General features: G+C 72.9%; 52 protein-coding genes, 3 tRNA genes and 1 pseudogene (1 of these 56 only partly in view). 39 read left to right on the top strand and 17 right to left on the bottom strand.

Going from position 1 to position 56271, the window contains the following annotated elements; genetic code table 11:
- Window positions 1-318, top strand: the final stretch of a protein-coding gene (locus IEY75_RS16965) for an alkaline phosphatase PhoX (protein ID WP_189115348.1). Its footprint begins 843 nt before the window's first position; only the last 318 of its 1161 coding nucleotides appear in the window; the start codon falls outside the window, past its left edge; the stop codon is at window positions 316-318.
- Between the two features lie 31 nt (window positions 319-349).
- On the opposite strand, the gene IEY75_RS16960 is transcribed toward IEY75_RS16965, so the two are convergent.
- Window positions 350-2008 (bottom strand): glycoside hydrolase domain-containing protein, encoded by a 1659-nt coding sequence (locus IEY75_RS16960; protein WP_189115347.1) that lies wholly within the window; start codon window positions 2006-2008, stop codon window positions 350-352.
- A 206-nt stretch (window positions 2009-2214) separates the two neighbouring features.
- Here IEY75_RS16960 and IEY75_RS16955 point away from each other — a divergent pair, with 206 nt between their 5' ends.
- Together IEY75_RS16955 and IEY75_RS16950 are read left to right on the top strand one after the other, a co-directional pair.
- Entirely contained in the window at window positions 2215-2562 is a 348-nt protein-coding gene (locus tag IEY75_RS16955) for a GntR family transcriptional regulator (protein ID WP_189115346.1), read from the top strand.
- A 23-nt stretch (window positions 2563-2585) separates the two neighbouring features.
- Complete coding sequence (locus tag IEY75_RS16950; RefSeq protein ID WP_189115345.1) at window positions 2586-3068, top strand: hypothetical protein; 483 nt, start codon at window positions 2586-2588, stop codon at window positions 3066-3068.
- A 27-nt stretch (window positions 3069-3095) separates the two neighbouring features.
- Here the strand turns inward: IEY75_RS16950 and IEY75_RS16945 are convergent, their stop codons facing one another.
- Window positions 3096-3395, bottom strand: a complete 300-nt coding sequence (locus IEY75_RS16945; RefSeq protein ID WP_189115344.1) for a helix-turn-helix domain-containing protein — start codon at window positions 3393-3395, stop codon at window positions 3096-3098.
- Between the two features lie 678 nt (window positions 3396-4073).
- On the opposite strand from IEY75_RS16945, the gene IEY75_RS16940 reads away from it, so the two are divergent.
- A complete protein-coding gene (locus IEY75_RS16940; RefSeq protein ID WP_189115343.1) occupies window positions 4074-4802 on the top strand; it encodes a VOC family protein in 729 nt (242 codons plus the stop codon).
- A gap of 214 nt (window positions 4803-5016) precedes the next feature.
- Window positions 5017-5904, top strand: coding sequence for an alpha/beta fold hydrolase (locus IEY75_RS16935; protein WP_229789818.1), 888 nt, complete (start codon window positions 5017-5019; stop codon window positions 5902-5904).
- A gap of 92 nt (window positions 5905-5996) precedes the next feature.
- Here IEY75_RS16935 and IEY75_RS16930 read toward each other — a convergent pair.
- Window positions 5997-6069: transfer RNA gene (locus IEY75_RS16930), tRNA-Arg, on the bottom strand.
- A gap of 79 nt (window positions 6070-6148) precedes the next feature.
- A pseudogene (locus IEY75_RS16925) lies at window positions 6149-7087 on the bottom strand (alpha/beta hydrolase); the annotation flags it as partial.
- A 184-nt stretch (window positions 7088-7271) separates the two neighbouring features.
- Between IEY75_RS16925 and IEY75_RS16920 the strand changes: the two are divergent.
- The 4 genes from IEY75_RS16920 to IEY75_RS16905 all read left to right on the top strand — a co-directional run bounded on the left by IEY75_RS16920 (window position 7272) and on the right by IEY75_RS16905 (window position 12219).
- Complete coding sequence (locus tag IEY75_RS16920) at window positions 7272-8039, top strand: single-stranded DNA-binding protein (RefSeq protein WP_189115340.1); 768 nt, start codon at window positions 7272-7274, stop codon at window positions 8037-8039.
- 102 nt (window positions 8040-8141) lie between these two features.
- Window positions 8142-9245 (top strand): cobalamin biosynthesis protein, encoded by a 1104-nt coding sequence (locus tag IEY75_RS16915; protein WP_189115339.1) that lies wholly within the window; start codon window positions 8142-8144, stop codon window positions 9243-9245.
- Window positions 9242-10771 carry a cobyric acid synthase gene (locus IEY75_RS16910; RefSeq protein ID WP_189115338.1) on the top strand — a complete coding sequence of 510 codons (1530 nt, stop codon included), beginning with the start codon at window positions 9242-9244 and terminating at the stop codon, window positions 10769-10771. Before IEY75_RS16915 ends, IEY75_RS16910 begins: the two co-directional genes overlap by 4 nt.
- Before the next feature lie 53 nt (window positions 10772-10824).
- Window positions 10825-12219 (top strand): dipeptidase, encoded by a 1395-nt coding sequence (locus tag IEY75_RS16905; RefSeq protein WP_189115337.1) that lies wholly within the window; start codon window positions 10825-10827, stop codon window positions 12217-12219.
- Window positions 12220-12322: 103 nt separating this feature from the next.
- Here the strand turns inward: IEY75_RS16905 and IEY75_RS16900 are convergent, their stop codons facing one another.
- On the bottom strand, window positions 12323-13129 hold the full coding sequence (locus IEY75_RS16900; RefSeq protein WP_189115336.1) for an SURF1 family cytochrome oxidase biogenesis protein: 807 nt from the start codon (window positions 13127-13129) through the stop codon (window positions 12323-12325).
- A gap of 157 nt (window positions 13130-13286) precedes the next feature.
- Here IEY75_RS16900 and IEY75_RS16895 point away from each other — a divergent pair, with 157 nt between their 5' ends.
- Window positions 13287-13853, top strand: a complete 567-nt coding sequence (locus tag IEY75_RS16895) for a GNAT family N-acetyltransferase (RefSeq protein ID WP_229789808.1) — start codon at window positions 13287-13289, stop codon at window positions 13851-13853.
- 21 nt (window positions 13854-13874) lie between these two features.
- Here IEY75_RS16895 and IEY75_RS16890 read toward each other — a convergent pair whose 3' ends face one another.
- On the bottom strand, window positions 13875-16022 hold the full coding sequence (locus IEY75_RS16890) for a transglycosylase domain-containing protein (RefSeq protein WP_189115334.1): 2148 nt from the start codon (window positions 16020-16022) through the stop codon (window positions 13875-13877).
- Window positions 16023-16156: 134 nt separating this feature from the next.
- Here IEY75_RS16890 and cobC point away from each other — a divergent pair, with 134 nt between their 5' ends.
- The 4 genes from cobC (at window position 16157) to IEY75_RS16870 (ending at window position 19741) form a co-directional block, all read left to right on the top strand.
- Window positions 16157-17290: an Rv2231c family histidinol phosphate aminotransferase CobC gene (cobC, locus tag IEY75_RS16885; protein WP_229789806.1), complete on the top strand. Its 1134-nt coding sequence runs from the start codon at window positions 16157-16159 to the stop codon at window positions 17288-17290.
- 65 nt (window positions 17291-17355) lie between these two features.
- Window positions 17356-18357, top strand: a complete 1002-nt coding sequence (cobT, locus tag IEY75_RS16880) for a nicotinate-nucleotide--dimethylbenzimidazole phosphoribosyltransferase (RefSeq protein WP_189115381.1) — start codon at window positions 17356-17358, stop codon at window positions 18355-18357.
- Window positions 18354-19094 carry a uroporphyrinogen-III C-methyltransferase gene (cobA, locus tag IEY75_RS16875; protein ID WP_189115332.1) on the top strand — a complete coding sequence of 247 codons (741 nt, stop codon included), beginning with the start codon at window positions 18354-18356 and terminating at the stop codon, window positions 19092-19094. Before cobT ends, cobA begins: the two co-directional genes overlap by 4 nt.
- 68 nt (window positions 19095-19162) lie before the next feature.
- The gene (locus IEY75_RS16870; protein WP_189115331.1) at window positions 19163-19741 is read left to right on the top strand and encodes a hypothetical protein; all 579 of its coding nucleotides are present in this window, start codon (window positions 19163-19165) and stop codon (window positions 19739-19741) included.
- 348 nt (window positions 19742-20089) lie between these two features.
- Here IEY75_RS16870 and otsB read toward each other — a convergent pair whose 3' ends face one another.
- Window positions 20090-22657: a trehalose-phosphatase gene (otsB, locus tag IEY75_RS16865; RefSeq protein WP_189115380.1), complete on the bottom strand. Its 2568-nt coding sequence runs from the start codon at window positions 22655-22657 to the stop codon at window positions 20090-20092.
- 8 nt (window positions 22658-22665) lie between these two features.
- On the bottom strand, window positions 22666-24054 hold the full coding sequence (locus IEY75_RS16860) for an alpha,alpha-trehalose-phosphate synthase (UDP-forming) (RefSeq protein ID WP_189115330.1): 1389 nt from the start codon (window positions 24052-24054) through the stop codon (window positions 22666-22668).
- Between the two features lie 293 nt (window positions 24055-24347).
- Between IEY75_RS16860 and ettA the strand changes: the two genes are divergently transcribed.
- The 4 genes from ettA to IEY75_RS16840 all read left to right on the top strand — a co-directional run bounded on the left by ettA (window position 24348) and on the right by IEY75_RS16840 (window position 28005).
- Window positions 24348-26024: an energy-dependent translational throttle protein EttA gene (gene ettA / locus IEY75_RS16855; RefSeq protein WP_189115329.1), complete on the top strand. Its 1677-nt coding sequence runs from the start codon at window positions 24348-24350 to the stop codon at window positions 26022-26024.
- Window positions 26025-26100: 76 nt separating this feature from the next.
- A complete protein-coding gene (locus IEY75_RS16850) occupies window positions 26101-26544 on the top strand; it encodes an acyl-CoA thioesterase (RefSeq protein ID WP_189115379.1) in 444 nt (147 codons plus the stop codon).
- The gene (locus IEY75_RS16845; RefSeq protein WP_229789805.1) at window positions 26541-27308 is read left to right on the top strand and encodes a DUF8185 domain-containing protein; all 768 of its coding nucleotides are present in this window, start codon (window positions 26541-26543) and stop codon (window positions 27306-27308) included. The genes IEY75_RS16850 and IEY75_RS16845 overlap by 4 nt, the downstream gene beginning before the upstream one ends.
- Before the next feature lie 121 nt (window positions 27309-27429).
- Window positions 27430-28005 carry a type III secretion system chaperone family protein gene (locus IEY75_RS16840; protein ID WP_189115328.1) on the top strand — a complete coding sequence of 192 codons (576 nt, stop codon included), beginning with the start codon at window positions 27430-27432 and terminating at the stop codon, window positions 28003-28005.
- A 77-nt stretch (window positions 28006-28082) separates the two neighbouring features.
- On the opposite strand, the gene IEY75_RS16835 is transcribed toward IEY75_RS16840, so the two are convergent.
- From IEY75_RS16835 to IEY75_RS16820, 4 genes are all read right to left on the bottom strand, one after another.
- On the bottom strand, window positions 28083-29345 hold the full coding sequence (locus tag IEY75_RS16835) for a PKD domain containing protein (RefSeq protein WP_189115327.1): 1263 nt from the start codon (window positions 29343-29345) through the stop codon (window positions 28083-28085).
- Between the two features lie 81 nt (window positions 29346-29426).
- Complete coding sequence (locus IEY75_RS16830) at window positions 29427-29834, bottom strand: globin (protein WP_189115326.1); 408 nt, start codon at window positions 29832-29834, stop codon at window positions 29427-29429.
- 105 nt (window positions 29835-29939) lie between these two features.
- Window positions 29940-31253: an MFS transporter gene (locus IEY75_RS16825; RefSeq protein ID WP_189115325.1), complete on the bottom strand. Its 1314-nt coding sequence runs from the start codon at window positions 31251-31253 to the stop codon at window positions 29940-29942.
- Between the two features lie 286 nt (window positions 31254-31539).
- Entirely contained in the window at window positions 31540-32517 is a 978-nt protein-coding gene (locus IEY75_RS16820; protein WP_189115324.1) for a mechanosensitive ion channel family protein, read from the bottom strand.
- Between the two features lie 227 nt (window positions 32518-32744).
- On the opposite strand from IEY75_RS16820, the gene IEY75_RS16815 reads away from it, so the two are divergent.
- The 3 genes from IEY75_RS16815 to IEY75_RS16805 all read left to right on the top strand — a co-directional run bounded on the left by IEY75_RS16815 (window position 32745) and on the right by IEY75_RS16805 (window position 34063).
- Window positions 32745-33278, top strand: coding sequence for an HNH endonuclease (locus IEY75_RS16815; RefSeq protein WP_189115323.1), 534 nt, complete (start codon window positions 32745-32747; stop codon window positions 33276-33278).
- 163 nt (window positions 33279-33441) lie between these two features.
- Entirely contained in the window at window positions 33442-33690 is a 249-nt protein-coding gene (gene ctaJ, locus IEY75_RS16810; RefSeq protein WP_189115322.1) for an aa3-type cytochrome oxidase subunit CtaJ, read from the top strand.
- Window positions 33677-34063, top strand: coding sequence for a DUF5130 family protein (locus IEY75_RS16805; RefSeq protein WP_189115321.1), 387 nt, complete (start codon window positions 33677-33679; stop codon window positions 34061-34063). Before ctaJ ends, IEY75_RS16805 begins: the two co-directional genes overlap by 14 nt.
- Before the next feature lie 87 nt (window positions 34064-34150).
- On the opposite strand, the gene pepN is transcribed toward IEY75_RS16805, so the two are convergent.
- The gene (gene pepN / locus IEY75_RS16800) at window positions 34151-36700 is read right to left on the bottom strand and encodes an aminopeptidase N (protein ID WP_189115378.1); all 2550 of its coding nucleotides are present in this window, start codon (window positions 36698-36700) and stop codon (window positions 34151-34153) included.
- A gap of 500 nt (window positions 36701-37200) precedes the next feature.
- Here pepN and IEY75_RS16795 point away from each other — a divergent pair, with 500 nt between their 5' ends.
- The gene (locus IEY75_RS16795) at window positions 37201-38406 is read left to right on the top strand and encodes a DUF1015 family protein (RefSeq protein WP_189115377.1); all 1206 of its coding nucleotides are present in this window, start codon (window positions 37201-37203) and stop codon (window positions 38404-38406) included.
- A 48-nt stretch (window positions 38407-38454) separates the two neighbouring features.
- On the top strand, window positions 38455-38922 hold the full coding sequence (locus IEY75_RS16790; protein WP_189115320.1) for a ribose-5-phosphate isomerase: 468 nt from the start codon (window positions 38455-38457) through the stop codon (window positions 38920-38922).
- A 55-nt stretch (window positions 38923-38977) separates the two neighbouring features.
- On the opposite strand, the gene IEY75_RS16785 is transcribed toward IEY75_RS16790, so the two are convergent.
- Complete coding sequence (locus IEY75_RS16785; RefSeq protein WP_229789803.1) at window positions 38978-39382, bottom strand: hypothetical protein; 405 nt, start codon at window positions 39380-39382, stop codon at window positions 38978-38980.
- A 315-nt stretch (window positions 39383-39697) separates the two neighbouring features.
- On the opposite strand from IEY75_RS16785, the gene IEY75_RS16780 reads away from it, so the two are divergent.
- Window positions 39698-40336 carry a hypothetical protein gene (locus IEY75_RS16780; protein ID WP_189115319.1) on the top strand — a complete coding sequence of 213 codons (639 nt, stop codon included), beginning with the start codon at window positions 39698-39700 and terminating at the stop codon, window positions 40334-40336.
- Window positions 40337-40380: 44 nt separating this feature from the next.
- Window positions 40381-40917 (top strand): DUF6226 family protein, encoded by a 537-nt coding sequence (locus IEY75_RS16775; RefSeq protein WP_189115318.1) that lies wholly within the window; start codon window positions 40381-40383, stop codon window positions 40915-40917.
- A 1119-nt stretch (window positions 40918-42036) separates the two neighbouring features.
- On the opposite strand, the gene IEY75_RS16770 is transcribed toward IEY75_RS16775, so the two are convergent.
- A complete protein-coding gene (locus tag IEY75_RS16770) occupies window positions 42037-42780 on the bottom strand; it encodes a glycosyltransferase family 2 protein (protein ID WP_189115317.1) in 744 nt (247 codons plus the stop codon).
- Complete coding sequence (locus tag IEY75_RS16765) at window positions 42773-43534, bottom strand: GntR family transcriptional regulator (RefSeq protein WP_189115316.1); 762 nt, start codon at window positions 43532-43534, stop codon at window positions 42773-42775. Before IEY75_RS16765 ends, IEY75_RS16770 begins: the two co-directional genes overlap by 8 nt.
- A gap of 117 nt (window positions 43535-43651) precedes the next feature.
- Between IEY75_RS16765 and IEY75_RS16760 the strand changes: the two genes are divergently transcribed.
- From IEY75_RS16760 to IEY75_RS16720, 9 genes are all read left to right on the top strand, one after another.
- Window positions 43652-44077, top strand: coding sequence for a transcriptional regulator (locus IEY75_RS16760; protein ID WP_189115315.1), 426 nt, complete (start codon window positions 43652-43654; stop codon window positions 44075-44077).
- On the top strand, window positions 44077-44430 hold the full coding sequence (locus IEY75_RS16755; protein ID WP_189115314.1) for a hypothetical protein: 354 nt from the start codon (window positions 44077-44079) through the stop codon (window positions 44428-44430). Before IEY75_RS16760 ends, IEY75_RS16755 begins: the two co-directional genes overlap by 1 nt.
- 190 nt (window positions 44431-44620) lie before the next feature.
- Entirely contained in the window at window positions 44621-46330 is a 1710-nt protein-coding gene (locus tag IEY75_RS16750; protein WP_308425714.1) for a type IV secretory system conjugative DNA transfer family protein, read from the top strand.
- On the top strand, window positions 46327-46620 hold the full coding sequence (locus IEY75_RS16745; protein WP_229789801.1) for a spread protein: 294 nt from the start codon (window positions 46327-46329) through the stop codon (window positions 46618-46620). The genes IEY75_RS16750 and IEY75_RS16745 overlap by 4 nt, the downstream gene beginning before the upstream one ends.
- 71 nt (window positions 46621-46691) lie before the next feature.
- On the top strand, window positions 46692-46877 hold the full coding sequence (locus IEY75_RS16740) for a hypothetical protein (RefSeq protein ID WP_189115312.1): 186 nt from the start codon (window positions 46692-46694) through the stop codon (window positions 46875-46877).
- Complete coding sequence (locus IEY75_RS16735; RefSeq protein ID WP_229789799.1) at window positions 46874-47137, top strand: hypothetical protein; 264 nt, start codon at window positions 46874-46876, stop codon at window positions 47135-47137. The genes IEY75_RS16740 and IEY75_RS16735 overlap by 4 nt, the downstream gene beginning before the upstream one ends.
- Window positions 47138-47453: 316 nt before the next feature.
- Complete coding sequence (locus IEY75_RS16730; protein ID WP_189115311.1) at window positions 47454-49193, top strand: replication initiator; 1740 nt, start codon at window positions 47454-47456, stop codon at window positions 49191-49193.
- Window positions 49190-49441: a helix-turn-helix domain-containing protein gene (locus IEY75_RS16725; protein WP_229789798.1), complete on the top strand. Its 252-nt coding sequence runs from the start codon at window positions 49190-49192 to the stop codon at window positions 49439-49441. The genes IEY75_RS16730 and IEY75_RS16725 overlap by 4 nt, the downstream gene beginning before the upstream one ends.
- Window positions 49441-50622, top strand: coding sequence for a tyrosine-type recombinase/integrase (locus IEY75_RS16720; protein ID WP_189115310.1), 1182 nt, complete (start codon window positions 49441-49443; stop codon window positions 50620-50622). Before IEY75_RS16725 ends, IEY75_RS16720 begins: the two co-directional genes overlap by 1 nt.
- Window positions 50623-50714: 92 nt before the next feature.
- Here the strand turns inward: IEY75_RS16720 and IEY75_RS16715 are convergent.
- A tRNA-Gly gene (locus tag IEY75_RS16715) sits at window positions 50715-50788 on the bottom strand.
- A gap of 169 nt (window positions 50789-50957) precedes the next feature.
- Here IEY75_RS16715 and IEY75_RS16710 point away from each other — a divergent pair.
- From IEY75_RS16710 to clpX, 5 genes are all read left to right on the top strand, one after another.
- Window positions 50958-51031 (top strand) — tRNA-Pro (locus IEY75_RS16710).
- A 116-nt stretch (window positions 51032-51147) separates the two neighbouring features.
- The gene (gene tig, locus IEY75_RS16705) at window positions 51148-52488 is read left to right on the top strand and encodes a trigger factor (protein ID WP_189115309.1); all 1341 of its coding nucleotides are present in this window, start codon (window positions 51148-51150) and stop codon (window positions 52486-52488) included.
- A gap of 180 nt (window positions 52489-52668) precedes the next feature.
- Window positions 52669-53301 (top strand): ATP-dependent Clp protease proteolytic subunit, encoded by a 633-nt coding sequence (locus tag IEY75_RS16700; RefSeq protein ID WP_189115308.1) that lies wholly within the window; start codon window positions 52669-52671, stop codon window positions 53299-53301.
- A gap of 12 nt (window positions 53302-53313) precedes the next feature.
- The gene (locus IEY75_RS16695) at window positions 53314-53964 is read left to right on the top strand and encodes an ATP-dependent Clp protease proteolytic subunit (RefSeq protein ID WP_189115307.1); all 651 of its coding nucleotides are present in this window, start codon (window positions 53314-53316) and stop codon (window positions 53962-53964) included.
- 267 nt (window positions 53965-54231) lie between these two features.
- Window positions 54232-55518 (top strand): ATP-dependent Clp protease ATP-binding subunit ClpX, encoded by a 1287-nt coding sequence (clpX, locus tag IEY75_RS16690; RefSeq protein ID WP_189115306.1) that lies wholly within the window; start codon window positions 54232-54234, stop codon window positions 55516-55518.
- Window positions 55519-56271: the final 753 nt, after the last annotated feature.

The following is a 56271-nucleotide window of genomic DNA, read 5'->3' as shown; positions in this document are numbered from 1 at the left end:
CACACCCTGCACACCGTGTACGACGACAACGTGCCCGGCGCCATGCTCACCGGCGTCGACAACGTGACCGGGGACGCCCACGTCGGCGACCTGTACGTGTGCGAGGACGGCGGCGACATGGAGATCTGCCTCATCACGCCGGGCGACGTCGTGGCGACGTTCCTGCGGGTGAACGGGCAGAACTCCTCGGAGCTGTGCGGCGTGGCCTTCAACCCGGCGGGGACGCGGATGTACTTCTCGTCGCAGCGCGGGACGACCGGGTCGGCCAGCGGCGGCATCACCTACGAGGTCTCCGGCCCGTTCCGCACCTCCCTCTGACCGGGCTCCACGACGGCGCCCGCCTGCCGCGCTAGCCGGCGGCGGGCGGGTCCACGGCGGCCTGGCCCGGGTCGCGGCCGGAGGCGGCGTTCCTGTCGATGTCGATCGCGCCGTCGCCCGTGCCGACCGTCACGTCGTTGGCGAACTGGTCGAACGCCCAGTTCGCCGGCAGCGGGTAGCCGATGTTGCCGGTGTAGCCGTAGGCCGTGTCGGCGACGAAGCTGCTCACCGTGAGGCCCGCCGCCGCCAGTCGGCTGCACGCGTGGCGCACGCCGTAGACGCCGACGCGGTACGGCGCGCCCGCGGCGTCGACCGCCGCCCGGACCGCGGTGAAGTAGGGGACGACCCCGTCGGTGATCTGGTGGTCGAACACGTCGAAGTCCACGGCGAAGTAGATGACCGTGTCGCTGCGGAACCCGTACCCGCGCGCCGCGGCGACCGCCGCGGCGCCGTCGGCGCGGCCGCGCGCGGCGGTGAAGTAGGGCGCGCTGTCCGCGCTGGTCTGGTAGATGGGGAACACGCGCAGGCCGGCGGCGAACAGGTCGGCCAGCTCGCCGGGCTGGATCTTCTTGTTGAATGCCTCGGTCGCGTTGGTCAGGTACCGGCCCACGACGCCGACGCCCGCGGCGCGCAGGGCCGCCGCCCGCGCCGGGGTCACCCGGGTGCTGCAGTCGGCGGCGTGGGCGGGCCGGCCCGGGTCGCCGTTGGCGCTCAGCAGCGACGCCCAGGTGTAGGCGTCCCCGGTGCCGCTGGCAGGCAGCGCGGCGAACTCCTGGAACGCGCGCGCCTGCGCGGCGGCCGCCGCGGTGAACGTGGCGCCGAACGGCACGTCGTACCGGCTGAAGATCAGCGAGGCGAGAAAGAGCTGGACGAAGCCCGCGGCGCCGCCGTCGGCCTGGCCGACCGCGATCGGCGGCCGCTGGTGCAGCGCCGCCCGGGTCGCCGCGTTGACCGCGCCGGTGGGCTCGGCGATGCCCAGTTCCCGCTGGACGGCGGAGACGAGCATGGCCAGCGACGGGCGGTACGCGTAGCCGTCGCAGGCCACGATGCGGTACCACGGCTGCGCGGCGTACCGCCGGTTGAGCCACTGCTGCACCGCGCGGACGGCGGCGGCTCCCCCCGCCAGCAACTGGTAGGCGTCCATCGTGAGCAGGGCGCGGAACTCCGTCGGCGCGAGCGTGCTGCGCGGCTCGGCCAGGCCCATGTCCCGGCGCAGCGCCCCGACCGACCGCCCGGTCTCGGACCCCCACGCACCGCTGACTCCCTCGCCGGGGTAGCCCTTGCAGTACAGCCCACACTGGGCGATCTTGATGACGTTGGCCGGCTTGCCGGCCGCCAGCATTCCGATCCTCTCGGTCACCAGCCGGAATGTCGTCGGCCCGAAGTTTCCGTTGACCTGGGTCGGATCGAGACCGACCTCGTACTGCAGGGCGCGGACCAGAGCCTCCACGGTCGGTTGGCCGGTGCGGCCGTCCTCCGGCACGGGCTTCCAGTTCACCCGCCCCGCGTAGGTCGCGTTCAGCCACCGCTGCGCCCGCAGGACCATGTCGTCGAACGGCGGCGGGGCCGCTGCGCCGCCGGTCGGCGGCGGGCCGGCGGCGTGCGCCCGGCCGGCGAGCAGGACTCCGGCGCCCGCGCCGGCCGCGACGAGCAGTGCCCGGCGGCTGACCCGGACGGGGTGGTGCGGCATGGCGGGGCTCCCTCGTCAGCGACTGCGGTACGACGCACGGCCGGTGGTCCCGGTGCCGGGCGGTAGCGGTCGATGCTGCCAGCCCGCGCCGTCCCTGCCAGCCCTCTGTCGCCATTGCGACAGCAGCCTGACCTGAGCACGACCTGGGTGGACGTCCTTCCCGCAGGTTGACCGGACTGCCAAATGGTGCCTATAGTGCTAGTACTATGAGGTGGGTAATTGATCATTCGGCCCGGGAGTCGCTCCAGCGCCAGATCATCAGGTGCGTGCGGCAGGGCGTGGCCTCCGGTGAGCTGCGCGTCGGCGAACAGCTTCCGCCGGCGGTCGAGCTCGCCGCGGCCCTGTCGGTCGACCGCAACACCGTGCTGGCCGCCTACCGGCAGCTACGCGACGAGGGCGTATTGGAGTTTCGCCGCGGCCGGGGGGCGCGGGTGGCGGCCGCCGCCCCGGAACCCGCCCCGGTCACCGAGGCGGCCCGGCTGCTGGTGACCCTCGCCCGCCAGCACGGGCTCGGACGCAGTGACCTGATCCGCCTCATCGAGGCGTTGACGTGACCACCGAAAGGACGGTGTCTCCGATGACCGCATCCGCGTGGGCCGGACCGGGCCGGTACGCGATCTACACCGGGCGGGCGACCAACTGGCCCGTGGTGGCGTTGAGCGCCGTGCTGGCCGTACCGCTGCTGATCATGGGGAAACCCGCGGACGGACGCGCGGCGGCGGTCCCGCTGCTGCTGGTCGTCGTCGGGGTGCTCGCCGAGGCGGTGACCGCCGGCAGCGTCCGCACGACGGCCGGTCCCAACGGCGTCTCGGTCCGCTTCGGACTGTTCGGCTGGCCGCGCTGCACCTACCGCCTCGACCAGATCGCGCACGCCGAGGTGATCGACCTGCCGCTGTGGCGCGTCGCCTACGGGTTCTGGTGGACCCCGCGCCGCACCTGCTGCACCGTCCGGTCGGGGCCGACGCTGCGGCTGACGCTGCGCACCGGCCGGACCGTGACCGTCACCGTGCCGGACGCCCCCGCCGCCGTCGCCGCGCTCCGCGAGGCCACGGCGACCTGAGCGGGCTGTGCCGGGCGCCGCGCCGGGTCAGGAGTGTGGGCGCGACGGGCGCCGCTGCGCCTCGGCGAGCTGGTCTTCGAGGGCGATGATGCGGCAGGCGGCCGCCAGATCGGTGCCCTGCGCGCACATCTGCTGGGCGCGCGCGGCCAGGCGTAGCTGGCCGCGGGAGTAGCGCCGGTGGCCGCCCGCGGAGCGGTGCGGATCGATCAGTCCCGCCGCGCCGAGCCGGCGCAGGAAATCCTGGGTACAGCCGACGATCTCGGCGGCGCGCCCCATCGTGTAGGCGGGATGGTTCTCGTCGTCCATCATGTCGTCGGATCGGCCCATGCCACCTCCAGAACGGGGGCCCCGGCGCGGAAGCACCGGGGCCCAGGGCTGACGGGTCAAAACACCTTCACCGACAGTGTCGGCTTGTCAAGTCCGCACCGGGCGAGAGTGCCTCGCATGCGGGGACCGCGTAAAACGTGACCGGAGAACCACCTTTCGTACGATGGAAACTGCGGCGTCCGCGCCTGACCCTTCGCGTGCGGCCGGGGGCGGGCGATCCAACGGTGTGGCCCTCCCTTTCCCTCTGTTTCCTGTGACTTCGGTGCTACTGCCCTCCGGCGACGGCCCTTACCGCTCTGGCCGCGGTGCCTGGGAAGGCATGTGGTGCTGGTGCGGGCGGGCCCCAAGGACCCGGCCCGCTGGCCCGTCAGGCGCGGGCACTCCGTCTGCGTCTTCGCGGAACTGCTTCTGGGATGTGGGAAAGAATATCTGGACACAACCAGGATGTCTACCGGTCAGCACACAGATTTTCTCGGCGCGGCGCGGCGCGGCGCGGCGCGGCGCGGCGGTCGCGGCCCGGCGGGGGTGTCTGTGCCCCAGGCCCGGCGGCTCGCCGACGGTCCGACCGACGGCGGCGGATAATCGGCTGTGGGTACTGCCGACGCTCCCGTACCCTCGCCCGGCCGGGGGCGGACAGGCTCACGGCGGGCGGTGAGTTACTGACCGGGGGTGTCTGCGATGACGTGTCGACTGTTCGCGGTCTGCTTCGACGCGACCCGACCGCGGCACCTCGCGCGGTTCTGGGCCGGCCTGCTCGGCCGGGAGGTCGTCGAGGACGCCGGTGGTGTGCTCCTGCCTGGCGGGGACACCCGGCCGGGCCTCCGGTTCGTTCCGGGCGGAGCGCAGGGGGTGGGCCCCAACCGCGTACACCTGCACCTGACCAGCGCCGAGCCACCCGACCAGGAGCGCACGGTGGCGACCGCGCTGCGGCTCGGGGCCGGGCACCTGGACGTGGGGCAGCGGCCCGAGGAGGGGCACGCGGTCCTGGCCGACCCCGAAGGCAACGAGTTCTGCGTGATCGAGTTCGGCAACGCCTTCCTCGCGGGGTGCGGCCTCCTCGGCGAGGTCGCCTGCGACGGCAGCCGGGCGGTCGGCCTCTTCTGGAGCGCGGCGCTGGACTGGCCGCTGGTGTGGGACCAGGACGAAGAGACGGCGATCCAGTCGCCGCACGGCGGTACGAAGATCGCGTGGGGAGGCCCGCCGGTGGCCCCGAGGCACGGCAGGAACCGGCAGCGCTTCGTACTCGCCCCGCCTGTCGGCGGCGACCACCGGGCGGAGGTCGAACGGCTGGTCTCCGCCGGGGCCACCAGGGTCGAGGTCGGCGCGGACGGCGCCGTCGTGCTGGCCGATCCGGACGGCAACGAGTTCTGTGTACTGCCCGGCCGCCAGACCGGCGCGGGTTCCTGACCGGGCGCGGGGCAGATGCTCGCTTATCCGGCCGTTGTCGGAACGCAGCGTCGCGCTACGACTGCGTTTTCGGCAGGCCGTGCCACGCCCAGCGGCGTTTGCGTGCCGGGAATAGAGTGCGATTCCCTGCCGGGGACCGGCGAGATCGTGAGTCGTTCGAGAGACTGAAGCGTCTGCCAACGTGGGCGACCCACAGGGAGGATCGGCTGTGTCGATGATCGTGATCGGGCGTCGCCACTTGACAACGGTCTGGTGTGTGGCGTTGCTGGGGATCCTGGTCGGATGTCAATCCAGCCCTTCGGAGCGGGCCGCCGGGAGTGGGACAGATGTCGCATCGCTCCAGGCCACCACCGGTTGGGTCGTCTCGCGGGTCGATGCGGGCGGACACATGCTCAACGTCAACTGCAGGGGCGGCGGCTCACCCGCGATCGTGTTCGAGAACGGGTTGGGCGACAATCTGGGTACGTGGTTCGAGACCGGGGTGGCCCCCGCCTTTCCGCTCGTCCGCACCTGCGCCTACGACCGGGTGAACACGGGCACGAGTGATCGCGTCCCGACGAGGCACACGGGCAGGGACAGTGTCCGCGAGTTGCACAAGATCATGACGGTGACCGCCACGCCGGCGCCTCGTGTGCTGGTCGGCCACTCGTTCGGGGGCCTGCTGGCGGCCATGTACGCCGGCACCTACCCCGCTGCGGTGACGGGGCTCGTGCTGGTTGACCCCTCCCTGCCGGCTGATGTCGAGACATACCGTCTGATCCCGGAGCGGGAGCGGATTTCGGCGATGGCGCAGGAAGAACGGAACCCCGAGCGTGTCGACTTCTTCGACACGCTTCGGCAGGCGGAGGTACTCGTGCCCAAGGCCGTGACTATCCCAGTCTGCGTCCTGGCCTCGACCAGAGGGGGTGCTGTGCCGCCGGGTTGGCCGGCAGCCGACGTCGTGGCCGCGAGGAAGAAGGCCCTGCGGGAATTCACGGCGCAATTTCCGCGCGGCGAGCTGCGGTTCGTCGACTCGGGTCACTACATCCAAACAGAGCAGCCCAAGCTTGTGATTGGCGCAATACAGCGAATTCTCGAAATCGCGCGCGATTCGTCACGGTGATCTAGATCTGGACAATGTGTCCCGCGTTATGCGAGTGCGTGGGGGGCGCATTCTGCGGACAGACGGCTGTTGTCGATCGCATTCTCGCCAGGCGCGCCCGGCAGGATTCGAACCTGCGACCAACTGCTTAGAAGGCAGCTGCTCTATCCGCTGAGCTACGGGCGCCTGCGGCCGCGTGGCCGTGAGCAGGTTACCCTTTCGCGCCGCGCCCGGCACGCCGCCGTCCGGGCGCCCGTCACGCCTCCAGGTAGGCGCCCAGCCAGCGCCCCCACTCCGCGAACACCTCGGCCTGCACCGGCGGCGCGGACAGCGTCAGGTCGTGCAGCCCGCCGGCGATCCGCACGAGGGTCACGTGCCGGCCGAGCTGCGGCGCCCAGCGGGCCATGTGCGCGACGTTGAGCACGGCGTCGCTGCTGGTGACGTCGTCGTGCCAGCGCGAGCCCAGGTAGCTGCGGTCCGACATGGTCAGCAGGACCGGCACGTCGATCGCCAGCCCGGCGCGCAGCCGCCGCTGGCCGGCCCGGATCGCGCCGAGCCAGCCGGCGCGGATCGGGAAGCCGCGCAGCGGCTTCCAGGCGAGGTCGTACGCCCAGGTGCCGCGCCGCGAGGCGTGGATGCTCTCGCCGTAGTGCGGGGTCAGGCCCGGCAGGAACACCTGGCCGGGCCGGGCCCGCCCCACGCCCGCGAGCGCGCCCAGCACCGGCCGGCGCAGCAGCCACGGCGCCTGGAAGTCGAAGAACGGGCTGTTCAGGACGAGTCCGTCGACGATCCGCTCGGCGCGCCGGGCGTGGGCCCACAGCGCGCCGATGAGGCCGCCGGTGGAGTGGCCGAGGAGCAGGAGCCGGTCGTGGCCGTCGTCGTCGCGGATGAGGCGGGCGGCGGCATCGAGTTCGGGGCGGTACTCGGTGAGGCTGCGGCAGAAGTTCGGGGTCTGGTGGGGGAGCAGGCTGCGGCCGTACTTGCGCAGGTCCAGGGCGTAGAAGTCCCAGCCGCGGTCGGCGTAGTAGTCGGCGAGGTGGGTCTGGAAGAAGTAGTCGACGAAGCCGTGGACGTAGAGGACGGCGCGGGTGGTGGGCCGGGCGGCCCGGCGGCGGACGAGGGTGGCGACGACGGGGCCCTCGTCGTCGGGGGGCAGCGTGATGGTGGTCTTCTCGTACGGCGGGCCGAGCAGGTCCATCTCCATTCCCGGATCGTACGACCGAATTGCCCCGCCGGCTCCCGCTTCGGCGGCCCCCTCCGTATCAGGTCTCCATGTGGGACGCCCTGATATCCACAGCCGGACCGGTATCCACAGGCGAGTCGCCGCGGCGGTGGCGGTCGGCGCGGCACCGGGGCGAAGGTGGGCGCTCCCAGCGGAGGAGGCCCACGTGTTCGACACCTACCTGACCATCACCGGGAACGTCCTGGTGGCGCCGACCTGGCGGCGGACCCAGCGCACCCAGGCCCTCGTGGCCAACTTCAAGGTGGCCTCCACCTCCCGCCGCTTCGACCGGGAGACCGGCGCCTGGGTCGACGGCGACAGTCTGCGCGTGCGCGTCAACTGCTGGCGCAGGCTGGCCGAGGGCGTGGCCGCCTCGGTGATGGTGGGGGACCCGGTCGTCGTGGTGGGCCGGCTGTACACGCGCGACTGGACCGACGCCGACGGCGTGAACCGGACGACGTACGAACTGGAGGCGGTGTCGGTCGGCCACGACCTGGCCCGCGGGCGTAGCGCGTTCACCCGCAACCGGCCGGTGCCCGGTACGAGCGAGGTCGCCGGGCCGGAGCACGACGGCCGGGTCCGCGGGGAGTCCGCCCTCGCGGTGCCGCCGCCCGGCGGGGGGCGGTGGGTCGGCCCCGACGGCGGGGACGGGTACAACCCCGGGCGGTACGGGGGCGGTGGCTCCTACGCGCGCGGGGTCGGGGCGCCCGAGGAGGGCCCGGTCCCGGACGAGTCCCCGGACGACGCCGTCCGCGCGCTGCGCGGCGGGGGGTTCGCCGCCGACGGTCGCCGGGAGGTCCACGACGGTCCGCGGGATCACGACCCGGCCGACGCCGACCCGCTGGACGACGAGCCGGACGACGACGGGCCGGCCGGGCCGGCCAGCGCCCCGGGGGTCACGCCCGTGGCCGGTCCCTGGGCAGCTTCGATCTAGGGACGTCCCCGCGGTCTAGGCTGCGGTGACATTCGGCGCGCCGTCGAGGCGGCGCCCGTCCGCGACAGGGTGCCGGCGTCGACAACTGCGCAGGGAGGCGACATGACCAGGGAGTACCGGCCGTCCTCGCCGTGGGCCGCGTTCGTGGCGCAGGCCGGCGGGCTCGTGGCCGGCTTCGCCCTGGACGCGGCGTACGGCGATCCGCGACGCGGGCACCCGGTCGCGGGGTTCGGCCGGTTCGCCGCGTTCCTGGAGCGCGCCACGTACCGGCCGGGCCGAGGCGCCGGCGCCGTGTTCGCGGGCCTCGCCGTCGCGGCCCCCGTGCTGGTCGGCGTCGCCGTCCAGCGGGCGACGCGGCGCCGGCCTGTGCTGCGCGGGGTCGCGGTCGCGGCGGGTACCTGGGCCGTCCTCGGCGGCCGGACCCTGCGGCGGGAGGCCACCGTCATGGCCGACGCCCTCGACGCGGGGGACCTGGACCGCGCCCGCGCCCGGCTGGGACACCTGTGCGGCCGGGATCCGGCGGCGCTGGACGCGGCCGGCCTGGCCCGGGCCACCGTCGAGTCGGTCGCCGAGAACACCTCCGACGCGGTCGTCGCGCCCCTGTGCTGGGGGGCCGTCGCCGGACTGCCGGGCCTGCTGGGGTACCGCGCCGTCAACACCCTCGACGCGATGGTCGGCCACCGGTCGCCCCGGTACGCCCGGTTCGGCACCCCGGCCGCCCGGCTCGACGACCTCGCCAACCTCGCGGCGTCCCGGCTGACCGGCCTGCTGATCGTGGCGGTGGCGCCCCTGGCGGGCGCGGACCGGGCGCAGGCGTGGCGGGTGTTCCGCCGCGACCGCGCCGACCACCCGAGCCCCAACGCCGGCCAGTGCGAGGCCGCCATGGCCGGCGCGCTGGGCGTGCGCCTGGGCGGCCGCAACGCGTACGCCGGGCGGACCGAGACCCGGCCGCTGCTGGGCGACGGGCCCGCGCCCGGCGCCGACGCGGCCCGCCGCGCCGCGCGGCTCTCCGGCCTGGTCGGGCTGGCCGGTGTCCTGTGCGCCGTCGCCGCGGTCGGGGCCGGCGGCGCGCTGGCCCGGATCCTGGGGCGCCGAGGGCGTCCCGCCGGTGTCGGGCCGCCCGACCGCACCGGCGGCCGGGCGGCCCCACCGGAGGAGGTGCCCGCGTCGCGGCGGCGGGCCGTCGCGGCCGGGCGGCAGCGGTGAGCGGCGGCCTGCTCGTCGCGGGCACGACCTCCGATGCCGGCAAGAGCGTCGTCACCGCCGGCATCTGCCGGTGGCTGCGCCGCCGCGGCGTGGCCGTGGCGCCGTTCAAGGCGCAGAACATGTCCAACAACTCGGTGGTCGCGGTCACGGCGCGCGGCGGCGGGGAGATCGGGCGCGCGCAGGCCATGCAGGCCGCGGCCTGCGGCCTGGCGCCGGACGTGCGGTTCAACCCGGTGCTGCTCAAGCCCGGCGGCGACATGACGAGCCAGGTCGTCGTCCTCGGCGAGGCGGTGGGCACCGCGGCCGGCCGCGACTACCGGGTCTGGAAGCGGCGACTGGCCGGCACGGTCTTCGACACGTACGAGGCGCTGCGGCGGGACTTCGACGTCGTGGTCTGCGAGGGCGCCGGCAGCCCGGCCGAGGTCAACCTGCGCGCGGACGACTTCGTCAACATGGGGCTGGCCCGGCACGCGGGGCTCCCTACGGTCGTCGTCGGCGACATCGACCGGGGCGGCGTGTTCGCCGCGTTCTTCGGCACCCTCGCGCTGCTGTCGGCCGCGGACCAGGCGCTGGTGGCCGGGTTCGTCGTCAACAAGTTCCGCGGGCACCTCGACCTGCTCCGGCCGGGCCTCGACCTGCTGCGGGAGCGGACCGGCCGGCCCACGCTCGGCGTCCTGCCCTACGCCGCCGACCTCTGGCTCGACGGCGAGGACTCGCTGGCCTACGGCGCGGTCGTCGGGCGGCCCGGGCCGCCGGTGGGCAGCCAGTGGCTGCGCGTCGCCGCGGTACGGCTGCCGCGGATCTCGAACTCCACCGACGTCGAGGCGCTCGCGGCCGAGCCGGGCGTCCGGGTCCGCCTGGTCACCGAGCCGGCCGAGGTCGCCGACGCCGACCTCGTCGTGCTGCCGGGCAGCAAGGCGACTGTGGACGATCTGGCGTGGCTGCGCCGCACGGGGCTCGCCGACGCCGTCGTCGCGCACGCCCGCGCCGGCCGGCCGCTGCTGGGCATCTGCGGCGGGTTCCAGATGCTGGGCAGGCGGATCCACGACGACGTGGAGAGCGGCCGGGGGACGGTCGAGGGGCTCGGGCTGCTGCCGGTGGAGGTGACCTTCGCGCCCCGCAAGACGGTGCGGCCGGTGGCGGGCGCGGCGTACGACGGGGTGCCGGTAACGGGGTACGAGATCCACCACGGGCAGGTCAGCGCCAGTGCGGCGGCGCCGTTCATCCGGTGCGACGACGGGGCGGCCGAGGGCGCGCGGGCCGGCGACGTCGTGGGTACCCACTGGCACGGCGCGTTCGAGTCCGACGGGTTCCGGCGGCGGTTCCTGGCCGAGGCCGCCCGCGCCGCCGGCCGCGGCGGGTTCGCGGTGGCGCCCGACACGCGTTTCGGCGCCGCCCGGGAGGCCACCCTGGACCTGCTGGCCGACCTGGTGGAGGAGCACCTGGACACCGGGGCGCTGTGGCGCCTCGTCACCGACGGCCCGCCGCGGGGCCTGCCGTTCGTCCCGCCCGGAGCCCCCGATTGACGGCCTGCCCGCCGGGGCCGCGGGCAGGGGCGCCGCGGCCTACCATCACGGCTATGACCCCACCGACGAGCGACACCGACGTGCGCGCCGCGATCGCGCGTGAGCTGCCCGGCGTCCGGGCGGACCTGGAGCGCCTGATCCGCATCCCCGGCATCGCCTTCCCGGGCTTCGACCACAACGAACTCGACCGCAGCGCCGAGGCCACGGCCGCCCTGCTGCGCGGCTGCGGCCTCGCGGTGGAGATCGTCCGTGCGGGCGGCCAGCCCGCCGTCATCGGCCGCCGCCCGGGTCCGCCCGGCGCGCCGACGGTGCTGCTCTACGCCCACCACGACGTGCAGCCCACCGGCGACACCGCGCTGTGGGACAGCGACCCGTTCACGCCGACCGAGCGCAACGGCCGGCTGTACGCGCGGGGCGCAGCCGACGACAAGGCCGGCATCATGGTGCACGTGGCCGCCCTGCGGGCCCTCGGCCCCGACCTGCCGGTCGGCGTGGTGGTCTTCGTCGAGGGCGAGGAGGAGTACGGTTCCGAATCCCTGGAGCCGCTGCTCGCCGCGCACCGCGAGACCCTCGCGGCGGACGTCATCGTGATCGCGGACTCGGGCAACTGGGACATCGGGGTGCCCGCCCTGACCACCTCGCTGCGCGGGATCGTGAACTGCTTCGTCGAGGTCCGGGTGCTGGAGTCGGCGGTCCACTCGGGCATGTTCGGCGGGCCGATCCCCGACGCCCTGACGGTCCTGTCGCGGCTGATCGCCAGCCTGCACGACGAGGCCGGCGACGTCGCTGTCGAGGGCCTGACGGCAACCGCGGCGGCGCCGCTGGACCTGCCCGGGGAGCGGCTGCGCCGCGAGGCCGGCGTGGTCGGCGGACTGGAGTTCATCGGTACCGGGCGGCTGGTGGACCGGCTGTGGACCAAGCCGTCGGTCGCGGTGCTCGGCATCGACGCCCCGTCCACCGAGGGCGCCCCCAACGCGCTGGTCCCCGCCGCGCGCGCGAAGATCAACCTCCGGCTGGCGCCCGGGCAGGACCCGAAGGCCGCGTACGCGGCGCTGTGCGCGCACCTGGAGCGGCACGCGCCGTGGGGGGTGCGGCCGACGGTGACCCTGGAGCAGGACGGCGCGCCGTGCGTCATCGACGCCCGCGGTCCGGTCTACGACGCGGTGCGCGCGGCGTTCCGGTCGGCGTGGGACGGCGTGGACCCGGTCGACATCGGCGTCGGCGGGTCGATTCCGTTCATCGCCACCTTCCAGGAGATGTTCCCCGACGCGGCGATCCTGGTCACCGGCGTCGAGGACCCCCAGTCGGCGGCGCACGGCCCGAACGAGAGCCTGCACCTGGCGGAGTTCCACCGCGCCTGCCTGGCCGAGGCGCTCCTGCTGCACGCGCTGCGCCCCGCCGCCGCGGCGGCGCCGCAGCCGGCGTCCTCGGCGACGCCCGGCACCTGACCCCGGGGGCCGGCACGGCCCGCGAGCGTCAGCGGTCCGCTACCGGCCGGTCCGGCTGCCGGCCCGGGAGTGCCAGCGGGCCGGCACCGGCCCGCGAGCGCGGTCAGCGGGCCGGTGCCGGAGCGGGCGCCGGGGACGGCGGCGCCGGGCGCGGCGGCGCGTGGGCCTCCCGGCGGACCAGCCAGACGAAGCCCACCCAGGTCATCACTGCGAACAGCCACCACTGGACCACGTACCCGGCGTTCTGCCAGGTGCGCTGCCGCGGCGACTCCACCGCCGCCAGCGGGTCGCCGCCCGGGTCGGGGGAGTCGGCGTCGCGCAGCAGGTACGCCCCGAAGGTGGGGTACGGCAGCAGCGGCGCCAGGTGCGCCGGGGAGATCCGGCGCACCTCGGGGCGCCCGTCGACCCGGTCGACCGGCCCCGCGCCGGACTCCGGCGGCGCGACCCGCCCGACGACGGTCACCTCGCCGGGCGGGGGCGGCGGTACCGCGGGGCGGGCGCGCGCGTCGCCGCCGACGGCGGCGATCCAGCCGCGGTCCACGAGCAGGCCGGCGCCGCCGGGGAGCCGCAGCGGGGTCAGGACCTCGAAGCCGCGGGCGCCGTCCCGGTTGCGGCCGCGCACCAGGACCTGGTGGGCGGCGTCGTAGCGGCCGGTGGCGGTGACGCGCGCCCACTGCCGGGCCGCGGGCGGGGCCGCTCCGACCGCGCCGGCCGCGGCGCCGGGAACGGGCAGCACGGCGGCCACCGGGGCGGGGACGGTGGCCTCGGCGGCGGCGACGCGGGCGTTGCTGGCCGTCCGCTGGGCGTAGCGCTCGTACTGCCACACCCCGGCGAGCACCATGAGTGCCGAGGCGAGCACGGTCAGCGCGGCGTATCCGAGCCACCGCGGGCTCAGCAGGAACCGGTACACCCGCCGAGGCTAACCTGCCCGCCCGCCGCGGCTCCCGCTGTGATCCGCACCACCCCGGTCGGCCCCGGGCGGTCGGCGCGGCGGCCGGGAACAGCCGGTATTGTCCCCACCCGGCGCTCCGCCCGGAGCGTTCGCGCACCGATCGAGCGAGGTGGTTGTGACCCGGATCGCGGTCCGCCGGTTCCCGCTGTTGACGGTCTCCGCGCCGCGGCTGCACGTGCGCCGCGTGGTGGAGGAGGACGCGGCCGCGATCGCCGCCGTGTTCGCCGACAAGCTGACCCAGCGCTGGCTGCCGTTCTCCGCCGGCTTCGACCGCGCGGAGGGCCTGGCCTGGTGCACCGAGCTGGCCGACGAGCGCCGCGACGCCGGGGCCGGCGACCACTACGCGGTGGTGCGCCGGGAGGACGACCGGGTGGTCGGCTGCGTCTGGGCCAAGCGCACCGACTGGGGCGCCCGCTCCACGGAGCTGAGCTGCGCCGTCGCCAGCGACGTGCGCGGGTTCGGGCTGGCCGCCGAGGCGCTGGACGCGCTGACGGTCGCGCTGGTGCTGGAGCACGGCTTCCACCGGGTCGAGGTGCGGGTGGCGCCGGGCAACCTGGCGTCGCGGCGGGTGGTCGAGAAGGCGGGGTTCTCGTACGAGGGCCTGCTGCGCGACGCCGGCTTCACCCACAGCGGCCGGGTGGACCTGGAGGTCTGGTCGATGGTCGCCGCCGACCTGCGCTGAGGCCGGCGGCGACCGCGGGCGTCAGTAGACGATGTCCCGCGACGGCGGCCGGAAGTTGACCGTCCGGGCGCCCGCCAGGCCGTCGCGCAGGGTCTGCGCCGCGGTCTGGATGGGCTTCCAGGAGTTCCAGTCGCCGACGTTGTTGAACGGGTTGTCGGGGTCGGCGATGAAGCTGGCCGCCGCGAGCTGCGGGGTGTAGCCGACGAACCAGGCCGCCCGGGTGTTGTCGGTGGTGCCGGTCTTGCCGGCCACGGGCCGCCCGACGATGCCGCGCACCTCCGGGGCCGTCGACCAGCCGCCGCACCCGCCGCGCTGCGCGCCGGAGCCCGTGACGCAGCTCGCGGCGTCCGAGGCGGCGCGCGCCACGTCCTGGCTGAACACCCGGTGGCACTGCGGCGCGGCCACCTTCACGCCCTGCTTGGCCAGGTCCGCGCCCGTCGTCCGCTTGACGCTGAGGACCGGCAGCGGCTTGCAGTACACGCCCTCCGCGCCGATGGTCGCGTACGCGTTGGCCATCTCCAGCGGCGTGGTGTCGGCGACGCCGAGGGTGAAGGCGCCCCAGGTGTCGGCCTTGGCGGGGGACGCCTGCTGCTGGTCGATGTCCGTCCGCCACTGGAGGCCCAGCTTCTCCGCCATGCGGACCGCGCGCTCGGCGCCGACCTTCTGTTCGAGCTGGACGAAGTACGTGTTCACCGACTTGCCGAAGCCCGACCACATGGTCTGGGTACCGGTCATGCCCTTGCTCGCGTTCGACGGGCACCACCGCCCGCCGCAGGACTTCGGGTCATTCCACCCGGTGTGGTACTTCGACCGGTACTTGTACGGCGCGTAGAAGCTCGTGTCCAGGCTCATGCCCCGGTCGAGGGCGGCGAGCATCGTGAACATCTTGAACGTCGAACCGGCCTGGTACCCGGGCAGGTCGCCGCCGCCGAGCAGCTTGTTCACCGTGTTCGGGTAGTTGCCGCGCGCCTCGCCCCGCTTGCCCGGGTCGCTGTGCTCGCCGTTGCCGTCCTGGTCCAGCGAGTACACCCGGTTGACGCCCATCGCCCGCACCCGCCCGGTGCCCGGCTGGACCGCGACGACCCCGTGCGCGAACTTGCTGCGCGCCTCCTGCTTGTTGAGCACGTGCCGCTGGGTGCGGGCCTGCAGCGTCGGGTCCAGCGCCAGGGTGATCCGGTAGCCGCCGCGGCGCAGGTTGTCCTCCCGGTCGGCCGGGTTGCTGCCGAACGCCGGGTTGTTGAGCCACCAGCCCTTGAAGAAGTCGCAGTAGAAGCCCCAGTCGTTGTGCGACTTCGGGATCGACGTGCAGTCGTTGGGCGGGTCGGTCAGCTTGAGCACGATCGGCTGCTTCTTCGACTGGGCCGCCTGCTGCGGGGTGATGAAGTGCAGCGCCGCCATCCGGTCGATCACGTAGTTGCGCCGGGTCGCGGCGGCCTTGCGGTTGTGCGCCGCCGGGTCGTACGCCGACGGCGCCTGCACCAGGCCGGCGAGCGTGGCGGCCTCGACCAGGGTCAGGTCGCGGGGCGACTTGGAGAAGAAGACCTCCGAGGCGGCGAAGACGCCGAACGCCCGGTGCCCGAAGTACGCGGCGTTGAGGTACCGCTCCAGGATCTGGTCCTTGTTCAGCTTCTTCTCCAGCAGCAGCGCCAGCCGCATCTCCCGGACCTTGCGGCCGCTGGTCTGCTCGGTGGCGGCCAGCACCTCGTGCGGCGTGCGGGCGCCGTCGCGCAGGGCCATCCGCACGTACTGCATGGTGAGCGTCGACGCCCCCTGCGAGACACCGCCGGCCTGCTGGTTGGCGACGAACGCCCGGGCCACGCCCTTGGGGTCGACGCCGCCGTGCTCGTAGAACCGGTTGTCCTCGGCGGCCAGGATCGCCTGCCGCATGTACGGCGACATCTTGGTGATCGAGGTGTACCGCCGGTGCTCCTCGTAGAACATCGTCACCAGCGTCTTGCCGTCGGCCGCGTAGACGTACGTGGTCTGGGCCGGCGAGGTGATGTGCATCTCGCGGGGCAGCGCGTCCAGCTTCTCGGCGCCGGCCTTCAGCGCCAGCCCGCCGACCGCGGCGATCGGGTAGGCGACGGCGGCCAGCGCGACGCCGGCTATGACGCCCGTACGCAGGACGTGGGAACTGATCCGAAGCGAGGCCAAGGCGCGGGTGAACACATACAGAAAGTATGTCAACGACCATATCCGCACAGGAGAAACCGTCCAAGAGGTGTGAATCGACCAACAGGGGGTGGTGGAGGTACCGCGGGGGTGACGCGGAGGGGATGATGGGGCGACCACGGGAGGCGCCCATGACCGAGCCGGAGTACACGGTCGGGCCGGATCTGGACCACCACGGCGACGCCGAGGTCGGTCCCGGACTGGTGGACCTGGCCGTCAACGTCCGACCCGGCCCGCCGGCGTGGCTGGCCGCGTCGATCGCCGCGTCGCTGGCGCGCCTCGCCAGCTACCCTGACCCGCGTCCCGCCCGCGACGCGCTGGCGCGGCGGCACGCTAGACCTCCTAACGAGGCGTTGCTGACCGCGGGTGCGGCCGAAGCTTTCGTGCTCCTGGCGCGTACCGCGCGCCCCCGCCACGCCGTGGTCGTGCACCCGCAGTTCACCGAGCCGGAGCGCGCGCTGCGCCAGGCCGGGCACCCCGTGGACCGGCTCCTGCTGCACCCGGACGAGGACTTCGCCCTCGACCCCGACCGCGTCCCGGCCTCCGCGGACCTCGTCGTGCTCGGCAACCCCACCAACCCCACGTCGGTGCTGCACCCCGCGGCGGCGGTGGCCGCGCTGGCCCGCCCCGGCCGGATCCTCGTCGTCGACGAGGCCTTCGCCGACACCACCTGCCGGCCCGCCGGCCCGACCCCCGGGCCGCCCGCCCCCAGGCCGCCCGCCGCCGGGCCGTCCGCCGCCGGGCCGCCGGCGGACGGCGAGCCGGAGTCGCTGGCCGGGCGGCGGGACCTGCCGGGCCTGCTGGTCGTGCGCAGCCTCACCAAGACGTGGGGGCTGGCCGGGCTGCGGGTCGGCTACGTCCTCGGCGAGCCGGACCTGCTGGCGGCGCTCGCCGACGCCCAGCCGCGGTGGTCGGTCTCCGGCCCCGCCTGCGCCGCGGCCGCGGCCTGCGCGACGCCCGCCGCCGTCGCCGCGGAGCGCGTGCTCGCCGCGGAGCTGGCCGCCGCGCGGGCGCACCTGGTCGCGGGCCTGCGCGGCGTCCCGGGCGTCGGGGTCGCCGGGCACCCCGCCAGCGCGTTCGTCCTGATCCGGTGTGCCGGCGCGGACCGGATCCGGCTGGCGCTGCGGGAGCGCGGGTGGGCGGTGCGGCGGGGGGACACCTTCCCCGGGCTGGGCGCCGACTGGCTGCGCGTGGCGGTGCGGGACACTGCCACGACGGATGCGTTCGTCGCCGTGCTGACAGAGACCATCAGGAGTGCCGCGTGACCGGATCGTTCGAGGAGCGGGTGGCCGCGACGGTGGCCGCCGTCCGGCCCGCCGACGCCGCGGCCATGGCGGCCGCCCGGCAGCGGCAGGCGCGGCTGACCAAGCCGCCGGGCTCGCTCGGCGCCCTGGAGGACCTCTCCGTGCGCCTGGCCGGCATCGCGGGCGTCTGCCCGCCGCCGCTGCCCGAGCCGGCCGCCCTCGCGATCTTCGCCGGGGACCACGGCGTCCACGCCGCGGGCGTCACGCCGTGGCCGCAGGAGGTGACCGGCCAGATGGTCGCCAACTTCCTCGCCGGGGGCGCCGTCGTCAACGCGTTCGCCCGGCAGGTCGGCGCTGCGGTGACGGTGGTCGACGTCGGGGTGGCCGGCCCACTGCCCGCGGCGCCCGACCTGCGCGACCTGCGGGTCCGCCCCGGTACCGGCAACCTGCTGACCGGACCGGCGATGTCCCGGGACGAGGCCGTCCAGGCGCTGGCCGCGGGCATCACGGTCGCCGGCGAGCTGTGCGACGGCGGCGCCCGGATCCTGCTCTGCGGCGACATGGGCATCGCCAACACGACGCCCTCGGCGGCGCTGGTCGCCGCGTTCACCGGGACGGCGCCGGGCGCGGTGACCGGTCGGGGTACCGGCGTGGACGACGCCACGTACGCCCGCAAGGTCGAGGTCGTCGCCGCCGCGCTGGCGCGGCACCGGCCCGACCCGGCCGACCCGGTGGGGGTCCTGGCGGCGGTCGGCGGCCTGGAGCACGCGGCGCTGGCGGGGTACCTGCTCGCCGCGGCCGCCCGCCGGGTTCCGGTCGTGGTCGACGGCGTCATCGCCGCCGCCGCCGCGCTGGCCGCCGCCGCGCTCGCGCCGGCCGCCGTGGACGCGATGGTCGCCGGGCACCTGTCCGTCGAGCCGGGGGCCGGCGTCGCGCTCGCCCACCTGGGGCTCGCGCCGGTGCTGGACCTGGGGCTGCGCCTGGGCGAGGGCACCGGCGCCGTCCTGGCCCTGCCGGTGGTCGCGGCGGCGGTCCGGGCGCTGCGCGAGGTCGCCACCTTCGACAGCGCGGGTGTGACCGAGAAGTGAGCGGCGTACCGGTCGGGGAGGTCGCGCTCGTCGGCGCGGGACCGGGCGACCCCGAACTGATCACGGTCAAGGGCCTGCGGCTGCTGCGCGCGGCGCAGGTCGTCGTCATGGACCGCCTCGTCCCCGGCCCGCTGCTGGACGAGCTGGCGCCGGACGTGGAGATCGTCGACGTGTCCAAGATTCCCTACGGCCCGTCGGTCGCCCAGGAGGAGATCAACCGGACCCTCGTCGAGCGGGCCCGCGCCGGCCTGCGGGTGGTCCGGCTCAAGGGCGGCGACCCATACGTCTTCGGCCGCGGCGGGGAGGAGCTGCTGGCCTGCGCCGAGGCGGGGGTACCGGTCACCGTCGTCCCGGGCGTCAGCAGCGCGCTCGCGGTCCCGGCCGCGGCCGGGGTGCCGCTGACCCACCGCGGGGTGGCCCACGAGTTCACCGTCGTGTCCGGACACCTGGCGCCCGAGCACCCCGAGTCCCTGGTGGACTGGCCCGCGCTGGCCCGGCTCCGGGGGACGCTGGTGGTGCTGATGGGGGTGCGCAACCTGGCGGCCATCGCCGCGGTGCTGCGGGCCCACGGCCGGCCGGCCGACACCCCCGTGGCGGTGGTGCAGGAGGGCACGCTGGCGGCGCAGCGGACCGTCCGCGCGACCCTCGACACGGTCGCGGCCGCGGCGGCCTCCGCCGGCATCCGACCGCCCGCGGTCACGGTCGTCGGCCCCGTGGTGGCGGCGCTGGACCGCTGAGTGCCGGCGGGGACGGCCGGGCCGGGCGCCGAGCCGCCGCGCTCGCGCGATCTTGCTAACCTGCCGGAATGACGACACCGTCCACAGGCGAGGGTCGACCGTCCGGTCGCCGCGCGCGGTGGCTGCGCGCGGCACTGGGGTTCGCCGTCGCCCTCGGGGTCGCGGCCGCCCCGGCGGGGCCGGCCGACGCCGCGTTGCGCGGCGCGGGCCTCGGCTGCCTGCCCCGGGAGGGCAACAGCGGTGTCCTCACCTCCGTCGTGCCCGCGCCCGACAACCCGGGCTGGATCCGGCTCGACGGGTGGAGCCGGCACTGCCGGCCCGCGCTGGAGGACGCGTCGCCGTGGAGCTGGTACGCGTTCGGGATGCACTCGCGGACGGGGGCGCAGCCCAGCCGGATGGGGTACCAGCGGTACGTCGACGAGCGGGAGGTGCGGCGGTTCTCGACGCTGCTGGATCTCGGCCCGGGTGGCGTGGACCACGTGTGCCTGCACGCCGACAGCGTGTCGCTGCACTGCTGGGGCGTGCGGGTCGTGCTGGTCGAGGGCGCGGAGCCGCAGATCCACGTGGGGCGGCCGGCGCCGGTCCGGTACCGGTTCGACGAGACCGGGATCCCCGACGGCGGCGGCGTCTGCGGCACCTGCTGGTGACACCGCGCAGGAGGCGTCCCGCTACGACGACCGGTGGACGGCATGGTCCACGGACAACGTCCACGCCCGCGCGAAGGCTGTCCCGCCCGCGGAGACCACGCCCGGTTCGTCGGTGAGGGAGTACGCGGTCGGCTCGCCGCACGCCGACGGCTACTGGCTGCCGGTGACGTGCGCGCAGACAACCTGGCGTGCCCGGCCGGACACCAGGTTCATCGAGATCAGATCCATCTCGATCCCTGGTGTCCGTGGTCGGTCGGCGGTGCCCGGCGGCGAAACGAGGTCAGAGAAGGGACAACCGCGTCCGCCGCGCAGGCAGCAGCCGATGACGTGAGCGGGTCGCGGGCGGAGTCAGTCGGTGTCCAGCAGGACGGCGCAGCGGATCAGACCCAGGTGGCTGTACGCCTGGGGGTGGTTGCCCAGGCCCGACTCCGCCAGCGGGTCGTACTGCTCGGGCAGCAGCCCCGTCGGCCCGGCCGTGTCGACCATCTGCTGGAACAGCTCCTCGGCGTCGCTGCGCCGGCCCGTGCGCAGGTACGCCTCGATGAGCCACGAGGTGCAGATGTGGAAGCCGCCCTCGCGGCCCGGCAGGCCGTCGTCCCAGCGGTACCGGTAGACCACCGGCCCGGAGCGCAGCTCCGCCTCGACGGCCAGCACGGTCGCCAGGAAGCGCGGGTCGTCGTCGGCCAGCAGGCCGGACAGGCCGATCCACAGCGAGGACGCGTCCAGGTCCGGGTCGCCGTACGCGACCGTGTACGCGCCGACCTCCGGGTTCCACCCCCGGTCCAGTACGTCCTTGCCGATCTGGTCGCGTAGGGCGACCCAGTCCGGCCTGTCGCCGTCGCCGAACGCGCGGACGACCCGCAGCGCCCGGTCGACCGTGACCCAGCACATCACCTTCGAGTACACGTGGTGCCGCGGCGGCAGCCGCGCCTCCCACAGGCCGTGGTCGGGCTCGTGCCAGCGCCGCTGGACCGCCTGGACCATCGCCTCCAGGACCCGCCACTCCTCCTCCCGGACCCCGCCGCGCGCCTGCGCCACGGCCGCCATGAGGTCGGCGACCGGTCCGAAGACGTCGAGCTGGAGCTGCCGGTTGGCCAGGTTCCCGACCCGGACCGGCCGTGAGCCGGCGTACCCCGGCAGCGTCTCGATCACGGCCTCGGGGCCCAGCTCGTAGCCGTCCAGCGTGTACAGCGGGTGCAGCCGCTCCGGGTGGCCGCCGGTGCGCTCCACACACCCGTCCACCCAGCGCAGCAGGGCCTCGGCCTCGGCCAGCGAGCCCAGGTCGACCAGCGCCCGCGCCGTCATCGACGCGTCCCGCGGCCAGCAGTAGCGGTAGTCCCAGTTGCGGATGCCGCCCAGCTCCTCGGGCAGCGAGGTCGTCGCCGCCGCCAGGATCGCCCCCGAGGGTGTGTGGCACAGGCCCCGCAGCGTCAGCGCGCTGCGCAGGACGTGCTCGCGGGCCAGCTTCGGCAGCCGCAGCGACGCCGCCCACTCCTTGGACGGCCCCTCCTGGTCGGCGAGCCGGTCGGCGATCGGATCCGGGTTGGTCTCCAGGCTGTGCGCCCCGAACCGCAGCTCCAGCGTCAGCTCCCCGCCGTGCGCCTGCAGGTCCACGAGGGCGTGGGCGCTGTCGCCGGACGCCTCGTGCACGATCTCCCAGGTCACCCCGGGGGAGTGCAGCGCCACGGGCTCGCTGGAGCCGACCACGAGCAGCCCGCCGGGGGCCGCCTCCAGGTGGACGCCGATCTGGCCGAAGTCCGGCCGCGGCGCGTAGTCCAGCCGCGCGGTCGCGGTGCCCTGGAGGGTGCGGTGCAGCGTCGAGTCCAGGCCCGAGCGGCCGCTCTGGGCGTCGTCGCCCCGCGCGGTCTGCGCCGCCCCGCCGAGCCAGTCGGTGACGGTCAGGCCGGACCAGCGGGTCTCCACCGTCATCGTGCCCGGCCGGTACCGCTGCCCCAGCGGCAGGCCGCCGCGCTCCGGGGTGATGGTGAAGTGCCCGGCCTGGGGGCCGCCCAGCAGGTCGGCGAAGATCGCCGGGGAGTCCGGCTTGGGGTGGCACAGCCAGCTCACCCGCGCCTCCGGGGTCAGCAGGGCGACGGTCCGGCCGTTGGAGAGCATCGAGTGGCGCTGGATCGGGGTCGCGCGCTCGCCGTACAGCCAGCTACGCCGGGTGTCCAGCAGCAGGCCCAGCAGGCGGGCGGCGTCCAGCGGGGAGGCGACGCGGTAGTGCGCCCGGGTGTCGCCGCCGCCGATCTTCACCCCGACGTCCGGGCCGTGCAGGTGGGCGAACGCGTTCTCGTCGGTCACGTCGTCGCCGAGGAACAGCACGGCGCTCGCCGAGAGCTGCATCCGCAGGGCGTCCAGCGCCGTCCCCTTGTGGGTGGCGACCACGGACAGCTCGACGACCTCCTTGCCGTGCGTGACGTGGACGTCCGGCCAGCTCGCCACGCCGGCCCTGACCTCGGCGACGACGTGCGCGCCGACCGCCGGCACCGCCCCGCGGGTGTGGACCGCCACGCTGGCCGGCTTGACCTCCAGCCGGATGCCCTCGTGGCCCTGGATCAGCTTCTCCAGCTCGGTCAGCAGCCGGGCGCGCAGGGCCACCAGGTCCGCGGGCAGCCGCTCCACGAAGCCGATGTCGAACTCCGAGCCGTGCGAGCCGACCAGGTGCACCTCGCTGGGCAGCCGGGACAGCGCGGCCAGGTCCCGCAGCGCCCGCCCGGACACCACCGCCACGGTGGTCTGCGGCAGGGCGGCCAGCGCCCGGACCGCGGCCACCGACTCCGGCAGCGGCACCGCCTTGGTCGGGTCGGCGACGATCGGCGCGAGCGTCCCGTCGTAGTCGCACGCGACGAGCAGGTGCGGGGACCGGGCGATGCGCCCGATCGCCACCCGCACCTCGGCGTCCAGCTCGGTCATCAGGTTGCTCACGCCTCGCCCCTCAGCTCGGTCAGGAAGGTGTTGGCCCACCGCTCGACATTGTGGCTCCGCAGGTGCCGCTGCATGATCCGCATCCGGCGGCGCGCCTCGACCTGGTCCACCGTCACGGCGCGGCGGAGCGCGTCCTTCACCCCGTCGGGGTCGTGCGGGTTGCACAGGAACGCCTGCTTCAGCTCGCTGGCCGCCCCGGCGAACTCGCTGAGCACCAGGGCGCCGCCGAGGTCCCCGCGGGCCGCGACGTACTCCTTGGCGACCAGGTTCATCCCGTCCCGCAGCGGAGTCACCATCATCACGTCGGCGGCGCGGTACAGGGCGGCCAGCTCGGCGCGCGAGTACGACTGGTGCAGGTAGTGCACGGCCGGCACGCCGACGCGGGCGTACTCCCCGTTGATCCGGCCGACCTCGCGCTCGACCTTCACCCGCAGCGTCTGGTAGTGCTCGACCCGCTCGCGGCTCGGCGTCGCCACCTGGACCATCACCGCGTCCGGGACGCTGAGGAAGTCCTCGGCCAGCAGCTCCCGGAACGCCTTGAGGCGCTGCTCGATCCCCTTGGTGTAGTCGAGCCGGTCCACGCCGAGGATCACCGTCTTGGGGTCGCCCAGCTCCTTGCGGATCTGCTTGGCCCGCGCCTGCACCTCCGGGTCGGCGCCCATCCGCTCCATCTCGGCGGTGTCGATCGAGATGGGGAACGCGCCGGCCTTGACCCGCCGGTCGTCGACCTCGACGGTCTGGCCGACGTACCGCAGGCCCAGCAGGTGGCGGGCCAGCCGGATGAAGTTCTGCGCCGCGAGCCGCTGCTGGAAGCCCACCAGGTCGGCGCCGAGCAGCCCGCGCAGGATCTCCACCCGCTGCGGCATCTGCATGAACAGCTCGATCGACGGGAACGGGATGTGCAGGAAGAAGCCGATCCGCAGGTCGGGGCGGCGCTCGCGGAGCATCGCGGGGACGAGCTGGAGCTGGTAGTCCTGGACCCAGACGGTGGCGCCGTCGGCGGCGACCTCGGCGGCGGCGTCGGCGAAGCGCGCGTTGACCCGGCGGTACGCGTCGCGCCAGCTCCGCTTGTACATGGGCGGCTCGACGGCGTCGTGGTAGAGCGGCCAGATCGTCGCGTTGGACTGGCCCTCGTAGTACTTCTCCAGCTCGTCGCCGCTGAGCGGCACCGGGTGCAGGTGGATCCCGTCGACGTCGAACGGCCCGGGCGCGGCGTCGGTGCCGCCGGCCCAGCCCACCCAGGTCCCCTGGTGCGCGGCGAGTACCGGGTGCAGCGCGGTGACCAGCCCGCCCGGGCTGCGCCGCCACTCCCGCCCGCCCTCGGCGGCGACCTCGTCGACGGGCAGACGGTTGGCGACGACGACGAACGCACTGCGTTCGGTCACGGGATGCACCTCCGGGGGCGAGTGGGTCTGGAACGAGCCTACTGAACCGCCCCGGCGACAGGTGCGAGGCACGGCAGACGCGCGGCGCCCATACCCCGCCCGACCTGGCTCAAACCAAGATCCGGCGGCGTTTCCGCCCCGGCGCCGCGCCGCCGCCCGGCGGCCGCGCCGGCCTCCGGCCCGGAACGGTCGCGGCGCGGCCGGCGCGGGGCGTGGCCGGTGCGCGGCGCGCGCGGCGGGGCTGGGACAATGGCGGCGACGAGTATGCCGTACTCCCGGAAGGTCGCTTACCTGTGGCGCAGTTCATCTACGTGTTGGAGAAGGCGCGCAAGGCGCACGGCGACAAGGTCGTGCTGGACGACGTGACGCTGAACTTCCTCCCCGGCGCCAAGATCGGCGTCGTCGGCCCGAACGGCGCCGGTAAGTCCAGCCTCCTGCGGATCATGGCGGGCCAGGACCGCCCCAGCAACGGCGAGGCCAAGCTGATGCCGGGCCACACGGTGGGGATGCTGGCGCAGGAGCCGCCGCTGAACGAGTCCAAGACGGTCCTCGGCAACATCGAGGAGGCCGTCAGCGACGTCAAGGACAAGCTGGCGAAGTTCAACGAGATCGCCGAGAAGCTCGGGACGGACTACTCCGACGAGCTGATGGCCGAGATGGGCAGGCTCCAGGAGGAGCTGGACCACGCCGACGCCTGGGACATCGACTCCAAGCTGGAACTGGCGATGGACGCCCTGCGCTGTCCGCCGCCGGACGCCGACGTCACCCAGCTCTCCGGCGGCGAGCGCCGCCGGGTGGCGCTGTGCCGGCTGCTGCTGGAGAAGCCGGACCTGCTGCTGCTCGACGAGCCGACGAACCACCTCGACGCCGAGAGCGTGCACTGGCTGGAGCAGCACCTGTCCAAGTACGAGGGCACCGTCATCGCGATCACGCACGACCGGTACTTCCTGGACAACGTCGCCACCTGGATCCTCGAACTGGACCGCGGCCGCACCTACCCGTACGAGGGCAACTACTCCACGTACCTCGACAAGAAGGCCGCCCGGCTGGCGGTGGCGGGCCGCAAGGACGCCAAGATGCAGAAGCGCCTGACCGAGGAGCTGGAGTGGGTGCGCTCCAACGCCAAGGCCCGGCAGACCAAGAGCAAGGCCCGCCTGGAGCGGTACGAGGAGATGGCCAACGAGGCCGAGAAGACCCGGAAGCTGGACTTCGAGGAGATCCAGATCCCGCCGGGGCCGCGCCTGGGCAACACCGTGATCGAGGTCAGGGACCTGGTCAAGGGCTTCGACGACCGGACCCTGATCGACCACCTGAACTTCTCCCTGCCGCGCAACGGCATCGTCGGCATCATCGGCCCGAACGGCGTCGGCAAGACGACGCTGTTCAAGACGATCGTGGGCATGGAGAAGCCGGACGCCGGAGACGTCAAGGTGGGCGAGACGGTCAAGCTGTCCTACGTCGACCAGAACCGTGCCGGGCTCGACGGGGACAAGAGCGTCTGGGAGGTCGTCTCCGACGGCCTGGACTTCCTGATGGTCGGCAAGGTCGAGATGCCGTCGCGGGCGTACGTGGCCGCGTTCGGCTTCAAGGGCCCGGACCAGCAGAAGCCGACCAAGGTGCTCTCCGGCGGCGAGCGCAACCGGCTCAACCTGGCGCTGACGCTGAAGATCGGCGGCAACGTGCTGCTCCTCGACGAGCCGACCAACGACCTGGACGTCGAGACGCTGTCGTCGCTGGAGAACGCGCTCCTGGAGTTCCCGGGCTGCGCCGTGGTCATCTCCCACGACCGGATGTTCCTCGACCGGGTGGCCACGCACATCCTGGCCTGGGAGGGCGAGGACGCCAACCCGGCGAAGTGGTTCTGGTTCGAGGGCAACTACGACGCGTACGAGAAGAACAAGGTCGACCGGCTGGGCGCCGAGGCGGCCCGGCCGCACCGGGTGACGTACCGCAAGCTCACCCGTGACTGACGACGCCCTCCCGACCGCCCCGGCAGCGCCGCCGCCGGGGCGGTTCGCGTACGACTGCCCGCTGCGCTGGTCGGACATGGACGCGTACGGCCACGTGAACAACGCCCGCTTCCTCACCCTGTACGAGGAGGCGCGGGTGGCGATGATGTTCGTCGACGCCCGGGTGCAGGGGCGGCCGCTGTTCACGGCCGGCGTGGTGATCGCCCGCCAGGAGGTCGACTACCTGCGGCCGGTCACCTACGACACCAAGGCGGCGGCCGCGGCCCCGGCGACGGTGCGGATCACGCTGTGGCCGGAGGACGTCCGCCAGGCCAGCTTCGCGGTGCGGTACGAGATGCACGACGGCGACACCCTCGTCAGCCGCGCCCGGTCGGTGCTGGTGGCCTACGACGTGGCGGCGGAGCGGCCGCGCCGGCTGACCGACGACGAACTGCTGTTCCTGCACCGCTCGGCCGCCGACGGCGCGGCCGGCACCGCGGCGCCGGGGGTGCCGGCGGAGGTCCCGGCGGGCGGGGAGTGAACCCGGCGGCGCACGGCCTGGACGGCGTCGCCGACGCCGGGGTGTTCCTCACCCGGCTGCTGCGGGTGGACCGCGCGGCGCTGGTCCGGCTGCGCCCGGCCCCGCCGGACCCGCGGCGGGGGGCGGCCACGGCGCTGTGGGCGCCGCTGCCGTGGCGGGTGCTGGTCACCCGGGCGGTGGCCGGCCCGGGGCCGGCGACGCCCGAGGGGGCGGCCGCCGACGCCACGGTCGGCGCGGCCGACCTGCGCGAGGTCCTGGCCGCGGGGCGGGAGGAGCTGCCCGCCCGGGCCGACACCCGGTGGCGGTGGCCGCTGCCGACCGCCGCGGCGGTCGTGCTGGAGCGGGTCCCGGCCGCGGCGCTGGCGGCGACCGCCGAGGCGGCCGCCGCGGCGCTGCGCGAGGCCCGCGACCGGGGTACCGCGGGGGAGCGGGTCCTGCGCGACGCCCTGCTGGACCACGTGACGATCACCGTCGATGCCCCGCACACACCGGGCAAACCGGACGACTTTCGGAGTCCTCCCGGTGAACCTGTGGCGGTACCGCAAAGGTTGATCCAAGCTGTCGTACGGATGGGTTTCCTGGGAGCCCTGAACGGCATTGCGGAGCGGTCCGTGGACGTGTGTGTGAGCGGTACCTGGGTCGGGCTGGCAGCGCCGTACGGAACGGCGTGGCTGCCAAGATCGGGTGGGTTCACACTGAATACACAGTTTGTTCATACGTTAGGACACGGCCAGCTAGCCTCTTCTGTCCGGCAGTGGACTTAGGGCTGTGTCTACGGGCGGCAGTGTGGGTACGGTCGTGCGGCGGAACCCCTCCCCCCGGCGACGGGCCGAACGCGGCCGGGACTGGGCGGGGATTTCCGCTGGGAGCGAGGTGGCGTAGGCGATGTCCTGGTGGTCATGGCGTCCGGGTGAGACCGGAATGGAGACCGATACCAAGAGTGATCCGCCGCCGGCAGCGGCGGCGGAGGTCGTACGTGGACGGTCGATCCCGGCGCAGGCCGGGCCGGCGGCCGTCGAGATGATGGTGGCGACGACGGTCAGTGTCGGACCGGTGACGCTGCCGCGGATCGGGCAGGCGCTCGACAAGCTGGACGTGCGGTTCCTGGCGGACGGCGACGGCAGCCTGCTGGCGATGTGGGAGCGGCACGCGGTGCTGTTCACCGTCGAGGGGCCGGACGACGAGATCCTGGTCATCCGGGCCCGGCCGCATGCCACGGTCCCGCCGGACTGGGCGGACCGCGCCTACCGCGTGGTCAACGAGTGGAACCACACGCGCCGGTTCTGCAAGGCGTACATCGGCGACCCGACCGAGCGCGGCCAGTTGCCGATCTACGCCGAACTCCAGGTGCCCCTGGCCGCGGGCGTGCACGACCAGCTCCTGGTCGAGCTGGTCGACTGCGCCGCCGCGGTGGCCACCTCGTTCGTGGACTGGCTCCACGACGAGGGCGGCCTCCTCTAGGCCGCACCGGTCCGCGCCGTCGGACGACGGATACCCCCCACCCTGGTCTACCGCGGGGGATCCGTCGTCCGCGCGGCTCAGGGGGTCGGGAACATCCCCAGCCGGGCGTGCCGCTCGGCGGCCAGCCGCTCGGTGTCGCTGCCGACCAGCAGGCCGGCCGGCGTGGCGAGGAGCGCGCGCGTGCCGACGCCCCGCGACTTGCCGGGATTCCAGGCCAGCGCCCGCCCGGTCACGGGGTGGAGGGCCGCGATGCCGGAGCGGGGCTGCGCGCCCGGGCCGGCGGTCTCCCGCCCGTACGGGTTGTCCATCCAGCGCTGGTGGCCGCCCACGTAGACGGCCGCGGGCGTGACCGCCACGGCGTACAGCGAGTCGCCGCCGGTCCGGTTCACCCAGACCGGCCGCTGCGGTCCGGTCCCGCGGACGTTGAACCGCGCCGCCGAGTCGCACATCGCCGTCGGCCCCGAGGCCCGCCCGGTGGTCACCACGACGAAGTAGTCGCCGCCCGGCGCGAAGTCCACCCCCCGCACGTAGGTGTCGAAGCCGACGAGGCAGGGGGGCACGTAGACGTTGGTGTACCAGTTGTGCACCAGCGCCGTCGGCCCGGCCGTGTTCAGTACCGCCAGGCTGTTGCGCCCCCAGCCGGCCACGAACCGCATCGCCCCGACCACCACCAGCCGGCCGCCGTCGGGGGAGAGCGCGAAGTCCTCGATCCGGGGCCGCTGGAGCCCCGGCGCCGTGATCCGGGCGTTGAACTGGCGGTCCACGGCGCCGCTGCGGGCGTCGATCCGGGCCAGCGCGGCGCGCGCCCAGCCGTTGACCATCGAGAAGGTGCCCCCGACGTACAGCCGGTTGCCGTGCACCGCGAGCGCCCGCACGTCGCCCCAGTTGATGCTCGCGGCGAAGCCGGCCACCCGCTGGCCGTCGCGCAGCGACAGGCGGGCGAGGCCGCGCTGGGCGACCCCGTTGACGGTCCGGAACCAGCCCCCGGCGTACACGCTCTGGTCGGCGCCGGCTGCCAGCGCGTACACGGGCCGGTCCACCGCGGGGGTCCAGGGCAGCACCGCGCCCGTGGTGAGCCGGTAGGCGAACAGGTTCCTGCGCGGGTACCGCAGCCGGCCCGCGCCGTCGGTGACCCCCGTGAAGTCGCCCCCGACGACGACCACGTCGCCGACGACGGCCACGGCCCAGACGGTGCCGTTGGTGACGTGCGGCGTGTAGTCGACGGGGTTGGTGCCGACCACGGCGGGCAGCGGGAAGTTGGCCCGGGCCGGCTGCGCGGCCACCAGGCCCGCGGCGCCGAGCACCCCGGAGAGGACGGTGGCGGTGAGACGTCGTCGCATGGTCGGTCGTTCCTTCGCGGTTCGGATGTCGAGATCCACCACGATGCCCGATTACGACCGATAGCGCGATCTTTGGGGCAGTTAACCCGCTATCGGGGGCTGTACGTCATCCTCGGTGTTGACGAGGAAGTGCGCCGCCCGCTCCAGGTACTCCCACAGGGTGGCCGCCTGGTCCGGCGGCAGCGCGACCGCGTCCAGCGCCCGGCGCATGTGGTGCAGCCAGGCGTCGCGCGCCGCCGCGTCCACCCGGAACGGGGCGTGCCGGATCCGCAGCCGCGGGTGGCCGCGCGTCTCGCCGTAGGTGCGCGGGCCGCCCCAGTACTGCATGAGGAACAGGGTGAGCCGGTCGGCGGCCGGGCCGAGCTGGTCCTCGGGGTACATGGGGCGCAGCAGCGGGTCGTGCGCGACGCCCGCGTAGAACTCGCCGACGAGGCGGCGGAACGTCGGCTCGCCGCCGACCGCCTCGAAGAACGTCACCTGCTCGCCCATCGCACCCCGCCTCCGCCGCCGACCGGCGCCCCGGGGCGCCCGCCCCCACGGTACGGCGCCGGGGCCGCGGTCTCCCACCCGCCCGCGCGCTGTCGGCGGGGTGGCTCAGGCGGCGGCGCGGGTCCGCACGCGGCGGCCCGCCGCCGGCGCGGGGGCGTCGGCGGTCGCCGTGGTGGCGGCGATGGCGCGGGCGAACATCTCCCGGCTCGGCCACACGGCCGCCGCGAGCAGGAGCAGCCCCACCCCCGCCAGCCCCCACAGGCCGACCACCCGCGGCAGGGCGTAGGACTCCGCGAGCGCGCTGGTGATCAGGACGCCGAGGCCCTGGCTGGCCTGGAGGCCGGTCTGCATGACCCCGAACGCCCGCGCCCGGTAGGCGGGCGGCAGCATCTGGACGAACAGGCCGTTCGCCGTCGGCAGCAGCGCCGCGGTGGCGAACCCGCACAGCAGCGTCATCACCGCGACCCAGGTCAGCGACGGATCGATCAGCGCCGGCACCAGGCAGGCCGGGGTCAGGACCGCGAAGACCGGGACCAGGGTCTCGCGCAGGTGCGGGCGCAGGGTCCGGGTCACCACGAGGCTGCCGATGACGAAGCCGATCGGGTTCGCCGCCATGATCACCGACTGGGCGACGCCGTACCCGGTCGCGTCGGCGGACAGGTGCCCGGCCCAGCCGGGCGCCAGGCCCTCGGGGACGACGGAGAACAGCGCGGTGCCGAAGACCACCAGCGCGATCGCCCGCAGCGTCGGCCGGCCGAACACCAGCCGGAAGCCCGCGGCGGTCTCCCGCAGCAGGTGCCGGCGCTCCTGCGGGGCGGCGGGGCGCAGGCGCACGCCGCGCCAGATGATCAGCGCCGAGAGCCCGAAGGTCGCCGCGTTCAGCACGATCGCCTCCCGCGCGGCGACCGAGGACAGCAGCCCGCCGGCCACGTACCCGGCGATCTGCATGACCTGCCCGAACGTGCTCGCCAGCGCGATTCCGACCACGAGCTGGTCGCGGTTCAGGATCTCGGGCAGGGTCGCCGACCGGGCGGCCTGGGCCGGCGGGGTGGCCAGGCTGGTGAGGAACAGCAGGAGCAGCATCAGCGGGATCGGGATGCCCGGGATCGCCACCAGCGCCATCGTCACCATCCGCGCGAGGTCGCACAGGATCATGACCCGCCGGTACGGGACCCGGTCGGCGAGCGCCGTCAGCAGCGGGCCGCCGACCAGCCAGGGCAGGTAGCTCAGCGCGAACGTCGCGCCCGCCAGGCCGATGGACCGCGTGGTCTGGAAGACGAGCGCCGCCACCGCGGCCTTGGCGACGTAGTCGCCCCACCAGGACAGCGAGTTGGCGGTGAAGATCGCGCGGAACTCGCGGACCCGGAAGACCTCGCCGAAGCTGGCCGGTCGGTCGGCGCGACGCGCGTCGTCGGTCACTCAACCCTCCGTCGTACGGCGGCGGCCGGGTCGGTCGCGCCGGGGGCGGGCGTGGTCCCCACCGTGGGCGCGCCGGTGCTCCGGCTCGTAGGTGCCCCACCGGCGCGTCTTCGGGTGACTGGTTGCGCATAGTTCGCGCATCGACGGTGTGTCAAGGCCGCTGGTGGGGATTGCTCGCGAAATTGCGGCGGCGTCGAGAATTGTGCCCGATCGACTGACCGTACGCTAGTGCGATCAGCCACCGCGCCTACGCCGCAATTGCTGATTTACCAGACGATTCGGATGCTCAGGTGGCTCCGCCGGGCTCGGTCACCGGGTCGCCGTTGGTCCGCGCGGCGCCGCGCACCTCCAGGCCCGCGTCGTCCAGCGCCTCCGCCAGCCGGCGGCGCAGCTCCCGGACGACCGACACGTGCGCGTCCACCGTCGTCTTGGCCGTCGCCCGCAGTACCGCGCCGTCGACCGTCAGCGCCTCGACGCCGACCACGGCCGGGGGTTCGATGAACTCGCTCTTGAACGCCGGGTCCCGGGCCAGCGCGGCGGCCGCCTCCTCCAGTACCCGGGTCGCCTGCTCGACGCTGGCGAAGCCGATCGGCACGTCCACCACCGCCATCGCCCAGCCCTGGCTCTTGTTGCCGACCCGGGTGATCTCGCCGTTGCGGATGTGCCAGATCACCCCGGCGGCGTCGCGCACGGTGGTGATCCGCCAGCCGACCGCCTCCACCACGCCGCTGAACGGGCCGACGTCCACGACGTCGCCGACGCCGTACTGGTCCTCCAGCAGCATGCACACCCCGGCGATCAGGTCCCGGACGAGCTGCTGCGCGCCGAAGCCCAGCGCCAGGCCGATGATGCCGGCACTGGTGAGCAGCGGGGCCAGGTTGAAGCCGAGCCGGTCCAGGGACCACAGCGTGACGATCGCGTAGATCATCCCGCTGATTGCGATCTTGAGTACCGAGCCGACCGCCGCGGCGCGCTGCTGGCGGCGCTCGGGCTGCAGCGGGTCGACCGGCTCCTCGGGCCGCTGGCGGGCGGGGCGCAGGAAGCCGCGCCCGGCGTCGCCGCCGCGGCGCCGGACGAACCGGTCGATGATCCGGTGCAGGACCAGGCGGACGAGCGTCGCGCCCGCGATGACCGCGGCGATCCAGACCGGCCTGGTCAGCACCCAGTCCGCCGTGTCGGACAGCCAGACGTTGTCGGTCCACTCGTAGACCTGGGAGCAGAAGGTCGACTTCAGGCAGTTCGGCGAGGGGCTCGGCGTCGTCACCGGTCCTTACTACCGCATGGGGCCCGGCGGCGGCGGACGGGGCGTCCGGGGGCGCGTCGGGCGTCCGGCGGGTGACAGGTGGGCCACGGCCGGGCGGCGGTCGGTGAACTGACCGTTTTCGGGGATGCGCCAGGCCGATCTATCAGGGACTATGTATGCCCGGGTGCCGCGTGGCCCGGGTGCCGACGGCGCGGTGCGGCCGGCGGCCGATCGCGGGAGGTCCGCCGATGGATGGAGCCCACTTAGGCGTCGCTCTGGTACTCAACGCGACCTACGAGCCCCTGTGCGTGGTGTCGGTACGCCGCGCGGCGATCCTCGTCCTCACCGCCAAGGCGAGCTGCGTCACCGACGGCGAGGGCGTCCTGCACTCGGCGCGCCACCGCATCCCCGTGCCGTGCGTGGTCCGCCTGCACCGCTACGTCCGCGTCCCGTACCGCGGCCACGTCGGGCTGTCCCGCCGGGCCCTGTTCGCCCGCGACGGCGGCCGGTGCGCGTACTGCCGCGGCCCCGCCGAGACCGTCGACCACGTCCTGCCCCGGTCCCGCGGCGGCGGGCACACGTGGGACAACGTCGTGGCCGCCTGCGCCCGGTGCAACCACACCAAGAGCGACCGCACCCCGGCCGAGCTGGGCTGGCGCCTGCACACCGCCCCCGCCAGCCCCCGCGGCACCGCCTGGCGGGTGCTCGGGCACCGGGCGGCCGACCCGCGCTGGGCCGGCTGGCTGGACCTGGATCCGGCCATGCTCGACCAGGCGGCCTGAGCCCCCGACGCCCGTGGAGACACCTGTCTGGGCTACCGTGACAGACGCCGGGACGTTCGCGCCGGCGGGTGGGCATTCCGGCGCGCGACGCCGGCGGAGAAGGGTCCGCGGGGCCGGCTCCGGCGCGGCAGAGGAAACCTGAGACGCGGTAGAGGGCTGTGAAGTGACTGTTTCCGAGACGGTGCTCGTCTTCGTCGGGCTCCCGGCGTTGGTCATCCTGGTCGTCGGCGGCCTCGCCTACCTGGGGGAGCGCGCCCCGGCCGGCGGCCAGCGGTACCGCCCGGGCCGGCCGTACGAGGCGGAGCCGGTCTGGTTCGTCGCCGCGGAGGACCGCGACGCGACCCCGGCCATCGCGGGACGCGCGGCCCTGCCGGCCGCCGGTGTGACGGGAGGCGCTAGTGACCGCTGGTAACGCGACCGAGGTGCGGGAGAACCCCTTCACGACCCGCCAGCTCCTGCGCCTGGACAAGGCGCTGCGGACGGCCGACAGCAGCACCGGCCTGACCTTCTCGGTGTACGTCGGCGACCTCGCCGCGCCCGCCCGCGAGACCGCCCAGCGGCTGCACCGGGAGCTGCCGGCGCCGGCCCAGTCGGTCCTCATCGCGGTCTCGCCCGGGCAGCGCCTGCTGGAGATCGTGACCGGCGGCCAGGCGCGCAAGCGGCTCAGCGACCGCGACGCCAAGCTGGCCGCCCTGTCGATGGTCGCGGCGTTCGGCGGCGGCGACCTGGCCGGCGGCATCATCCTCGGCCTCGACCAGCTCGTCACCCACGCCGGCCGCGACTGACCGGCCCGCCGGCCCACGGCCGGCACTCTTCCAGCACAGGGTGAGGGGCGACGGAATCCCGTCGCCCCTCACCCTGTGCTGTCGCCGTCAGGCGGCCGTGTCGCGCGCGCGGGCCGCGCGGGCGCGCACCGCGCCGTCCCGGCCCTCCGCGACCAGCCGCCGCAGCGGCGCCGGCTGGTCCTCGTTCGCCGCCAGCCACGCCTCGGCCGCGGCAATCGCCGCATCGGTGACCTGGAACGCCGGGTAGCCCAGGCCGACGAACGCCTGCGCCGTCTCGCTGTCCTGCTCCGCCCAGATCCGCGCGGCGGACTCGAAGAACCGGTCCGCGTACGGCGCGGTCAGCGCCACCTGCGTCGGGTGCTGGAAGCCCTGCAGCAGCGCGCGCTGCTTCCAGTTCGGCAGGCTGTCGGGGCCGACGAGCTGCTGCCAGACCCGCTCCTTGGCGGCCGCCTCGGGCAGCAACGCCTCGGCCAGGGCGGCCTCCCGCTCGCCGCTGTTGGTCGGGTCGCCCTTCAGCTCCTGCGCGATCTCCGCGGCACCCGCGCCGCCGACGGCCGCGAGGGACTGCAGGACGCTCCACCGCAGCTCGGCGTCGACCACCAGGCCGGGGGCGACATCCTGGCCGGCGAGCCAGCCCCGCAGGACGGCGACATCGCCGTCCGTCCGCGCCGCCGACGCGTACGCCCGCGCCCAGGCGAGCTGCGCGCCGCTGCCGGCCGGCGCGGCCGCCAGCGTCCGCCGGGCCGTGGCCGCCAGCGTCTCCCAGCCCTGCGCCGCCCACTGCGGGTCGGCGTAGAACGTCAGGGCCGACGCCGCCTGGCGCAGCGTCGCCGTGATCAGGTTGATGTCCTCCTCGGCCGGCAGCGCGCCCACGACGAGGTCGAGGTAGTCGCGGGTGGCCAGCTCGGCGTCGCGCACCATGTCCCACGCCGCCGCCCAGACCAGGGCCCGGCCCAGCGGCGCCTCCAGCGTCGCCAGGTGGGTGACGACCGTCGCCATCGAGCGCGGGTCCAGGCGCAGCTTGGCGTACGTCAGGTCCTCGTCGTTGAGCAGCAGGACGTCCGCGGCGCGCCGGCCGGCCAGCTCGTCCAGCACCGTGCGCTCGCCGCCGACGTCGACCTGGAGGTGCTCCCGGCGGCGCAGCCGCCCGTCCACCAGGTCGTACAGGCCCACGCCGATCCGGTGGGTGCGCAGCGTCGGGTACCCGGCCGGCGCCTGCTGGAGCACCGTCACCGCCCCGTACGTGCCGTCGGCGCCGATGGTCAGCTCCGGGCGCAGCGTGTTGACCTGCGCCGTCTCCAGCCACTGCGCCGCGAACTTGCGCAGCTCCCGGCCGCAGGCCGCCTCCAGCTCCGTCAGCAGGTCGTCGAACGTGGCGTTGCCCCACTGGTACTTCTGGAAGTAGGTGCGCAGGCCGGCGACGAAGGCGTCGATGCCGACGTACGCCACGAGCTGCTTGATCACGCTCGCGCCCTTGGCGTACGTGATGCCGTCGAAGTTGACCTCGACCGCCGCGACGTCGGGGATCTCGCAGTACACGGGGTGGGTCGAGGACATCTGGTCCTGCCGGTACCCCCACGCCTTGCGCAGCGACAGGAACGTCACCCACGCGTCGGTGAACCGCGTCGCCTCGCTGTTGCACCAGTGGCTCGCCCACTCGGCAAACGACTCGTTCAGCCACAGGTCGTTCCACCAGCGCATGGTCACCAGGTCGCCGAACCACATGTGGGCCAGCTCGTGCAGGATCGTGTTGGCCCGCTGCTCGTACTCGAAGTCGGTGACCTGCGAGCGGAAGATGTAGTGCTCCTCGGCGTGCACCACGCAGCCGAAGTTCTCCATCGCCCCGGCGTTGAACTCCGGCGTCCACACCTGGTCGTACTTGGGCAGCGGGTACCGGATGCCGAACTGCGCGTGGTAGAAGTCGAAGCCCTGCGTCGTGACCAGGTGCAGGTCGTCGACGTCCATGTGCGCGGCCATGCTCGCCCGGCAGTAGTAGCCCATGGCGATCCCGTCGTGGTCCCGCCGCACCTCGTGGTACGGCCCGCCGCACAGCGCCGTGATGTACGTGCTCATCGTCGCCGACTCGGCGAAGTGGACGACCTGGGCGCCGCCCGCGGCGGGCTCGCTGCCGGCGACCGGCGCGTTGGAGATGAGCTTCCAGTGCCCGGGCGCCGTCACGTGCCAGGTGTAGACGCTCTTGAGGTCGGGCTGGTCGAAGCAGGCGAACACCCGCTGGGCGTCGTTGGTCTCGAACTGGCTGTACAGGTACACCTCGCCGTCGACCGGGTCGACCAGCCGGTGCAGGCCCTGCCCGCTGGTCGAGTACGCGAAGTCGGCCTCGACGACCAACTCGTTGTCGGCGGCCAGGCCCGGCAGCGCCAGCCCGGAGTCCGCGGACCAGCCGCCGATGTCGACCGGCGCGCCGTTGAGGGTCGCCGACCGGACCGAGTCCGCCGCCACCTCGACGAACGTGGACGCGCCGGGCTCGGTGCAGCGGAACCGCACCCGCGTCACGCCCCGGAACGTGTCCGCGCCCGCCCCGCCCGCGCCGTCGGTCAGGTCCAGGTTGATGTCGTAGCTGTCGACCGCGAGCAGGCGCGCCCGCTCCGCCGCCTCCAACTGGGTCAGGTTGCGCACTCCGGCCACCGGTGTCTCCATCCGCGTTCCAGCGCCGACACCCCACCGGTGGCCGGCCCGTCCGGTCATCCTGCCATTGCCGGCGCGCCGACGCGGCGCCTGTCCGACTTGCCGCGCGCCGGGGCACCTCGGTCGGGCGAGGATGATTGCCAGATGCGGGCAAGCGGCGAAAGATAACCCGAATCGGACACCGGGTGGCGGGCCGGCCCCCCGGGTCGAGGAAGGGCCCCACGATGTCGACGTACGACCCCGCGCCCCGCGCGCCCCGCACCGAGCCCGCCATCGACCGCGGCTGGCCGCGCCGCTGGGCCGTCGCCGTCGCCGAACCGGGCTCCGCCCACCTCGCCCCGGCCATCGTCGTCAGCGCCGAGCCCCTGCCCCGCCACGGCGCCGACCCCGCGGCCCGCCCGGCCGTGCCGGCGATCGTCCGACCCCGCCGGGCGGGCCGGCACGCCCGGGCCGGCGCGCCCGGGGAGCCGCGGGAGGTACCGTCAGCCACCATGACCGTCGTGCACCCCGTCCCGCACGCCTGGCTGACCACCGGCGGCACCGGCGCCCGCAACTACGACGAGTTCGCCTCCGACGGTGAGATCACCGCGATCATCGAGGAGAACCCGTACAGCGCGCTCGCCGTCGAGATGCCGCACTGCGCCCCCGGCGCGCACGGGCGGGACTTCCACGCCTGCCTGCCCGACGCCGTGGCGCGCCTGGACCAGGCCAAGCACGCCGGCGCCTACCGGGACGTGGGCGCCGCCGCCGTGCTGTACCGCATCTCCGGCGGCGAGCGCAGCGCCTCCTACGGCCTGTTCTGCGCCGTCGACACCGACCAGATCTCCGCCTCCGCCGACGAGCCCGGCGCGGTGATCCGCAACGAGGACGTGTTCCCGCACAAGGTCCGCGAACGGGTCGCCCTCGCCGAGGCCACCGGGCACCTGCTGTCGCCGGTCCTGCTGCTCAAGGCCGACCGCGGAGCCGGGCCGTCCCGCCTGCACGCGGCGCTCGCCGCCGCCTGCGACGCCGCGGGCGCCCCGGCCGCCGTCGACGTCGACCACGCCGGCCGCACCCACGCCGTCTGGCCCCTGCCGCCCGGCCCCGACACCGACCGCCTGTGCGCCCTGGCCGGCGACGGCGAGCTGGTCGTCGCCGACGGCAACCACCGCAGCCTCGCCGCCCAGCTCGGCCGGCTCGACCGGTTCCTCGCGGTGGTGACCACGCCCGAGTCGGTCACCATCGACGGGTACCACCGCCTCGTCGGCCCCCTGCCGATCTCGCCCGCCGAGCTGGTCAACCGCCTGGTGGCCGGCGGCGCGCAGGTCACGCCGCTGCCCGGCCGGCCCGGCCCGCCCGCGGCCCGCGGCACCGTCCACCTGTACGCGGCCGGGCGGGGCTGGGCCGTGCGGCTGCCCGCGACGCCCGGCGCGAGCGACGTGGACAACCTGGACCACGCGCTCGTCGAGCGCCTCGTCCTGGCCACGCCGCTGGGCCTGGACCCGGGCGACAAGCGGGTCACCTACGTCGGCGGCGACTACCCGGCGTCCTGGCTGTGCGGGGAGGTCGACGCCGGCCGCGCCGACCTGGCGATCCTCATCGCCCCGGTGACGGTCGAGGACTTCCTGGCGGTGAACCTCGCCCGGCACAAGCTGCCGCGCAAGAGCACCTGGTTCACCCCCAAGGCGCGCGCCGGCCTCGTCATCGCCCAGCGGTGACCGGGGCGGCGCGACCGCCGGCCGCGGGCGCCTGACAGACTGCGCGGTATGCGCGTCTACCTGGCAGCCGACCACGCCGGCTACGAGTTGAAGGTCCACCTCGCCCGCCACCTCGCCGCGGGCGGCTACGACGTGGTGGACGTCGGGCCGGCCGAGTTCGACCCGGACGACGACTACCCGGCGTTCTGCCTGCACGCGGGCGCCCGGGTCGTCGCCGACCCCGGCAGCCTCGGGGTCGTCATCGGCGGCTCGGGCAACGGTGAGCAGATCGCGGCGAACAAGGTCTCCGGGGTCCGCGCGGCGCTGGCCTGGAGCACCGAGACCGCCCGGCTGGCCCGCGAGCACAACGACGCCAACGTCGTCGGCGTCGGTGCCCGCCAGCACACGCTGGACGAGGCGGCGGCGATCGTGGAGGCGTTCCTGACGACCACGTTCAGCGCCGGGGACCGGCACTCGCGCCGCATCGGCCAGATCACGCAGTACGAGAAGTCGGGCGAACTGCCGCCGCTGCCCTGAGCGCGGGACGTGCCGGGGCGCTGCGGGTGGGAGCCCGGCCGGGCTCCCGCGGGCGTCAGGCGCGGTGGCCGGGCAGCGCGCTGTCGGGTCGCCAGCCGCGGCGCACGATCGGCAGCTCGCGGTCGGCGGCCGCGAGGTCGGCGGCCGTGGGCCGGCAGGCGTCCCGGGCCCGCAGCGCGGCGCTGAGGCTCACCTGGCTAGGGCCGGCGCCGACCAGCGCCCGCAGGCCGGGCTCGACCCCGGCGTCCCGGCTCGGCAGCCCCCGGCCGTCGCCCCGGCGGGTGTCGGCCGGCGGGCGCGCGGCCCGGTCCGCGTCGGCCACCCGGCCGTCGGCGTCGCCCGTCGGTGCCGCGCGGCCGGCGTCCGGCCGCCCGCGCGGTCGAGGCCGGGGCCGGACGGCCGAGGGCGGCGGCACCGGTACGGGGCGAGGCGGGGGAGCGGGGGCCGGCGGCTCGTCCATCCGGCGACCGTACGCCGGGCACCGGGGCCTGTCACCCGGAGCGGGACCGGCGTCGTCCGGCCGGCGGCACCGCCCCGGCGGCGGAGGCACCGGGTGGGCCTGCCCGGTTATCGTCGAGTTCGGGCATCGATGCCGGCTCCGGTCGGCCAGGTCCGGTCCCGCCGGCGCGACTGCCGGGCCGGGTCCGCGGTACCGGAGCCCGGCCTCGCGCGTTGTTCCACGCGGGCGCGGCGTCCGACAGGGCGGGCGCATCGTCAGTGCGGGCGGGTCGCCGACCCGGTCCCGGTCCCGGTCGGCGGAACAGGAGTCACGAGCATGGCGGAGGGCACGAGGCCGGCGGGCGACCTGCCACCGGCGGCGGATCCGTGGGCGGCGGCGCCCACGCCCGGCGCCCGGGGGGCGTTCCGGGTGACCGGCCCGGCAGCCGCGGGCGCCACGCCCCCGGCCGGCGGGGCCTGGAACCCACCCGTGCCGGCCCTCCCGGCGTACCACCCGGGCCGGGCCGTCATCGGCGCGGCGACCGTCCAGCCACCTATGCAGACCACGTCGGAGTACCCGCCCGAGCTGCGCGAGCACGCCGAACGGGTCCTCGGCCCCGCCCGGCCGCCCCGGTCGGTGCGCCGCCAGCAGCTCCGCCGCGGCGGCGGCTGGAGCTGGTTCGGCGGGATCTTCGCGTTCGTCTGCTGGGGCGTCTGGGCGATCTCGGTGCGCGGGGGCAGCATCGCCGTACCGGCGCTGGGCCTGCTTACCATGGTGGCCGTGGCGGCGGGGGTCTTCGGCCTGGCCCGGCTGCTCGGGGCCGTCGTCCTGGAGCGGGGCCTGGGCCGCGCCCGGTCCAGCGCCTGGGGAGCGCACCTGGCCGCCGGCGCGTTCTGCGTGGCCACCGGCGTGGCCTACCTCGGGCAGACGACGTGGTTCGTCGAGGTGCTGCGCTTCCTGCGCGGCCTCGGCTGACGCGCGGGCCGCCCCCGGTGCCCCGCGACCTCTAGGCTCGGCGCGTGGACGACTGGCAGGAGCCGCCGCCCGAGGCGTACGGCACGGTGACCGACCCCGAGCGGTACCGGCCCCTGCACGCCGCCGCGTCCCGACTCCTGGACGCGCTCGCGGCGACGTACGACGTCCGGCGCCGGGACCACCGCGCGCCCGACCCCGGGCCGGCCGGCCGCGCGGTCCCAGCCGTCGCGCTGGTGCCGGTCGTGCCCGCGGCCGGCCCGCTGCGCGTCGTCTTCAGCGACTTTCCGGGCCTACGCGTCACCCTGGGCCGGTGGCGGGACCTGAGTCTCCCGTCCTGCGGCTGCGACGCCTGCGACGAGCAGCCGGCTGACCTGGTCGAAGAGCTGGGCACCGAGGTGGCGACGCTGGTCGACGGCACCTTCTCGGAGCGGCTGACCCACGGCCGCGCGGCACGGCAGAGCTGGGGACGGACGCACCTGCCCGAGAGCGCCTGGGGATGGACGGCTCTGTCCCGGGCCGAGGCGACGCGCCTGGGGCCGGCCGCCCGGATCGACTGGGCGCCCTGGCCACGCCGGGCCTGACCTGCACCCCGGCCGGGCCTGAGTCGCATCCGACCGGACGTGTGGAGCGGGCGACGAGAATCGAACTCGCGTAATCAGTTTGGAAGAACGTCCGTGGTTGATCGATGTGCCGGAAATTCCTGGTCAGCGGCCTGCCAACGGATCGTCTCGTGCCCGTTCGTGACCGCCCGCGGAACGGGTTAGTGGCACGTAGCTGGCACGAAATTAGCCAGCTCCACCTATCCGCCGCCTGTCATCCCGTCTGCCGTCGTCCCACCCGTGAGGGGTGCGGAGCTGCCCCAGGCCGGCAAGGTGGAGCGCCCTGCGGACGTACGACCTTGCCGGCCTGGGGCAGCTCTGCTCGGCTTGCCTGGGGCGTCGGTAGACGGGATATCCCGGAGTTGGAGCACCCCCGCCGGAGGCTCGCTCTTCTAGCCGGACCGGTCTGGCTGAGGCGACGCCGGCCCAAACTCCCGGCAATCGGTCGGTGGCGGCTGTGGTGTCGACTGCGGTGACCACGGGCACGAGGGCAAGCCAGTCCGTAGGACTGGTGCGGCAGCCGGAAGCCGGAACCACGACGGACCTCAGCCACCCACAGCTTCCGTCCCGCCTCAACCATCCACCACCCCTCCTTCACCCCCATCCCACCCTTCGTGGATCGGTGTGGCGGCCGGCGCGGTGCTGTCCTCGACTGTCGATGGCTGGGCGGGTGCACGACGATGGGTGCGGGGCATTCGGGATGAGCTGCGTCCATGCGGAGGTGGGATGCCGGGATGTTCTGTCGGCTCGGGGCTCAGTGTCGAGTCGAACGAGGTGGCGAACCGGTGGCTGCGGCGTCCCCCGTCCGCGCCCCCGCAGGGCGCGGGCGGGGCGGGCCGCAGGCACCGGCCACGCCCCCTCGTGCGTCGCGCGAAGCGCGGCGCCTTGATCCCTAAGAGAACAATTCGGCAGTCAATCGGTGCTGAGACGCGGTGATCGCAGGATGCCCCGCGCGTACGTCGGTGCATCACGACATGGGCGACGCCGTCGCGGACTGCACGCATGCTCGCTGACGGACCCACATCTCCGACTAGGCAACCGTCTAGTAGATGACGCCTCGCTGCTCATGCAGGTCAAACTTCGCCCGAACATGGTTGCCGATCAACCGCAGAGCTGGGCCAAGGCATCGGCACGGCTAGCGATTAGTAGACGCCTTCGCTCCCGTTCGATCTCGTCCACATGGTACTGCTGTACGGTTACCTGTTCGGGGTGCTTGCGGTAGAGCATGCTGGGTTCGTGGATGAAATAGCCATCGCGCAGGACGCTCGCGGGGATGAGTAGTCCTGTGTCTTCGGCACTAGTGAGGGCCATCCAGCCCCCAAGAGCGATGCACAGGTCACGACGCATACACATCGTCACAGGATGAATAGGGAGGCGCCAGGCGTTCTCGCGCCACTCGCGAAGTGTCTGTCCGCGTGGGATAAGCCCCTCGGCTGGGTCTTCATGTTCCCAACTGACGACTTCACCATTAGGTAACAGGTCGAGTACGCGTGAGGTGGTCCAGCCAATCTCAGGGAGTTCGTCAAGCTTCTTGATGTCACGCGCCAGGGCGCCAGGGAGCAGCTTGTCGTCGGCGTCGAAGTTCTTGATCAGCTCACCGGTTGCTCGAGAAAGAGCTACGGTGCGGGCGACTCCAGGTCCCCCTGGCCGGGCGGAAGCTGCCTTGATGCGCTCGTCAGCGGGGAGGGCTGCCGCGACGGTGCCCGTCTCGCCGTCTTCCTGTACGAGCCATTCCCATTGCCAGCCATCGGGCAACTCCTGGGCTGACAGCGACTCGTACGCTTCCTTTAGGTATGAGGCGCTTGGGGCATGGGCGGCGGTGATGATCGAGAGGGTCCTAGGCATCCGCATCCTCCGGCGCAACGTCGTTGATGTTCTCGATTACCATGCGGTCCGCTCGGATCACGATGTCGGCAGTTTCTAAAGGTAGGTCACCCGCGAAGTGCGTACGGATGATGTGGAGCACGGGTACGCCGCTAGAGAGCGACAATTCCCGACTCTCATCTGGCCGTGGCATCCGCGCTCGGATGTACTCCTGTACGTGAGTGACCTTCATGCCGATAGAGTCGAACCGAGTGATGACATCTGGTTGGCCCCGCTCGCCAGAAGATGGCTTTTCGATCGGAGTTCCGGCGGTCAGCTTCAGCGGTTCCCACTGTCGGCTGATCTGGATCAGCTCATTGTCAGCACGCCAGCGGTAGACCGCTTCGGACACCATGTCACCCGGCTCGATGGCGAGTCGTTCGGCCACGTCGGGGGTTGCGCTGACCACCCGCCGTTCATCGGACACAGTGTCGTTCCACCCGCCACGAGCCGCCTCTGCGCGGTTGGGCGCCAGGCCGGTCCTCCTGTATCGCCTGCTGGCATACCGGACAAGCTCGCGTCGCTCTCGGACGAAGCTGCCCTTCCCTTGCCGCGACTCCACCAGACCCTCGCCGCGAAGCTGGGCGATCGCGTTGCGCGCCACGGTGACCGACACGTCGTAGCGGTCCATCAGCTCACGCTCGGTCAGCAGCTTCGCGCCTGGTGGCAGGCGCCCTTCGGTGATCTCTGCGCGGATGTCGTTGGCGATCTCCGCGTACTGCGGCGTCCGGGCCATCACTGGATCTCCCTCCAAAAATCTTGGCTACAGTCTACCGCTGTCGTACTCAGTGTTGTTATAACTATGAGTGCCACGACCGAACCGGACGGCTCGGTCGCAACGAGGAGGTAACTCATGGCTCTCAAGGGTGGATGGCGGTTCGCGGTCCGGTTCGAGGACATGTTCCCGTCGGGGTGTGCGATGAGCGCGGATGCGCTGGTCAGCAAGGTGACGGACTTCGAGAAGAAGGGGAAGGCCGACGATCAGGACATCGACAAGCAGACGAACCTGCGGGTGTGGTCGGTCCGGGTGATCGACCTGGACCCGGACCTGGAAGGCCGCTCCCGTGAGGTGGTGGTCAAGATTTCGGCTCCGGTGCAGCCGGTTCCGCCGGTGGGCGCGTTCCAGCCGGTGGAGTTCGAGGGGTTGACGGTGACGCCGTGGGTGAACGACAAGGGCCGTCAGCAGTACTCGATCCGGGCGACCGGGATGCGTGCTCCGCGGTCGGCCGGCGAGGTTCGTGCGGCTGAGGGTAAGCCGGCTGCGAAGGCGGGTGCCTGATGACGACGGCGGTGACGGCTGTTCCTGGGCCGCGTGTCGGTGAGCAGACGGCGACGGTGGTGCAGGTGATGGCGCTGCTGTCGGGCTGGCTGGGGCTGGGTCTGGGGTCGCCGGTCTGTTTCGACTTCTCGCTGCGTTGCCCGTCGTTGACGGTGCAGTTCAACGACGCGGCTGTGTATGAGCGGTGGCGGGTGCTGCTGGATGCGGTGGAGCGGCTGCGGTTCATCTGGGACAACGACGGCACGGCGCGGGTGAGCGTGTCCAGCGAGGCGATCTACGAGGGGTGGACGGTGCGGCTGCTGTGCAGTCTGCCGGTCGAGGCGGAGCCGCCGCCGCTGCGTAGGTCTTGCTGAGTGTTGTGACGCGGGGCGGTCCGTAAGGCCGTAGGAAGCCGGACCGCCCCGCTACCCCTCCCGAACCTTCTACAGCCTGAAAGGGCGTCCTCATCATGCCTTCCAAGCGTGTGCGCAAAACGCGGTGTCCGCAGTGTCGGGGCCTGTTCACTCCCACGGCCCCCGGTGACCCGTCCGAGGTCTGTGACCTGTGCGAGAACCAGTTGATCCTTCCGTTCCCGCCGGTCGCGCCGGTGCGGGATGCTCGGGGCCGGTTCGTTCCTGCCGGGGGTGCCCGGTGAAGGGCATGCCGTTGGTCAACGTCCGGCGGCTGGCGGTCCCGGTCCCGTGGTACCTGGTCATCTTCGTCATCGCCCTGTACGCGGTCGTGGTGGTCGTCCGGCTGGTCGTCGGGCTCCTGGTCGCGATGGTCCGCTACCGCCGTGCCCTGCCTGAGGTGGCGGCGGGGCTGCTGCTGGTGTGGGCGGTCGACCGGTACGGCTGGCAGCCGGTCGCCCTGGGCGCCGTCTTCCTCGGTTCGGTGCTTGCCGGCTGGTGGTGGCGGTGGCGGGCGTCGTGTCGGCGGTTGGTGGTGTGGCCGCTGTTGGGTCGGTGGCGGCGTTGCTGGGTGTACCGCCGTCAGTGGGACGAAACCCTGACCTTGACCGGGCTGGTCAAGACGTATGAGGGCGGGCGGAAGGTTCCGGCGTTGCTGTCGGTGCGGTGCACGGACGCCACCGATGTCGTACGGGTTCGGATGCCGCGCGGTCAGGTCCCGGAGGTGTGGCACAAGCAGGCCCACGCCCTGGCCCTGTCGTTCGGTACCCGGCATTGTCGGGTGTTCTCCACCCGCCGCGACCCCGCTCCGGTGCGTGCGGGTCGGCTGGCGTGGTTGTGGAAGCCGGTGGACTGGGCGCGGTTCCGGGACCGGCCTCGGCTGATCACGTTGGTGTTGATCCGCCGTGACCCGCTGACCGCGGTGGTGGCGCCGCTGCCGGTGCCGTCGGTCCCGGACTTCACGCGGTTGGGGTTGGGGTTGTGTGAGGACCTGGCCCTTTACCGGCTGCGGCTGCTGGCCACCCACGTCCTGATCGTCGGCGCTACCCGGGCCGGGAAGGGGTCGGTGATCTGGTCGCTGATCCGTTCGGTGGCCGCCGGGGTGGCTTCGGGTTTGGTGCGGCTGTGGGTGATCGATCCCAAGGGCGGCATGGAGTTGGCGCTGGGTGAGGACATGTTCACCCGCTATGAGGACTCCGATTTCGTCGCCATGGCTGATCTGCTCGATGATGCGATCGGGGAGATGAACCGGCGTAAGACCAGGCTGCGGGGCAAGGTGCGGGTCCACACCCCGACCACCGATGAGCCGCTGATCCTGATCGTGATTGATGAGCTGGCCGCGCTGCTGGCGTACCTGCAAGACAACCGGCTTCGTGATCGGATCACTCAGTCGATGGCGGTCCTGCTCTGCCAAGGCGCCGGACTTGGCGTCCTGGTCGTGGGTGCCACCCAGGACCCCCGCAAGGAGGTTCTGTCGCTGCGGGATCTGTTCCCCACCCGGATTGCGTTGCGTCTCAACGAGGCCGATCACGTGGACATGTCTCTCGGGCTGGGTGCCCGTGGTCGGGGTGCGGTGGCCGATCACATCCCCCGGTCGATGGCCGGAACCGGCTACGTCGTGGTCGAACACCGCCCCGAACCGGTCCGGCTCCGGTTCTCCTTCATCGACGACGACTTGATCCAGGAGATGGCCGCTACCTACCCGGCCCCGTTGCCGGCGGCGGTCGTGGCCCCGAAACAGGCCAGCGGGATCGACGGCGGCATGCGGACGACGTATCGGCCCGGTAAGCGGCCCCGGCCGCTGCTGCCCGACAGCCTCATGGGCGTCGTGAATCCTCGTGACGAGCTGGGGGAGTCGGCATGATCCCCGAACTTGACCCGCCCCGCCGGCCCCCGTTCGCCGACGAACCCGACCCCGAACCGCGCCGCTTCTACCGGCTACGCGCCCCCGACATCGAACGGACCTCCACCGCCGTGACGGTGCGGGTGACCCCCGGGGAGGGCGTCTACCTGGCGGTGGGTTCGGGCCGGCGGCGGATGGGTTTGAGCGTGGATGAGGCGTGGGCGCTGTGGCGGTGCCTGTCCGAAGCTGTCGCCTCCACCGGCAGCCCTCCGGACTGGATCCAGGTCCACATCCGCCCCACCCCCCGCTGATCTTCCTTCCGTTCGGCCCCGCGTGTCCGGGGCCTGGCGCACGGCGCCCACACACCACCTTGGAGCACCCCATGAGCACCATCGGAACCCGCAAACTCCGCCGACTTCCCGCCGCCGACCCGTGTGCCGCCTGTGTCGGTGACGGCTGCTCGGTCTGCGACCCCACCCGCGATCCGATCATCACCGCTGTCCGCCGGCACGCCGTCGACCTGGCCGCCGAGGACACCGAGGGCTACGGGATCGGGTGGGCGGCATGAGCTACCAACTGTGGTCCTGGCTCCTCACCGCCGTCGGCGTCACCGGCCTCTACCTCGCCGGACGCAACTCCTGGACCGGCTGGGCCGTCGGCCTGGCCTCCCAACTGCTGTGGCTGGCCTACTCGGTTACCACCGGGCAGTGGGGGTTCCTGGTCTCGGTCTTCGCCTACGGCGCCGTCCACGCCCGCAACCTGCACCGCACCATCGCCCGCAACCGCCAAGCAGCAGCCGCCGCACACAAGAGCGAGGTGAAGTCATGACCGGCCGCCGCTGGCGTCGCCCGCCCCGCACCTGCCCGCCCTGGTGCCCGCAGGATCACCGGTGCACCGCCCGACACGGCTACCCCTCCGGTGAACACCGGTCGGCCCCGATCATCTGGCACACCCGGTATGGCGCTATCCACGTCGCCGCCGTCGCACCGCTGACCGGTAGTCCCCGGATTGAGGTCACCACCGTGATCCGGCTGGACCCCGACCGCTACCGGCAGGCCGCCCGCGCCCTGGTCCCCACCCTCGACACCGCCGTCCGCACAGTCCTCGCCGCCGCTTCATCCACCGGCGCTGGGAAGGAGTAGCCATGCCCGTCACCGCAGACCAGACCCCCCGACCCGGATCCCGGGCCGCCCGGCTGACCATCCCCCTGAAAGTCGACGTCCTACGCGACTACGCCCGCGAGCTTGGCGTCTGCCTCAAACCCGTTCTACTGCGCCGGATCGACACCACCACCGGCGTCGCCTCCATCATCGAAATCCCCTGCGGGGCGCGCCTGGCCTCCAAGTGCACCCCCTGCGCCGAACGCAACCGCCGCATCCGGCTTCAACAGATCCGCGGCGGCTGGCACCTCGACACCGAACCCATCCCCCCGCCGGAACCCGCCGACGATGAGATGCGCGCCCTGGTCACCCTGCGCGCCGATCTGGAACACGCCCGAGCCCACGCCGGAGCCACATCAGACTGGCCCGAAGTCACCGCCTGCGACGAAGCCATCGCCGAGGTTGAAAACCTGATGTCCGGCGTCGGCCTGCGCGGCACCGCCGGCCCCACCACCGAACGAGAGCGGCAGAGCAAGGAGCGCAAGAAGCGCACCACCCGACGCCGTGAAGACGCCCCCGAACTGCCGTCGCTGACCGTGGACCGGGGACGGACCATCGGCCGGGCGTTCACCACCCCGGACGGGCGCACGTTCCGGCCCTCGATGTTCCTGACCCTGACCCTCGACAGCTACGGCCCCGTCCACACCCGGCGCCGGCCGGGGCGGCCTGAATGCGGGTGCGGGGTCATGCACCACCGCGATGACCCCACCGTCGGCACACCCCTGGACCCCGACACCTACGACTACCGACGCGCCGCCCTGGACGCCATCCACGGGGCGAAGATCGTGGACCGGTTCTGGCAGAACCTCCGCCGCGCCACCGGTATCAACGTCCAGTACGCCGGCTCCATCGAACTACAACGCCGCCTGGCGCCGCACTGGCACTTCGCCATGCGCGGCACCTTCCCCCGCCGGCTGCTCGCCCAGGTCGCCGCCGCCACCTACCACCAAGTCTGGTGGCCGCCCCACGATCAGCCGGTCTACTCCGCGCAGGACGCGCCGACCTGGAACAACCAGGCCGGCGGCTACGTCGACCCCCGCACCGGTGACCTACTACCCACCTGGGACCAGGCCATGGACGACCTCGACGCCCAGGGCGCCGACGCCGAACCCGCGCACGTCGTCTGGCTCGGCAAAATCGACGCCAAGGGCGTCAACGCCGGCAGCCAAGACGCCGAACGCACCATCCGCTACGTCACCAAGTACATCGCCAAGGACCTCACCGACACCGTGAAGCCGGGCAACGACCGGGCACGGCAGCACTTCGACCGGCTCCACGCCGAACTGGTGCACCTGCCCTGCACGCCGAGCTGCCCGAACTGGCTGCTCTACGGCATCCAGCCGGCCAACTGCGACGGTACCGAGAAGCGGCCCGGCCTGTGCAGGGGGAAGGTCCACCGGCGGGAAACGCTCGGGTTCACCGGACGGCGAGTGCTCATCTCCCGGCAGTGGGCCGACAAAACCCTGACCGACATCCGCGAAGACAACCGCGCGTGGGTCCGGGCGCTGCTGGCCGATACCGACGGCGAGATCCCCGACGGCCCGGTGCGCACCGACGGCCAGTACGTCTACGAGTTCGCCAAGAACACCGACGCCGACGTGCCACCACTACGCGTACGGCTCATGACCGCCATCGCCACCCGCAGCCAATGGCGCCAAAGCCTCGAACAGGCAAAACAACGACAAGCCGAGCTCTCGGCAACGGAGGAAGGGAAGGCAGCGTGAGCAGCGGGGGAGTGGTGCGTATCGGTTCGGGCCTGCTCACGCCGGATGAGGTGGCGGCCCGGTTGCGCTGCACGACTCGGTTCGTGCGTCGCCTGGTCGCGGACCGCCGGATCGCCTTCGTGAAGGTGGGCCGCAGCGTGCGGTTCGAGGAGTCAGCAGTCGTGGAGTACGTCGGGCGTCAGCGGGTGGCCCCGCTCAGCCGCGCCGAGCTGCGGCTGGCGTTCCTGCGCGGCGAGGTGGCCGCCTGATGGCTAACAAGCCTGGGCGTCGACGTTTCGGCAGCGTCCGTCAGCTTCCCTCGGGCCGCTGGCAGGTCCGCTACCAGGGGCCGGACGGGCTGACCCGCACCGCGCCGTTGACGTTCGAGTCGGAGAAGAAGGCCAGCAAGTGGCTGACCCTGGAGGAGGCCGCAGTCATCCGGGGGGAGTGGGTCGCCCCCGAGGCCGGCGGGATCACCCTGGATGAGTACGCGCCGCGGTGGATCGCTGAGCGCAAGCTGTCGTCGCGCACCCGGGAGAACTACGAGGACCTCTATCGGCTGCACACTGCCCCATATCTCGGCAAGGTCGCTCTCGGCGCCATCCGTCCGGCGACCATCCGAAGCTGGCGCAAACAACTGCTTGACGACGGTCACCCGGAGCCGCAGGCGGTGAAGGCGTACTGCGTGCTACGCGCGGTCCTGAACACGGCCATGAAGGAAGACGGCATTATCCGGGACAACCCGTGTCGAATCCGCGGATACGACCGATACCACACCCCTGAGCGGCCTACGGTCGACATCGTCAAGGTCTACGAGCTGGCCGACGCGATGCCCAAACGGTTCCGGGCCTTGGTGCTGCTCGCTGCGCTCTCCGGCCTGCGTTGGGGCGAGTTGATCGCGCTGCGCCGCAGCGACCTCGACCTTAAGACAGGCACGGTGCGGGTTCAGCGCAAGCTCGCCACGCTCCGCAGCGGCAAGACGGAGTTCGGGCCGCCGAAGACCGACAGCGGGGTCCGCACGGTGGCGCTACCGGCATCGGCCGTGGCGGCACTTCAACAGCACTTTGACGGGGGATTCGTGCAGGACGGCGTCGAGGGCCTGGTCTTCACCGGGGCCAAGAACGCTCTCCTGCGGTCCGGGAGTTGGGCCAGTGCGGTGTCCTGGCGCAAGACGTTGGACCGGCTCGGATTCCCGGAGAAGTTCCATTTCCACGACCTGAGGCACACGGGCAACACGCTGGCGTCCACCACGGGCGCCAGCACCCGCGAGCTGATGCACCGGATGGGTCACGCCAGCATGCGGGCCGCGCTCATCTACCAGCACGCGACCCGGGAGCGGGACCAGGAGATCGCCCGCGAGATCGAGCGGCGCATCACCCAGGCCAAGGGCACGCAGAAGTCCGAGCTTCAGCCCCCGGAAGGGGAGTCCGAGGGGTCGGCCGGCGGGTAGTGGCACGGGAATGGCACGCAAGATCAGAAAGCTCAAGATGCGAAGAAGGCCCAGTAGCGGAAATCTTGCCGCTGACCTGGGCCTTCTTCGTGTGGAGCGGGCGACGAGAATCGAACTCGCGTAATCAGTTTGGAAGACTGAGGCTCTACCATTGAGCTACGCCCGCGGGCCCTGTTGCGGGACCCGGGCCCGTTACGGGCCCCTCGCGCACCGGCGGAACGGCCCACGAGAGCACCAGCCTACTGAATCTCGTCCCGCCCCGCGCACCCGGCCGCCCCACCGGGTCGGGCCGACCCACGGCCGCGCGGACCCAGCACATAGACTGCTCCTCGCCACGGGGTGTGGCGCAGCTTGGTAGCGCACTCGCTTTGGGAGCGAGGGGCCGTGGGTTCAAATCCCGCCACCCCGACTGTCCGTCACCCGCTGTCGGTGCGTCTGGTTGGCCGGGCCCGCATGGCCCGTCCCCGGGGTACCCGCGCCTGCGGGCACCACAAAGACCGACCCCGATCTGCAAGGAGTACGTCTGTGAACAGCACCGTCGAGACTCTCAGCGCGACCCGCGTGCGGCTCGCCATCGAGGTGCCGTGGGCTGACCTGGAGCCGAGCCTGAAGAAGGCGTACCGGGCGATCGCCCAGCAGGTGAGCATCCCGGGCTTCCGGCGCGGCAAGGTGCCCACCGCGGTCATCGACCAGCGGGTGGGCCGGGGCGCCGTGCTCAACGAGGCCGTCCAGGAGGCGATCCCCCAGCAGCTCGTCGCCGCGTACCAGGAGCACGACCTCAAGGTCCTCGGCCGGCCGGACGTCGAGGTCACCGACCTCAACGACGGCGAGCCGCTGAAGTTCACGGCCGAGGTCGACGTGCGTCCGCAGGTCGACCTGCCGGACCCGGCGGACCTGAAGGTCACCGTCGACGCGCTGGAGGTCACCGACGCCGACGTCGACGAGCAGGTCGACGGGCTGCGCCAGCGGTTCGCCACGCTCAAGGGCGTCGAGCGGTCCGCGGTCGAGGGTGACTACGTGCAGATCGACCTGTCGGCCGCGGTGGACGGCAAGGAGGTCCCCGGCGGCAGCGCGGAGAACATCTCGCACGAGGTCGGCAGCAAGCAGCTCCTGGAGGGCCTGGACGACGCCCTGGTCGGCATGTCGGCCGGCGACACGGCGACCTTCCAGACCGCGCTCGTCGGCGGCGAGTTCGCCGGCCGGACGGCGGACGTGTCGGTGACGGTGCGGACCGTCAAGGAGAAGGACCTGCCTGCGCTGGACGACGAGTTCGCCCAGCTCGCCAGCGAGTTCGACACCCTGGACGAGCTGCGCGCCGACAGCCGCGAGCGGCTCACCCGGGTCAAGCGCGTCGAGCAGGTCTACGCCGCCCGCGACAAGGTGCTGGAGGCGCTCGTCGCCGCCACCGAGGTCCCGGCGCCCGAGGGCGTCGTGCGCGAGGAGGTCGAGCACCGCAAGCAGGCGATGGTCGACCAGCTTGAGCGCATGGGCGCCAACCTGACCGGCTACCTGGCCGCCGAGGAGAAGACCGAGGAGCAGCTCGACGCTGAGCTGCACGAGGCCGCCGTCGAGGCCGTCAAGATCCAGATCATCCTCGACGCGCTGGCCGAGGCCGAGAAGGTCGAGGTCAGCGACGACGAGTTCGGCCGCGAGATCGTCCAGCGGGCGCAGCGGGCCGGGATGCAGCCGCAGCAGTACTACGACCAGCTCGCCCGCAGCGGCACCGCCGGCGCCGTGTACGGCGACGTGCGCCGCGGCAAGGCGCTGACCACGCTCATGGAGAAGGCGACCCTGACCGACTCGGCCGGCGAGGTCATCGACCTGGCCGCGGTCCGGGCCGACGGTGGCGACGGGGCGCAGGGCTGACCGACGTCCGACGGGGCCTGTTCCGCCGTGCGCTTTGAGCGAACAGGCCCCGATGGCGCCCCGCCGGCCGGTCCCGACCGGCTAGGGTCGACGTACGACAGACGTAGCGTCGGCTCACCGCCTCGCGGCCCCTCCGGGCGCCGCCGGCCCGGGTCGGCAGCGTGACGGCGAAGGGCTGCCATGACTGACCTACACCTCCCCGCCTCCCCGCAGCTCCGCGGCGGCGGTGACCAGCTCGCGAGCCTGGATGACTCCGTCTTCAACCGGCTGCTCAAGGAGCGGATCATCCTCCTCGGCAGCGAGGTGACCGACCAGGTCGCGAACCGCATCTGCGCCCAGCTCCTGCTGCTGGCCGCGGAGGACTCGGACCGCGACATCTTCCTGTACATCAACTCGCCGGGCGGCTCGGTGTACTCCGGCATGGCGATCTACGACACCATGCAGTACGTCAAGAACGACGTCGCCACCTGCGCGATGGGCATGGCGGCCTCGATGGGCCAGCTCCTGCTGTGCGCCGGCGCGAAGGGCAAGCGGTACGCGCTGCCGCACGCCCGGATCATGATGCACCAGCCCTCGGGCGGCGTCGGCGGCACGGCGGCGGACATCGCCATCCAGGCCGAGCAGATGCTGTACACCAAGAAGATGTTCCAGGAGCGGGTCGCCTTCCACACCGGACAGACCGCGGACCAGATCGAGGCCGACTCGGACCGCGACCGTTGGTTCACCGCCCAGGAGGCGCTGGACTACGGCTTCATCGACAAGCTGATCACCGGAGCCAACCAGGTTCCGCAGGGCGCCGGCACGCTGAGCTGAGGATAGGTGCACATGACGGATCTCAACCTGCCCCCGCGGTTCGCGCCGGTGCACAACCGGTACGTGCTCCCTTCGTTCGTGGAGCGCACCTCGTACGGGATCAAGGAGTCGAACCCGTACAACAAGATGTTCGAGGACCGGATCATCTTCCTCGGCGTCCAGGTCGACGACGCGTCCGCCAACGACGTGATGGCGCAGCTCCTGACGCTGGAGGGCACCGACCCGGAGCGCGACATCATCATGTACATCAACTCGCCGGGCGGCTCGTTCACCGCGATGACGGCGATCTACGACACGATGCAGTACGTCCGGCCCGACATCATGACCGTGTGCCTGGGACAGGCGGCCTCGGCCGCCGCGGTCCTGCTGGCGGCGGGGACCCCGGGCAAGCGGATGGCGCTGCCGAACTCGCGGATCATCATCCACCAGCCGGCCACCGAGGGCGGCTACGGCCAGGGCTCGGACATCGAGATCCAGGCGCGCGAAATACTGCGAATGCGGACAATGCTGGAGACGCTGCTCGCCCAGCACTCGAAGCAGCCGATCGAGAAGGTCCGCAAGGATATCGATCGGGATAAGATCATGACGGCGCCCGAGGCGCTGGACTACGGCCTGGTCGACACCGTCCTGGCCAGCCGCAAGAAGGGCCTTGTGCCCGCCTGACCACGTCGGTTGTCCGGTTTTCGCGGGCCGGTCGGCTGGTGCGGGGCGCCGGCCGGGCCGCGGACACACCGCCGCCAGGGGTCGGAGAATTCCACGGGAACGGGTAACGTCGAATCGGAGTCGTCCGCCGGGACACCGTCGGGTCGGCGAACACCCGCCCACGGGGTGTTCTCGGATCGCGGGCGGCCCCTGACGATAGGGATGTGTGTGACGGACCATCCGCACGCCGATGCGTTCGCGCGGCGCCGAGTGCAGGGAGATGCGTAGGTGGCACGGATCGGAGACGGCGGCGACCTACTGAAGTGCTCCTTCTGCGGCAAGTCGCAGAAGCAGGTCAAGAAGCTCATCGCAGGCCCCGGGGTCTACATCTGCGACGAGTGCATCGATCTGTGCAACGAGATCATCGAGGAGGAGCTGGCCGAGTCCGGCGAGGTCAAATGGGACGAGCTGCCCAAGCCCCGGGAGATCTGCCAGTTCCTCGACTCGTACGTCGTGGGCCAGGACTCGGCGAAGAAGGCCTTGGCCGTCGCGGTCTACAACCACTACAAGCGCATCCAGGCCGAGGCGGGCTCCAGCGGCGCCGACGCCGTCGAGCTGGCGAAGTCCAACATCCTGCTCATCGGTCCCACCGGCTGCGGCAAGACGCACCTGGCCCAGACCCTGGCGCGGATGCTCAACGTGCCCTTCGCAATCGCGGACGCCACGGCGCTGACCGAGGCGGGCTACGTCGGCGAGGATGTCGAGAACATCCTGTTGAAGTTGATACAGGCCGCGGACTACGACGTGAAGCGTGCTGAGACCGGCATCATCTACATCGATGAGGTCGACAAGATCGCACGCAAGTCGGAGAACCCGTCGATCACCCGTGACGTGTCGGGCGAAGGTGTGCAGCAGGCCCTGCTGAAGATCCTGGAGGGCACGGTGGCCAACGTCCCGCCGCAGGGCGGACGTAAGCACCCCCACCAGGAGTTCATCCAGATCGACACCACGAACGTGCTGTTCATCTGCGGCGGCGCGTTCGCCGGCCTGGACCAGATCATCGAATCCCGCACGGGCAAGGGCGGCGTCGGCTTCGGCGCCCACCTGCGGGCGATATCGGAGCGGTCGACCGACGACATCTTCGGTCAGGTGATGCCGGAGGACCTGCTCAAGTTCGGCCTGATACCCGAGTTCGTGGGTCGGTTGCCGGTTCTCACGAACGTGCGCAGCCTCGACCGCGAGGCGCTGGTCCAGATCCTCACCGCGCCGCGCAACGCGCTGGTGAAGCAGTACCAGCGGCTGTTCGAGCTGGACGGCGTGGAACTGGAGTTCGAGGCGGACGCGCTGGAGGCGATCGCCGACCAGGCGTTGCTGCGCGGCACCGGTGCGCGCGGCCTGCGGGCGATCATGGAGGAAGTGCTCCTGAGCGTCATGTACGAGGTACCGAGCAACCCTGATGCCGCCCGGGTGCTCGTCACCCGCGAGGTCGTGTTGGAGAACGTCTACCCCACCATCGTGCCGCGGGATTTCGTGGGCCGGCGGGCACGCCGGGACCGTGAGGAGAAGTCCGCCTGACGCGGCGACGTACGGCACGGGTGCCCGGACATGGTCAGTGTCCGGGCACCCGTCTTTGCTGTCAGGTGGGGAAAGTGCAGGTCAGCACGGCAGGGCCGGGCGGCCCTGTCTAGGTGTGGCCCAGGCCACATGTCCGCGATTTGACGCCGCGGTGGCCAGCCGCGTAACTTTCTCTCTGCCAGCAGGGAACGGACAAAACAGCCGGTCAGCCGGAAAGTGTACGAACCACGCAGGCATGAGGTTCAGGGCAAAGTCGGCACTACTGTGCTAGAGTTTCCCCACCTCACGGGCGGTGCGAAGGTAGATCGAAACTAGATTTGCCAACGCGGGACCGACCGAGTAAGGTAGCTAGGCCGGCAGGAGCCGGGCGGGCCACCGCGAAACGCGACCGACACGGGCGCGGGAGCGACGAGGCCGGCCGGTCTGCCAGAAACTCGAACTGCTAGGCTCCAGCCGAAACAGTTTGCACCGACTCGGGCAAGGCGCAGCAAAACGCAAAAAGCGGATTTGACAGGCGCGAAATTGACCGAATAAGCTAAGCAAATAACAGCCCCGGAAAAATGCGCTGGTAAACTGGCGGTTTCGACGGTGTGTGTTTGTTCTTTGAGAACTCAACAGGGTGCTTCAAGTAATGCCAGTGCCAAGTTATTTTTTACCCCGTCGGCATTCACTGTGTGTGGGTGTTTTGATGGTGTGATTCCTTTGGCAACATCATGTTGTCGGGATGATTTTCCAAGTTTTGTTGGAGAGTTT

It is taken from the genome of Pilimelia terevasa, from assembly GCF_014647915.1.
Classification (GTDB): Bacteria; Actinomycetota; Actinomycetes; order Mycobacteriales; family Micromonosporaceae; genus Pilimelia; species Pilimelia terevasa.
The sequence above is the reverse complement of the archived record's forward strand: the minus strand, read 5'-3'. Positions and strand labels throughout refer to the sequence as shown.

What these genes read in the sequence shown, in the direction of transcription:
- IEY75_RS16755 (WP_189115314.1), top strand. Translation starts at nt 44,077, where the DNA reads ATGACGACGGCGGTGACGGCTGTTCCTGGGCCGCGTGTCGGTGAGCAG.
- otsB (WP_189115380.1), bottom strand. Translation starts at nt 22,657, where the DNA reads ATGACCGAGCTGGACGCCGAGGTGCGGGTGGCGATCGGGCGCATCGCC.
- IEY75_RS16840 (WP_189115328.1), top strand. Translation starts at nt 27,430, where the DNA reads ATGTCCTGGTGGTCATGGCGTCCGGGTGAGACCGGAATGGAGACCGAT.
- IEY75_RS16785 (WP_229789803.1), bottom strand. Translation starts at nt 39,382, where the DNA reads ATGGACGAGCCGCCGGCCCCCGCTCCCCCGCCTCGCCCCGTACCGGTG.
- IEY75_RS16945 (WP_189115344.1), bottom strand. Translation starts at nt 3,395, where the DNA reads ATGGGCCGATCCGACGACATGATGGACGACGAGAACCATCCCGCCTAC.
- IEY75_RS16940 (WP_189115343.1), top strand. Translation starts at nt 4,074, where the DNA reads ATGACGTGTCGACTGTTCGCGGTCTGCTTCGACGCGACCCGACCGCGG.
- IEY75_RS16870 (WP_189115331.1), top strand. Translation starts at nt 19,163, where the DNA reads ATGACGACACCGTCCACAGGCGAGGGTCGACCGTCCGGTCGCCGCGCG.
- IEY75_RS16745 (WP_229789801.1), top strand. Translation starts at nt 46,327, where the DNA reads ATGATCCCCGAACTTGACCCGCCCCGCCGGCCCCCGTTCGCCGACGAA.
- IEY75_RS16795 (WP_189115377.1), top strand. Translation starts at nt 37,201, where the DNA reads ATGACCGTCGTGCACCCCGTCCCGCACGCCTGGCTGACCACCGGCGGC.
- IEY75_RS16850 (WP_189115379.1), top strand. Translation starts at nt 26,101, where the DNA reads ATGGACGCGTACGGCCACGTGAACAACGCCCGCTTCCTCACCCTGTAC.
- IEY75_RS16760 (WP_189115315.1), top strand. Translation starts at nt 43,652, where the DNA reads ATGGCTCTCAAGGGTGGATGGCGGTTCGCGGTCCGGTTCGAGGACATG.
- IEY75_RS16830 (WP_189115326.1), bottom strand. Translation starts at nt 29,834, where the DNA reads ATGGGCGAGCAGGTGACGTTCTTCGAGGCGGTCGGCGGCGAGCCGACG.
- IEY75_RS16740 (WP_189115312.1), top strand. Translation starts at nt 46,692, where the DNA reads ATGAGCACCATCGGAACCCGCAAACTCCGCCGACTTCCCGCCGCCGAC.
- IEY75_RS16905 (WP_189115337.1), top strand. Translation starts at nt 10,825, where the DNA reads ATGACCCCACCGACGAGCGACACCGACGTGCGCGCCGCGATCGCGCGT.
- IEY75_RS16915 (WP_189115339.1), top strand. Translation starts at nt 8,142, where the DNA reads ATGACCAGGGAGTACCGGCCGTCCTCGCCGTGGGCCGCGTTCGTGGCG.
- cobT (WP_189115381.1), top strand. Translation starts at nt 17,356, where the DNA reads ATGGCGGCCGCCCGGCAGCGGCAGGCGCGGCTGACCAAGCCGCCGGGC.
- IEY75_RS16730 (WP_189115311.1), top strand. Translation starts at nt 47,454, where the DNA reads ATGCCCGTCACCGCAGACCAGACCCCCCGACCCGGATCCCGGGCCGCC.
- IEY75_RS16780 (WP_189115319.1), top strand. Translation starts at nt 39,698, where the DNA reads ATGGCGGAGGGCACGAGGCCGGCGGGCGACCTGCCACCGGCGGCGGAT.
- cobC (WP_229789806.1), top strand. Translation starts at nt 16,157, where the DNA reads ATGACCGAGCCGGAGTACACGGTCGGGCCGGATCTGGACCACCACGGC.
- IEY75_RS16960 (WP_189115347.1), bottom strand. Translation starts at nt 2,008, where the DNA reads ATGCCGCACCACCCCGTCCGGGTCAGCCGCCGGGCACTGCTCGTCGCG.
- IEY75_RS16955 (WP_189115346.1), top strand. Translation starts at nt 2,215, where the DNA reads ATGAGGTGGGTAATTGATCATTCGGCCCGGGAGTCGCTCCAGCGCCAG.
- IEY75_RS16835 (WP_189115327.1), bottom strand. Translation starts at nt 29,345, where the DNA reads ATGCGACGACGTCTCACCGCCACCGTCCTCTCCGGGGTGCTCGGCGCC.
- IEY75_RS16790 (WP_189115320.1), top strand. Translation starts at nt 38,455, where the DNA reads ATGCGCGTCTACCTGGCAGCCGACCACGCCGGCTACGAGTTGAAGGTC.
- IEY75_RS16695 (WP_189115307.1), top strand. Translation starts at nt 53,314, where the DNA reads ATGACGGATCTCAACCTGCCCCCGCGGTTCGCGCCGGTGCACAACCGG.
- IEY75_RS16770 (WP_189115317.1), bottom strand. Translation starts at nt 42,780, where the DNA reads ATGCCTAGGACCCTCTCGATCATCACCGCCGCCCATGCCCCAAGCGCC.
- IEY75_RS16815 (WP_189115323.1), top strand. Translation starts at nt 32,745, where the DNA reads ATGGATGGAGCCCACTTAGGCGTCGCTCTGGTACTCAACGCGACCTAC.
- IEY75_RS16720 (WP_189115310.1), top strand. Translation starts at nt 49,441, where the DNA reads ATGGCTAACAAGCCTGGGCGTCGACGTTTCGGCAGCGTCCGTCAGCTT.
- IEY75_RS16765 (WP_189115316.1), bottom strand. Translation starts at nt 43,534, where the DNA reads ATGGCCCGGACGCCGCAGTACGCGGAGATCGCCAACGACATCCGCGCA.
- IEY75_RS16950 (WP_189115345.1), top strand. Translation starts at nt 2,586, where the DNA reads ATGACCGCATCCGCGTGGGCCGGACCGGGCCGGTACGCGATCTACACC.
- IEY75_RS16735 (WP_229789799.1), top strand. Translation starts at nt 46,874, where the DNA reads ATGAGCTACCAACTGTGGTCCTGGCTCCTCACCGCCGTCGGCGTCACC.
- IEY75_RS16700 (WP_189115308.1), top strand. Translation starts at nt 52,669, where the DNA reads ATGACTGACCTACACCTCCCCGCCTCCCCGCAGCTCCGCGGCGGCGGT.
- IEY75_RS16935 (WP_229789818.1), top strand. Translation starts at nt 5,017, where the DNA reads ATGATCGTGATCGGGCGTCGCCACTTGACAACGGTCTGGTGTGTGGCG.